The following is a 56,298-nucleotide window of genomic DNA, read 5'->3' on the forward strand; positions in this document are numbered from 1 at the left end:
GCTTGAGGTCGTAGACCGCCACGACGTCGCGACCGCACGGATCGGCGGCCTGCGGGCTGATGCGCTGCACGCCCCGGTACGAGGCCTTGAAGGCCAGGGAGCCGGCGAACTTCTGGGCCTGATCGCAGTCGCCGCGAAAAGCGCTCTGGGCCTGGGCCTGGGTCGTCGCTCCGGACAGCAGCAGGGCGGCGGCCGCGGCCGCCAGGGATCGGGTCATGGTCTGGCTCCTCGGCAGGTGGCGACGGCGCGCACCTGGCAGTAGTTGACGCCGTTGGGGCAGATGGTGTCGCCGGCCCGCACCGCGATCGTCTCGCCGCCTTCGCTATCGCAGACGGCGCGGCCGGCCAGGTCCAGCGCGGGCGAGAAGTCCGCGGTCGGGTCGACGCGGATGAAGGTCGAAGCCGTCCAGTTGCGCAGGACGGGCGCCGGAGCCGGCTTCGGCGTCGCGCGGACGACACGCGGCGTAGGTTTGGGCGACACGGGCTTGGGCGAGGCCGATTTGGGCGGCGTGGGCTTGGACGCGACGGCCTTTGGGACCGGCGGCTTGGCCTTGAACGCAGGCTTGGGTTCCGGCGCGGCCGTCTTCGTCGGCTTTGCCGCGAGGGGCTTCTCGACGGGCGGCGTGGGCGGCGGCGCGACCTCGATCGGCGGCGGCTTCATGGCCGCATCGATGCGGGCCAGGCCGCGCTCGGCCTCCCGCTGAAGGGCCGAACCGTCGCCCAACTGCGCGACGCGGGCGTAGAGGCCGCGCGCCTCGGCCAGGTGGTCGGCGTTATCGCCGGCCTGGGCTTCCAGGAACTGTCCCAGCGCCAGCACGGCGTCGGCGCGACTGCCTTCGGCGGCCTGGCGCAGGCGAACCTCGGCGGTAGCGGGGTCAGGCGCGCGACCGCCTTCGCCGTGCGCCAGCATCTGGCCCAGCGCTAGGGCGGCGTCGTCGCGCGCGCGCGCCGTGTCGGCCCGGCCGTCCTCGTCGGCGCCGGCGGCGCGCTGCAGCCAATCCAGGGCCTGGTAGGCGTAGGTCCCTCGATTGGGATTGGCGGTCTCACCGGCCCGCAGGCGATAGAAGGCCCCCAGCCGCTCCATGGCCGCCGGCTCGCCCGCCGCCGCCCGGGCTGAGGTCTGGGCGTCGAACCGCTCGGGTAGTTTCAGCCCCTGGGCTGGCGCGTCGGCGCAGCGCAGGCGCCAGACGCCGCCGGCCGAAATCCACTGGCAACCGGCCGGCGCCGCCGGAGCGGCCGCCGTGGGTGTGACGGCGCGGGGCGCGGGGCGCTGGGCGAGCTTGGGCCCGACCAGGGCGACCGCGGCGACGGCCGCGGCGGCCGCTACGCCTCCGGCGGCCCACCAGCCGAGCTTGCGGCGTCTGGGCGTTTCGCGGGCCAGGGTGAGCGGGGCGTCGGCGGTCTCTGGTTGCTCGGGCGTCTCGACGGCCATCGGCAGCGGCGGCAGGTCGAACGCGTCCGGCTCGGGCGGCGGGGCCTCCGCCGCGCCCTCGAACCAGGCGCCGGTCTCGGGGGGAGGTTCAGGCCTGACAGCCAAGTCCGGGCGTCGACGGGGCGCGCTTCGGTGGCGGGGGCGAGGCCGGCGTCGATCCCGGTGCGCAGCGCGGGGGAAGCGGCGACGTCGTCGGGCCAGGGGTTGTCGCCGGCCAGGCGGGCGGCCTGGTTGGCCGGGGGCGGGGGGCGGCCGGTCAGCAGGCGCTGGAGGAGGGCGCTGGCCGCGTAGAGATCGGCGGCCGGCCCGATCGGATGGCGCAGGGCGCCGTCATGGGCTTCCGGCGGCGCGTAGCCGGGCTCGACAAGGCCTTCCTGGCTGCGCAGCACGCGGAAGAACGGCCGACGGTCGACCATGAATCCGATCAGACGCACGGCGTCGCCATCGATCAGCACGGCGCGGGGCGAAAGATCGCCGTGGACGATCCCGGCCGCGTGCAGTTCCGTCAGCGCCTCGGCCAGGCGGCGGGCGAAGGCGGCGACCACCGGTTCGGCGACGGGGCCGGGATGCTCGGCCAGCCAGGCCTCCAGCGTCGGTTCGGCGGGCGGTTGCAGCCAGAAGACCCCGCTCGCCGCCCGGACGACGGTCTCTACCGGCAGGGCCGCGCGCGGCGCCTCGGCCTGCAGCTTTCGCCCGAGCGCTTCGAAGGCGTCCAGCGCGGCGGCGTATTGGGCCGTCGCTTCGGGGATCGGCGCGAAGCGCACAGCCTGTACGGTCTCGCCTTCGACGGCGAAGCGCTCCAGCGCGCCGGCGCGGCCCAGCGATCGCAGGCGCAGCGGCTTGCGATAACCGTCGACCTTCAGACGAAGTGGGGCCTGCGCCTGGAGCAAGGTCATGGCGTGTCTCCACAATCGGCGACGGCCCGGGACGCGGCCTCCAGGATCCGGTCGGCGTCCGGCGGCGACGGCGCATCGATCGGAGCCAGGGCGACGCGGATCGGCGTATCCGAACCGTCTCGATGCCAAACGCTTTCGACCCCGCCTCCGTTGAGCCCGAGCGTGGCGCGCATCAGGGCGGGATCAGCGGCGAGGCCGGAGCAGGCGAAAAAGTGCGGCCAATCGCGGGCCGCGGGACTGTCGGCGGCGACCTTCACAGTCATCCAGCGCGGGGCTTCGGCCTCGGTCGTCGGCGCGGGCGAGGGGCGGGCCATCCAGGCGCCGAGCCCGACGGCGGCCAACCACAGCACGGCGGGAATGGCGAGGAGCAGGCGCGAGCCGGGGCGATTCATTGTCCGCCTCCAGCGATCCACGCGTGGGCGGCCTGCGAGCGCAAGATGGCGGCGGCGACCGCCAAGGCTGGGGTCTCGGCCTGCCGCTTGTCTTGTAGGTTGACGACGATGGTCAAGCCGCGCACCGACTGGCCGTTCGCCTGCCGCACCGCGACGACGGCGATGGCGTGGCCGTCCAGCAGCGGCGGCTCGGCCGCGCGCAGCGGCAGGTCCATGACCCGGCCGTCCGGCTCGGGCTCGAAGTCTCCGGGTCGGCAATTGCGATAGCCGCAGGCATAGCGCTGCATCTCGGCCGCCGCCTGCTCGGCCAGGTCGCGCCGGCCGGCGACACGGACCTTGCAGCGGGTCTCCTTCAGGCCAAGGATCTGGCGCGTCGCCTCGGCCTTCGACTTGGGCGCGACATAGCCGAACTTCAGCACGCCCGCCGCAGTGTCCCAGCGCAGGCCGCAATCGCCACGCGCCAGCTGGCGCAGCAGGACCGGGCCGGGCTCGCTGGGAGCCTCGCCGGCCACCTTCATGGTGCCGGTCTTGCCGTAGAGGGTGACGTCCGGTGGATAGCCCATGGTGGCGAACTCTCGGCCCAGCCAGGCGGCGGTGCCGGTCTTTACGACGCGCGACAGACCGTCCAGCACCGGGGCGCGAACATGCGGGTTGCGCATCGGCAGCTGTGCCTCGGGCGGGCCGGCGGAGGCGGGGGTGAAGCGCGCGCGCACCGCCCGACCCGTGACGATCCGCGAATAGACCTCGGCCATCTTGATGGCGCTCCAGGTCGAGCGGCTGCCGCCCAGAACGGCCATCAGATAGTCGTTGCGGAACGAGGCGACGGCGTCGAAGCCCAGCCGTTCGCGCTCTGGCGAGGCTCCGGCCAGGGGCGAGGCGCAGGGCGGCGCCGCGCCGGTGAGGCCGCGCCAAACGGCGAGGTCGTAGCGGCAACCGCCGCCTTGGCCGGCGTCGAGGTCGAACAGCCGCGCCAGGCGGTCGGGCCAGGCCGGGCCGCGTCCAGGCGGCGGTCGCAGGACCCAGCCGAACGGTCCCGGCGCGGTCGCCTCGCCAAAGACCGGCAAGGGCGGGGCGTCGGTGCGGCTCTTGCCGTCCAGCGACCAGGCCTCGACCGGCCCCGGCGGGGCGCGCGGCGGGGCTGACGGCGCGGTCGGATCGCGATAGGCCAGCATCATCAGGGCCAGGGCGTAGCGGTTGTTGGAATGCTCCAGGAAGGTCGGGAAGTCGGTCATTCCCAGGCCGTGGTTGTCGAACCCACCCTTGCCGAGGTCCATGCCCAGCACGGTGCGGATGCGGCCCGTGCCGCCCCCCTGGATCTTCAGGCTGGCCAGGCCGGGATCGGCGTCGAGAATGGCCAGCGAGAATGGCCCCTTGACCATCGAGCCGACCGGCAGGCGCTCGAAATTGTGGTTCTGGTCCATCAGGTTCTGACCCCGGCGCGTGCGGCGCTGGGCCGGGGCGAGGTCGGTCTCGGCCAGGGGCCAGGATCCGACGGCCAGCACTTGGCCGGTCGTGGTGTCCATTACTGTCACCGCGGCCTTGAAGGCGTCGCCCGGGTCGGGCTTGGCGCCGGGCAGGGCGCTGGATCGCACCGTGGCGACGCCGGCGGCTAGAGCGTCCTGGGCGACCTGTTGCAGACGAGCGTCCAGCGACAGCCGGAGCGGCGCGGAGGAGCGACCGGTCATGGCGCGCTCGATCGGTTGGGCCAGGGGCTGGAGGGCGGGGAAATAGGCGCGGGCGCCCGACGGGGTGCTGTGGGCGATGTCGGCCGCGCCGCCGTCCAGGCGCAGGCGCAGCACCGACTGGCCGGTCCGCAAGGTGAGGGTCTCGCCGGGCGGCAGCGGCGTTAGGGTCACGTCGCCGTCGACGCGTGGGCGCGCGTCGCGGTCGCCCACGCGGATCTCCAGCATCGACGGGGTCTGCACCCGCACCACGGCCTGGTCGCCAACCAGCATGACCGAGCCGACGGCGTGAGGCGGCTGGTCGCCGTCCTTGAGACAGATCGATAGGGCGCGGCGCGGTTCGGCGGCGGCGGCTCTACGGGTCGGCATCAGGATGTCGCACGCGGCGGCGGGCGCGCCTTGCGGTTCCAGCCGGATTGGCGCGGGCGCGGGATTGCCCAGGGGCTGGAGACGAAGGCCCGGCGCTGCGCCGCCTCGGAACAGGATCGGCCCGGCCCAGGCGCCGCCCCCCGAATAGGGCCGGTCGATGTGGTGGGCGAAGGGATCGATGCCCTCGACCCATTGGCCGTCGTCGCTGAGCCTCCAAACGGCTGGATCCTGCAGGTCGGCGCGTAGGTATGAGGCGTTGACGAAGGCGCGCAGGCGTGGATCGCGACCGACCGGGCCGTCGCGCAGGGCGATGCGCGGCTCGCCCTCGTCGTCGTAGCGCACCGACAGCCACTGGCGCTGGGCGATGGCGTCGACCAGGCGATCGTAACCACTGGCGGGGCCCTGGCCGGAAGAGCGACCGAGCGCGGCCAGCACCGCCGGGGCGCCGGCGACCAGGCCGACCACGGCGATCAGCGGCGCGGCGATCGCCAGGGCGCGGCCCCAACCCGCGAAGCGCTTGGCGCGGCGGCTCATCGCCTGGCCTCCCGCGCCAGGCCCCAGACCGCCAGGGCGAACAGGATCGCGCCTTCCAGCAGGTCGCCGCCGGAGGTCGGGGCCAGCAGGTAGGCGTTGCGGCCGGTGAACGGGACGAGCTGGAGATTGGCCAGGGTCATGTAGGCCGCCGCGCCGAACAGGCACCACAGCGCCAGCAGGCCGGTGGCGCGACGGGTGTCGAGGACGGCGGCGCCCGTCATGCTCCAGACTGCGATCGGCGCGGCGGCCAGCAGAGCCAGGAAAAGGCCGGTGGCCAGGCGCCCGAATGGCGACATCAGGTGGACGGCGGTGAGATTGTCGGTGGCCTGGACCGGCTTCAGCGCGGTCAGGTTGGCCGGGGAAAGATAGCCGCGTCCCAGCAGTGAGCCGGTGTAGTCCGACAACTGCGCCGACCAGACCTTCAACGACTCCGCCTCGGTCGAGACATCGGCGCCCAGCGCCTCGGGGGCCGCGATCAGGTAGAGGCGCAGCAGATTCTGGCTGGCCTTGGCCTGGCGGTCCAAGGTGCTCAGGGCCTGCTCATCGCTGAGACCGCGCTGCATCTGGGCGGTGTGGCCGAGGCGGTCGGCATGGGCGGTTCCGATCGCCCCCAGGACAGGCAGGGCGATCAGCAGCGCCGCCGCCGCGATGGCCGGACCGGCCCACGGGATACGCGCGACGGAGCGACGCAAGGCCAGGCCCGCCGCAACCCCGGCGATGGGCAGGACCATCAAGGCGTAGCCGCTGTCACGCACCGTGAACGGCGCGACGAAGGTCGTCGCGACCAGCAACGCCCAGAACACGATCGGCCGGCCCCAGCCGCGGGGCTGGGTCTCCGACGCGGCCAGGAGCTTGCCGAAGCCAAGCAGGATCAGAGGCGTGTAGACGACGCTGATCGCCAGCACCGTCACCCCGAGGTCGATCCGCTCCTTCCAGCCGATCGCTCCGACGGCCAGGCGGACGACCAGCGCCGTGACCAGCAGCAGGACGCCGGAGCGCCACGGCGAGCCAGGCTCGGCCTCGCGCTTGAAACGCGCCGCCAGGCCGGCGCGCCAGACGACGGCTAGGCCCCAGATCGCGAGCAGCAGCAGGTTCAGGACGCTGAGGTGATGAGTCCAGGCCAGGACGCCGACCGCGGCCGCGGGCGGAGCGAGGTCCAGCGCCAGGTCATCGGCCTTGCGCGGCTCGCCCGTCCGCGCCCAGGCCAGCAGGGCGGCGGGGACAGCGACATAGGCGATGGCGGCGTCGCCGAGGATTTCCCGCCAGTCCAAGGTGGGGTCGGCTTCAGCGGCGGCCAGGCCGATCAGCAGTCGCAGGGCCAACAGGAGTTGCAGCAGGCTAAGGATCGTCCACAGCACTGGGCGGCGATTGAAGCGTTCGCGGCTGGTCAGCAGCAGGCTGGCGGTCCAGGCCAGGACGATCAGCACCGCCGGCCAGGGTGTCGCCAGCCGATCCAAGGACAGGTGGGCGGTGCGCAGGGCCGGGCCGGCGGCGGGGACGTCCAGCCGGGCGCGGGTGAAGGCGTCGCAGGCCGGACCTTGCGGCAAGCTCGGAGCCGAGCGCAGGGCGTCGGCGGTCAGACCGCCGACCACAGTGGCCTCCAGGCCCAGGCGGCGCGGCGCGGCGGCGCTATCGCAGCGGCCGATGATCTCGGTGGGCGGGGTGGCGAAGGCGATCTCTGCCTGGCCGTCGCGCTCGGCCAGGACCAGGCTGCGACGCAGCTGCAGGCGGCCGCGCCGCGCGTCCGGCCCGTCGAGCGCGCCATCGACGAAGCGCGGCTCGTAAACCTCGACCGACACCCCGGTTCCGAGCGCAATGGGGGCGGGCGCGGCATAGGGAACGACCCGACCGCCCCGAGCAATCCGCGCGCCGGGATCGGCCAGGACAATCGACCAGGCCGAGCCATTGAAGCCGCCTTGTTGGAACAGGAAGCTACGGGCCGGAACCCGCGCCGCGCCCTTGCCGACGCAGAGCCATCGGTCGCAGTCGCTCAGCACGCCGCCCGCCTTGGCGGTATCGGGGCGGGGGAAGAAATCGCGCAGCGGGTGGATCGCCTGGAGGGGCGTCCAGTCGTTGATGCCGCCGAACGCCAACAGGGTCTTTCGTTCGGGCATGGGCAGACCGGCTTCGGCGCCGGGACGCGCCGAGACCTCATCGTCGCGCCTGTCGGCCGGGACGAAGGTCCGGCCGCGCAGCACCGCCCACGCGGCGCCGGCGCGTTCGCAGGGCGCCTGGACGCAGACGGCGTCGCCCTCGGCGAAGGGCTGGGCGGCGGGCCAGGCCAGCTTACGGCCCTTGCGCAGGGCGATCACGGCGGGCGGCGGCGCGGCGTCGGAGCCGGCGACCACGAGCGCCAATGGCGGATTGTCGTCACCGGCCGATAGGTCCGGCCGCACGGTAGCGAAGCCGGCCGGCAAGCGTGGCACGACGAGGTCGTCGCGACTGGCGTCGCCGCCCAGGCTGAGGGGGAACTGGCGCACCTCGGCCGTAAGCCGCAGCAGCGACAGGCGCATGTCGCCCGTGCGGCCCTGGGCGGCCGCTATCAGCAGGCAGCCGACGACCAGGACGGCTGGCGCGACGATGCCGACGACCAAAGCCACGACGCGCTGGACCGACGGCTTGCGCCGCGCCGAAACGCTCTCCGTCGCCACGCGCCAGTAAGCCAGTCCGAGCACGAGGCAGATCACACCCAGCAGGACACCACTCATCCGCTGCCGGCCCTCCGCGCCACGCCGAAGGTGGAGCGCCCCAGGAGCCGCCAGTGATCGTGGGCTCGCTTCAGGACCAGCAGCCGCCATAGCGCCAGGCACAGCGCGGCGATTCCGACCAGGATCAGCACCGGCCAGCCCAAGGTTGGGCCGAGGGCGACGATGACCGGCGAGACCGCCGCCACGTGCTCGCCCGGCGCGGTGCAGAGACTGGCGTCGTCTCGCGCCAGGGCCCGCCGCGCCTCCCGAAACGCCGGGTCGCCGTCCATGCCGGTCCCCGAGCAGAGGTCATGCTTCAGCACCGCGCGCTGTGTCTCGCCCAACGCCGCGAGGCGTTCGGCGAAAGCCGGAGTCGGCGACGACCAGGGCTCCAACTGCGACAGGCCCAGCCGCTCGATCCATGGCCCGCCGCCGCGCGTCGGCGCCGCGCCGACCGTCGCCACGCCGAAGTTGGGCGTCAGGCCGAACGCCCAGATGAGAGCGATCAGGGCCATCAGGACCACGACACCGCTGGCCACCAGAGGGCCTATGCCGCCGCGCCGGCTCATGGGGCGGACTCCGCGACCGGCGCATCGGCCGGCGGACGACGCCGGAAGAGATTGGCCACGCCGTCCCAGGCGCGGCGCTTCTCGGTGTGCTCCTTCAGGCGCAGCAGGGCGCGGATCAGCTCCGTGACCCCGACATGGCCCAAGCGGTAGTTGATGGTCTTGGAGCCTCGCGCCACGCCCTCGAAGGCGGTGGCGAACTGGAAGCTGGCCAGCGCGAACCATTCGTCGATCTGGCGCGCCACGCCCGGCCTCAGGGTGTTCAGCATGGCGAAGGCGTCGGCCTTGCGTGGCTCGCGACGCAGGACCCGCAGCAGATGCGCCGCCTGCGGATGGCCCTGCAGCAGCCGTCGGATCGGCAGCTGCACCGCGTCGGACTTGTGGGTGAGGTCGTCGCTCTTGGACAGGACGATGAACATCGGCTTGGTCGGCTTCTCGCGCTCGGCCTCGCGGCTACGGTCGAATACGGCGTAGGCGTCCATCGACGGGTCGAGGTCGGGACCGCCGCGCTCCTCCATCACCACCATCATCTGAGCCATCAGGCCGACGCCGCTGATGTATTCGCCCAGCTCCTCGTGCTTGGAGGCCAGACGCTGCAGAGCCTGTTCGACGCCGCCCTCCAGCAGGCGTTTGCGTTCGCGCACCAGCGCCCTGAGCTTGGCCTGGGCCTTGCCGTCGCCGGCGTCCGTGGCCCTGCGGGCCTGGGAAATCTGCCGCTTCAGCGTCTCGACCTTGTCGATCAGCGCCTGGGCTGGGGGCAGGGTGGAGATGTCCACGGGGGCGCCTCGCCGGCCGCCGCGCGCCGCCACAGGACGTCGTGCGCCAGCTCCGACAGCAGGGTCTCGTCGGCCGGCAGCAGGGTCAGGAAGGCGTGGCCCGTGAAGATCAGGTGCCGCATCAGCGTGTTGGCCTCGCCCAGGAACGAGCCCTCCACGGCGCGCAAGAAGCGTTCGCCGGGGATGTCGATGACGTAGAAGTCGTTGGCGCCCTTTCGGAAACGGTGGGCGGTAAACAGCGTGGTGTTCTCCACGTCGCCCGGCGGCGCGCGACGCGGATAGCAGGCATAGGCGTCGCCCTCCTGCAACTCGTACTTCAGGCGGTTGAGGAACCAGGTCTTGCCGGCGGTCGGGAAACCCAGAAGCACCACGGTGAAGACGCCGGACTCGCGGATGCGGCGCAGGGTCTCGACATCCAGTTCGCGCGTGGTCTGGCCGACGATCGGCGCGACCGTGGCCGGTTCGGACTCCGCGACGGCCGGCGGCTCGGCCGAAGCGGCGAAGGCCTGGTCGACCTTCTGCTCGACAAGGGCGCGCAGGCTTTCGTTCAGGCCTTCGGGCGCCTGGGGCTCTGTGCTCGGGGTCTCGATGGCCGACGGGGTTTCCGGCGGCGTCATGCGGCGCAGGGTGTCGATGACCTCGTCCATCGTCACACTGGCGGCGGGCTTATCGACCGCGTGGACGGCCGGTTTGGCTACACGGCCTTCGGCCAGGGCGCAGTGCGGGCAGTCGACGAAGTCCTCGCCGGAGAAAGCGTTGGTGCAGATTTCGCAATAGATCATCGCGCCGTCCTCCCATCGCTGGCCGCGGCGACCAGGGCCCAGGCGGCGCGGGTGAAGTCGGCGGGGCGCTGGGCGTGGCGCAGGCCGGCGGGGATGGCCCGCGCGGCCAGGTCGGCCGAGAGTTCGGGCGCGAAGGTCTTGGTGGCGGCCAATACCGCTGGGTCGGCGAGGGCGGCGTCCGCCGTGGTTGGCGGCCTGGCGAGCAGCGCCGCCAGCGCCGCGCGGACTCGCGCCCCGTCATGGGGCGAGCGCTGGCAATGCAGTCGTAACAGTGCGCCGGCCAGGCGCCGCGCGCCTTCGTCGTCGAGGCGTTTCAAGGCGGCGTCCAGCACCGCGTCGAGGAAGGCCGTTCCGGCCAGGGCGAGATCGTCGGCGAAGGCCGGATCGGTCGTCAGGTCCGCCGCCCACAGACCGACGATCGAGGCAAGGTCGAGCTTGTGAGCGACATCGCCCAGCCAGGCGGCGACGGCGGGTTTGGCCATCACCGTGTCGAGTCCACGCAGGGCTTTCAAGGCGCCAGGGTCCGCCCCGTCGGCGAGGCCGCGAACATAGAAGGCCGCGCCTTGCGCGTCGGCGACGGCGACCAGGGCGTCGAAGGTCTCTGACACGCCCTCGCGCAGCGCCGCGCTGGCGGCGTCGCCGCCTTGGGCGTGGCGCATCACCGCCCGCAGCAGCGCCACCATGGCCGAGGGCGAGAGGGCCGCGCAGGCGCTGGCGATCTCCTCGAACATCACGTCGTCGGCCGGCTGGCGGGCCTTGTCCTGCGACCACTGGGCCGAGCGTAGCGCGGCGGCGTCCGGTTCGCGCTCGGCGATGGCGGCCAGCTTCAACCAGGCCTTCCACGCCAGGGGCGGCTCGGCCGTGGTCTTCAGCGACGACAGTTCGTGAGTGGCGGCGAAGACGGCCGGGCTTTCGACCGAGGGGTGGGTGACCAGCTTGAAGATGCGAGCCGGGTCGAGATCGCCGGCCGGGGCGATCAGGCTGGTGCTCACCCAGCCGGTCAAGCGCGCGCGCTGGGCCGAAGGCTCGACGCCCTCGATCAGGGCGATGAGCGCCGCCTCCGGGTCATCGTCACCGACATCGACGGCGACATCGCCCCAGCCGACGCGCGGCGTCGTCATCGGCTTGGCGGTCGGCGACAGCGCGGCCGGCGAGACCGTCAAGGGCTCGAGCCCGAAGGCCGTGTCGTCCGGCTCCGGCAGAAGACGCAGCAGGCGCGGGGAGGCCCAGTCGATGGCCTCCAGAAGGGCGGCCTCGACGATCAGCAGGTGGGCGACGGCGATGGGGCCCAGCTCGCCCTCGCCCAGATGGCGCGCCCGGACGACGGCGAAGGCCGAGCCGTCAGCGACCAGCGGCAGCATGCCCACGAACCGGCGGCGGCGCAGCATGGCCCAGCCGGCCAAGGACAGGGCGAAGTCGGACAGGCGCGCCTGGCGCTCGGACGTCAGGCGAGAGCCGGCGTAGCGGCGCAGGCCGTAATTGCGGCCCTGGGCCTTGGGCCCGATAACGGCGGTGGCGACCGGGGCGGTCATGGCTTGGGGACCGTGGTCGGCGTGGACGACGGTGTCGTGGCGTTGGCGGCGCCGACCGGCTGGGTCGAGCGGGGCGCGGCCTCATCGGTGGCCGCGGCGGGGCGGCCCAGCTCTCGTGGCGCGGCCCTGGCGGCTGGCGCGGGGGCGCGGGCCGGCGGCTTTTGGGCGCGGGGCGCCGGCTGTTGCGCGGGTTCGCTGGCGGCGGGGCGTGGGGACGGCGCCTCGACCGTCGGGGCGAGGGGAGCGATCGGCGCCGCGGTCGTCGCGGTTTCCGGCGGCGGGGCGGGTTCGCCTCGGCCCGTTTGCAGTCCCAGCACGAAGGCGAGCGCCAGCAGAGCGGCGGCGGCCAGGGCGATCACGCCCAGCGTCCAGGGGCGCAGTCGCCAGACCATCAGGCCCTCGGCCCTGGCGCGGCGGTCCAGCGCCTCGGCGATACGGTCGGCGGCTTCGGCGCTCAAGACCTGGTGCTGTTCGGCGACGGCGTCGCGCGCGGCTTCGCCGACCGCGCGGGTCAAGGCGGTCGACATCGGTCCGTCGGGATCGTCCTTCACCGATTTCCCGGCCCATTCGAGGACCAGGATGGCGAGTTCGCGCCGCAGAAGTTCGACGTCTTGAAAATGGCCGTCCGCCATCGCTCGGTCCTCGCCATTGGGCAGGCGGAGATGATCGAGTCCACGAGTGGCTCATCATCCGCGCGGACCGGACTATCTTGGCTCCAACATGAAGCGCGCCTGAACGAGCTTGGCCTTGGGGCTTGCCCGATTGTCGCGGAGAGGCGCGGCGCTGACGAGATCGCCCCGACCGCGCGCGGTCACCCCAGATAGATACGGCGAAGCGCGGCGATCTTGTCGTCGGTCAGGCCAAGGCGCGCCTTGGCCGCGGCGATCGGCCCGCCATACCGAGCATCGATCGCGGTCAAGGCGCGGCGCATGATCTCGGGGTTCGTGCCCAGGACCACCTCGAGCACGCCCACCGGCAGCTTGGCTAGGGCCTGGGACTGGGCTTGCGAGAAACCCCCGAACGCCTCGCCCCGCACCGCCTGCTCAAGGTAGTGGGACGTCGGGACATAGGCTTCGCTCAGCGCGTAGTCGGCGATCACCGTCTGGCGCGGCGCGCCCAGCACCGACAGGATCAACGCCGAGGCCATGCCCGTGCGGTCCTTGCCGGCGCTGCAGTTCAAGGCCAGCGGGCCCTGGTTGGCGAGCAGTCGCGCGAACATGTCGGCGTAGTGGGGCGCCAGCAGGTCCAGGAAGTCGACATAGGCGTTGGCGAAGCCCTGGATGGCCGCCTCGGGGGTCGTCATCTTCATCAGCCCGCTCAGAGCCGTTGTCCGATCGTAGCTGATCGCCGCGACCTTCGGGTCACCCGCCTTCAGGAACGGGTTCGGCTCGGCCTCGCGTTCGGATGGGCTGCGCAAGTCGCAGATGACGGTCAGGCCCAGCGTCCGGAGATAGTCCAGGTCGGCCATCGTCAGATCGGTCATCACGCCGGAACGATAGATCTTTCCCCAGCGCACCTGTCGGCCGTCGGCGGCGCGCCATCCGCCGAGATCGCGGAAGTTATGACCGCCAGCCAAGGGCAACAGCCGCTCGGCCACGCGGACCTGGCGACCATCGGCGGCGGTGACCAGGAAGTAGGGCCGGGGCGAGACCGGCGCGAGCAGGTCGGCCGCGCCGCCGCTGGCGGCCTTCAGCGGGCGTATGGCCGGCTTCTTTGCATCCGGATCAGCGGAGACGAACACCGATACCGCGTTCGCGCCGGTCCATGTCAGGCGGACGGCTTCGGGGGTGATGCGCGCGACCTTGGCGTCCAGCGGGGAGGCGACGCGGTCCGCCGCGGCCAAGGCCGTGGCCCCGGCGGCTGTCAGGAACAGGCGACGATCCATGTTCGGGCTTTCATAAAAGGCAGGAAAGGCCCCGCCCGGCGCTCGTGGCGCGCGGGCGGGACAGTTTCGCGCGGGCTTCAAAGGGGGCTCCGCGCGCAGGGGACTCTAGAAGGCGTACTTGGCGAACACCCCAAGCGTGCGGTGCGCGTCGCGCGATATCCGGTGGGTCAGGCTCATGGTGCTGTACTGCTCGAACGCCGTGGAGAAGTACTTGTCGAGCAGGTTGCGGCCATAGAGGCCGACCTCGACGCCGCCATTGGCTGGCGTGACGCTGACCCGGCCGTTGGCGATGCCGTAGCCAGGCAGTTCGGTGTTGGCGGCCTGGCCAACGGCGCTCCAGGTGCGGGTGCGGTAGGCGTAGTCGAGACTGGCCTTCAGGCGATAGGCTCCGATCTCGCGGTCATAGTTGGCGCTGAGCGAGCCCTGCCACTTGGGGGCGTTGGTCAGGCTCGTGCCAGCGTAGTTGGTCGTGGCGTTGTAGCGGAAGTCGGTGAACTGGGCGTCGGCATAGGTCACGCCGCCGCTCAGGGTCAGGTTCTCGCCTGCGCGCCACGCGAAGGTGGTCTCGAAGCCTCGGCTACGCAGGCCGCCAGCGTTGCCGGTCGCGATCACCGCCACTGGATTGCCCGGCACGAAGGTCAGCAGGGAGGTCTGGAAGTCGGTGAACTTCGAATTGAACACACTGGCGTTCAGGCGCACCCGGCGCTCGAACAGCTCGGACTTGATCCCGGCCTCCAGGCTTTTGACCGTCTCGTCCCTGTAGGGCGAATAGTTGTTGCCGACGAAGGCCGTGCCGCCGGGCTTGTAGCCGGTGGCGTAGGACGCATAGACCATCACGTCGCCGTTCAGCCGGTATTGGGCGGCAAGCCGGTATGAGAAGTTGTCGCCCTCGACCCGGCCGTAGGGCTGCGACGGCGGCTTGCCGCTCGGCGTGAAGGTCAGGGGCAGGCCTAGCGCCTTCATCGGGTCGATATAGAAAAAGCTCTCGGTCTGGCTGTTGTCGTTCTTGGTGAAGCGCGCGCCAGCCGACAGGCTGAGCTTGTCCGACAGGTTGAACTTCAGCTGCCCGAAGGCGGCCTCGGTGATGTTGGTGGTGCGGAAGCGGACGGCGTTGCCTAAATTGCCGACGACGCCGGTGGTGGTCGTGATGTTGGTCAGGGGCAGCGGTGCGCCGAAGGTCGCCCATTGGGCCTGGTTCGCGTCCTGGCTCAGACGGTTGTAGTAGAGACCGGCTAGATACTCGACGAAGCCGCCGGTCGGCGAGGCCCAGCGCAGTTCCTGGCTGAATTTCCAGGTCTTTACCGAGCCCTGGTTGAACGGCACAAAGGCCCACTTGTCGACCGGAGTGAAGTCGCCGGGACCTGCGCCGAACGAGCGCGTGTCACGATACGCCGTGACCGAGGTCAGGGTGTCGCGGCCGATCTGCACCTGGCCACGCAGCGCCTGACCCCAGCTGGTGTTTCTGAGGACGCCCATCTTGCTGTCGGCGTTGCTGTCGTTCTTCGGGCTGGGCGTCACGCCGTTTGCGATCTGCAGGTTGGTGAAGAAGGCCGAGCCGCCGTCGACGGTGGTGCGGTTGTTGTTGTCCCAATGGCGGGAATAGTCGCTGGAATAGATCAGCTCGACGTGGTCGCTCGGCGCGAACAGCAGCTTGGCGCGATAGCCGTGCTCCCTGTACGTGTTCATCGACTGGTTCAGTACGGTGTAGCGACCGTAGCCTTCCTGGCCCTGGGCGAAGCCCGAGACACGCAAGGCGATCCTGTCGCCCAGCGGGATATTGACCGTCAGGTTCGTGGCCCGGTCCTCGCGCTCGCCATAGGCCGCGTCGCCCTTGACCGAGAAGGCGCCCAGCACCGGCTTGACCGTGGTGACAGCGATCACGCCCGAAGTGGCGTTCTTGCCGAACAGAGTGCCCTGCGGGCCCATCAGCACGTCGATCTGCTGGATATCGGAAAGGCCCATCAGGCCGTTGTCGCGCTGGGCGTCCATGACGACATCGTCGACCACTAGGCTGACCGACTTCTCGTTCGAGAAGTCCCACGACGTGCTGCCCACGCCGCGGATGTTGAAGGCCGTGCCGTTGGTCGTCTCGAACTGCACACCGGGGACGAGGTACTGCAGGTCGGTCACCGAACGGAAGTTGGATTGCTCCAGCCGATTGGCGCTGACCGAGGTGATCGAGATCGGCACGTCCTGCAGTCGCTCGGCGCGGCGCTGGGCGGTGACGACGATCGGCTCGAGCTCGGCGTCGGAGGTCGGCGTGGCGTCGGCTGCGTACGCCTGTACGAATGAAAGGCCGCTGAGGGCGGCGCCGGCCAGCAGCGCGGCGCGAAGGCGATGAAGCGTGGGCATGGTCCAAATCCCCGAAGTTGCGAACTTGGGGAGCTGGTATCAGTGCTTTGCGACGATTGCGTTACGGATGTACGGAAAAATTTCCCACATCACTGGCGTAAGAATACGAATGTACGGAAATTCGTCAGCGTTCTACCAGGGCAGTGGCGCGCATCCGCTCGCTCAGCTTGAAGCCGGCGTCGCTGGCGGCCGGATCCATGACGGCGTCCAGCATCATCCGTCCCATGCCGGTCAACGACAGGGCCTGGGTGGCCACCACGTCGAACACCCGCTCGCCCATCTCGCGCTCCAGGACGCCGACATAGTTCTCGCCGCGCTGGCGACGCAGGTCGGCCGCGACGGCCTTGAAGCCCGGCATGCGGGTCGCGATCAGGGCCAGGGCGAAGGTGGCGCGGGCGCTTTGGATAGCGGTCAGTTGGAAGTCGGATTCCCGCGCTGGAGCCGCCGTGGCCTGGCGGGCGCGCGAGATCATGTCGACGGCGCCGGCGCGCAGCAGGTCCTCCTGGCGCGGGAAGTGATAGGCCAGGGTCGAGTTGGCCAGGCCGGCTCGCGCGGCGATGGCCCGATGGGTCACGGCGTCGGCGCCCTCGGCGATGATCACCGCCGAGATGTGCGGCGCGGCCTTGGCCTGCCACTCGGTCAGGGGCGGTGTGACGGGACGGGACGGATCGTCGAACAGTTCGCCCAGGGCCTGGCGGAACACCTGATACTGCCGCAGGTCTTGAGCGTTGTCGGCCGGAATCAGGCCGCAGCACAGACGGCGGAGGTTCAGCTTGCGCAACCAGCGATAGGCCGCCAAGTCGCCGAGAGCCAGGCCGTAGGCCGCGTCACCGACGCTGAACGCGTGCAGAATGGTGTCCAGCTCGGCGCGGTCCAATCCCCTGGTCGCCTCCGTCCAGAACGCCAGTCGCCGCGCTGACCAAGCCGCGACCGCCGGGGCCAGCTCCGGCCGCGAAACCACGCCCTGCAAGAGTTCGCAGTAGAAGCGCGTGCGCAGGGCTTCAGGGCCGGCCAGATCGGAGAGGATCGCATCGGCCAGTTCGGCCATCGTCGCGCCGTCGCGGACATTCAGCGCCTGAATGCGGTCCAGCCAGCGGTCGAGGAACGCGCTGTCCTGGATGACAGCCGCCTCGATCAAGGCGTTGAGCAACTCATCCTTCAGGCCGAACCGGTGGGTCAGCGCGGAGACGGTTTGGCCCAGATGCTCGGCCAGCGGCCGCAGGCTTAGGCCCTTCAGGCCGTCGGCCGCCACAAGGGACATGGCGGCATGGAGAACGGGCTGCAGGTCGGAACGGTTGGGCACGGATGGTTCGTCGCGGAATTGAGGATTCGTCGGACATTAGTATGCGCGTGGATATTATCCACCGTAAAAACGGGTGGAAGAATCCGTACAAGTGTCTTCTTCCTGTAACGCTTCGTCGCTAGAGCATCGCGCCGCGTCACCGGAAAGGGCCATCGCATGCTGAAAACCTCTCTCGCCGCCTCCATCGCGGCCGCCGCGCTGCTGTCCGCGCAACCGGCATTTGCCCAGTCGCCTGACGAGATGACCTGGACCCGCGCCGGCGACACCCGGCGGATCGACTTTCCGATCACGGCCAAGGGCGAACGCGTCCTGGCTGTCGACACTCACACGCACACGGTTTTCAGCGACGGCGTTGTCTGGCCGGCCGTGCGCGTCTGGGAGGCCGAGCAAGATCATTTGGCTGCCTACGCGGTCACCGACCATCTCGACTACCAGCGCTACAAGGCCGACGTCCGTACGGGCGATGATCACAACCGCGCTTACGAGATCGCCGCGGAAGAGGCCAAGAGGATCGGCGCCAAGGTCCTCCCGATCCGAGGGACCGAGATCACCCGGAACGCGCCCTGGGGTCACTTCAACGCCCTTTTCCTGAAGGACGCGAACGCCTTACCGGTGGATGCGACGATGAACCTGGATCCGAGACCAGCCTTGCGGGCCGCTCGCGAACAGGGCGCTTTCGTGATCTGGAACCATCCTTGGGCGTTGCCCGGCCTGGACGCCGTGGCCGACCCCATGCCGGCCGCCCAGCGCGGTCTCGTGGCCGACCACCTGGTGGACGCCGTGGAGATCGCCAACAGCTCGCAATATTCCGCGGTCGCCTTCGACATGGCGCTGAAGCACGATCTGGCGGTGGTGGGGGCTTCGGATGTTCATGGTCCCATTGATGTCGACTGGCAGATCCCGGAGGGCCAGCACCGCACCGCGACTCTGGTGATCGCCAGGGACGGCTCGGGGGCCGCGATACAAGAGGCTATGGCGCACAGCCGCACCGCGGCGCTCTATCGTCAGACCCTCTATGGCCGGCGGCGCGAGCTGGACGAGATCGTCGGTGGCGCGCTGCGTGTCGTGGGCCGCAAACGGATCGAGAGCTTTCTGACCAAGGATGTGGTCGAACTGGAACTGCGCAACGACGCCTTCATGCCGTTCCAGCTGCGGTTCGCGGCAGACAGCCCATTGACCAGCCCTCGGGTGGTCACCATCCCCGCGTCTGGCAAGTTGGTGATCCTGTTCGCCAACGTCACCGACATGGAGGCGTTCGCGCCGAAGGTCGAAGTGCTGAACGCCTTCGTCGACCCGCGCACCAACCTGATCTTGTCCCTACGGTAGGGGGCGCGTGAAGCCCAGGCGAAATTGGACGGCCGGAGCGGCGCCAAAGCCTGCAGATGGGGCGACGCCGCCGCCCCATCTGCTTTAACTTCAATGCCGTGGCGCGGTCGAGCCTGGCGTCCAGCGCGAACACGTGCGGACGACCCGCTCCGGGGCGGTCGCGCGCGGGCCAGTCTGACGCGCGGCGACATTGTGTGGGGAGGCTGCTCGGGGGCGTCGTCATTGGCCAGGACGACGCAATCACGCGTTATGTAGATAGAAGAGCTCGCCATGGACGGACGCCGCTTTCTCCCCACGCTGGCGGCGCGTGGGTCCGGACTGTGCTTGGCGCTCGGCCTCTTCGCGGCGGGGGTGCTAACGTCCACCGCTCTGGCCCAGACCCGCGCGGAAGCCTCCAATGCGAGCCCGTCGGCGACCGGCGTCGAGGCTGTCAACGACCCCTTCCAGACGTTCAACCGCGCCAGCTACGGCTTCAGCATGGGCGTGGACCGCTGGGTGACCGGTCCGATCGCTCGTGCCTACATGGCCGTGGTGCCGGATCCCGTGCGTGACCGCGTCAGCTCGGCCGTCAACAACCTTGGCGAACCACGGACTCTCCTCAACGACATCGCCCAAGGCCGTCCCAAGCGTGCGGGGGTGACGGCCTCGCGCTTCGTTATCAATTCGATGGCCGGCGTGCTCGGACTGTTCGATGTCGCCGCCGAATTGGACCTGCCCGCCCATCGAGGCGATTTCGGTCAGACCCTGGGTCGTTATGGCGTCCAGCCAGGGGTGTTCCTCTATATTCCGGTTGTTGGCCCGATGACAGTGCGCGAAGGCGCGGGGCGGGTGGTCGACGTCGTGACCGATCCCGTCACCCTGGTCGGCGGCAATTTCCGCACGACGTTCGGGGCGACGCGGCTGGGCGTCACCCTCGTGAACACGCGGACCAATCTCGACCCCGCGGTTAGGGCGCTGGAGCACGCGACGGATCCCTATGCGACCGTACGGTCTGCCTATCTCCAGCGCCGCGCGGCCCTGGTGCGCGAAGCCACGGGCGAGGTTCAGGCCTTGCCTGATTTTGACGGCGCGCCGTCAGCGTCTCTCGAAGCCCCGCCGTCCGCCCCAACGCCCAGCGCGCCTGGGCCCGAATGACGATCCGGAGCTCACCACGATCAACGCCGCAAATGGCGCTGGCGCGTCGCCGCTGAGGGGGCGGGACAGCGACGGGAGGCACTTCGGCGGCTTCTTGAGATCGCGGAAATCCGCAGCTGTTTTTCGAACAGCCGACTTCCCCGTTCTAGCGCCGCTTTAACGGCGCCAAAGCGGTGGGGTCCCCGGAGGGGTGATTTCCAAGTCATTGAAAAGAAATAGGAGAATGGTGGGTGTAGTAGGATTCGAACCTACGACCCGCTGATTAAGAGTCAGCTGCTCTACCAACTGAGCTATACACCCATTCGCGGTTCCGAAGCACTTGCGAGCCCCGGCGGCGAGGCGCGGAACATACGCAATGATTTTGGGAGCGCAAGAGCTTTTTTCATGGCCAGACGAGATATTAGCGGAGCCGTGGATTTCGCTTACTTGGAAGGGTTTGCGGCGGGAGATTTCGGGGTCATCGACGAGGTGCTGGCGCTGTTTCGCGAGCAGGCCGCGCTGTGGACTCCGATGCTGGATCCCGCCCATCCCGGCTGGAAGGACGCGGTCCACACGGTGAAGGGCGCGGCGCGCGGGGTGGGGGCTTTCGCGCTGGGCGAGGTCTGCGAACGCTGCGAGGCGGGCGAGGTGGGGCTGGACGCGGTCAAGTCCGCCCTGGACGTCGCCCTGATGGACATCGCCGCCTATGCCCACGAGCAGGCCCTGCGGTCGCTAAAGGGCTAGAGCCGCTGACTTCTAGTCAGCGGGTCTAGGGTCTGATCAAAAAATAGGGGCCGAAGCGAACTTCGGCCCCCGAGGAGGAGAGGGTCGTGCGCGCGCTCTAGAACTTGGCGCGCATGGTCACCTGATAGGTGCGGCCGTCGTAGTCGATGAAGCGCGGCAGCATCGGGTCGTTTTCGTATTCCGCGCGCTGGGCGTCGGTCAGGTTGAAGGCGTCGACCGAGACCGTGAGGCTTTCGGTGAGGTTGAACGAGGCCGAGGCGTCCAGCTGGCTGCGGGCCTTGACCGTGCGGGCGTCGCCGACGAACGAGTTGCCGGCGGCCAGGTCGTACTTGTCACGCCAGTTGTAGACCAGACGGACGCCACCCCACTTGGCTTCGTAGTAGCCGATGACGTTGAGATTGTTCTTCGACACGCTGGGCAGGGTGATCTTGTTGCCGGCCGTGTCCTTGCCGTCGATCTTCGTATACGAATAGTTGAACGCGCCGCCGAAGTTCTTCCAGAAGCCCGGCAGGAAATCCAGGTTCTGCTGGATGTTGAATTCCAGCCCGGTGACGGTCATCGGCGACTGGTTGGTCTTGCCGCTGACATTGACGCGGGCTTCGACCAGCGGCGCGTTGACGCCGGCGGCGCCGACGAACTTGTTCGAACTGACGCAGCGCGGCGTGCCGGCCGAGGTGTCGATGCGCAGGGCGCCCAGGTCGACATCGACGCCAGGGATCTTGCCGTTGGCCGGGCAGAGGATCGACTGGTCGGTGATCGGGCCAATGTAGCCCTTGATCTCCTTGCGGTAGGCCGCGATCGAGATCAGGCCGCCGGGGCGATTGTACCACTCCAGCGACATGTCATACGAGTCGGCGGTGTAGGGCTTGATGTCCGTGGCCCCCAGCGTGACCGTATAGACCGGGTCGACCGGCGGGTTCACGTCGACTGGAACCTGAACGAAGGTGGTCGGCACGTTGTCGCGCGGTTGCGGCCGGACATAGGTGCGGTAGGCGGCGGCCCGGAACACCAGGTCGTCCCGCAGGTCGGCCATGATAATCGCCGACGGCAGCCAATAGTCGAAGCTGTTCTTGGTCGTCGTGGTGGACAGCGAGTGGTTGATCGCGCCGGTCTGGTTCGACAGCGCGGTGGTGCAGTTCTTACAGTTCAGCGCGACGATCTTCTGCTCTGTATATTCATAGCGCGCGCCGACCGTGCCGCGGACCGGGACGCTGAACAACTCGCCCTTGAACTTGGCCGCCAGGTACGCCGAGAAGACATCGTTCTGGTTGCTGAAGTTGTTGTTCCAATAGTTGCCGTCCGTGTAGTTGTTCACGACGCCGTACGGGGTCAGGAACACGCCCGGCGCCCCCAGCAGGAACTGGTCGGGCAGGCCGTTCGGATTGGTGGCCGTATTCCGCAGGGTCGTGTTGACCGGGGTGATCGCCTTCAGGATGCGGGCGACATCGACGTTCATCCAGTTGGACGTGGCGCCGGGCGCCTGGCCGCCGAAGAAGTCGCGGGCATACGACAGTGGCGAGGCCATGTCCGGGGTGATGTTCTGGGTCTGGGCGCCCAGGGCGGTGTTGCGCGAGCCGCTGGAGGTGAACTTGTTGTGCTCGGCGCGACCGCCGAACTGCAGCGCGTTCACGAAGCCGCCCAGATCGCGCTCGAAGTCGAGCTGGAACGCGTCGAGGACGTTGTCGGCCTGACCACTGGTGCCCGTGATGCCGAAACGGTCGGCGGCGGTCGTGGCGCTCTGGCCCGGCATCTGGGCGCCGGCCTGGGTCGGAGCGGTCGGCGTGGCCGGGATCAGGAAGCCGCCCGACGGCAGGTGGGTGGCGTGCGGGGTGATCAGGGTCGCGGTGTAGTCGCCGAGGTTGGCGCCGCCGGTGTTCACCGTGGCCACGATCCCGTTCAGCCCGGCCGGGCCGAGGTTGCGATAGGGGTTTTGGACGACGTCGAACTCGATCTGGTTGGCGTAGGCCTTGGCGCGCGACACAGTCAGGTTGGCGGTGGCCTTCCAGTCGTCGTTCTTGAACTCCAGGCTGGGGTTGATGGCCCAGGTCTGGTTTCCGGCCGGCTCGGAGCGGACCGAGTCGAACGTGTTGATGTTCTCGGCCTTGAAGCTGTTGACGTAGGCGCGTGGGCCGTTCGGCGTCTGGACGATATAGGGCGCGCCCAGGTTGGTGATCTTGGCGACGGCCGAGGTGGCCGTCAGGCCGGTGAAGCTGTTGTTGCCCGGACCGGCGTCGATATAGAGCAGGTTGTTGGTGGCCTCATCCAGCTTGCGCTTGGTGATGAAGCCGTTGGCGCCGAACTTCCACTCGTCGGTGATGCGCCACTCGAAGCCGGTCGCCGCCGACAGCGTGCTGCCGCGGTTGAACTTCACCAGTTGGCGGGTCTGGCTGGGGTAGTAGAGCGGGGCCAGGCCGGGCGCGAACTGGGCCTTGTAGCTGTCCGGCAGCGCGGCCTGCATGGCGTCGTAGCCGGGATTGGCGCCGGGGATGTACTTGCCTTGCGCGTCCACGACGGCGGCCTGGTTGCCCAGCTGGATGCCGCCCAGGCGATTGCCCCACGAGTTCACGGTGATCGAGTCGCGGCGGAACTTCTCGTCCTTCCAGGCCACGACGCCGAACACGGCCAGGTCGTCGGTCAGGTGCTTGTTGTAGCCCAGCGAGGCCAGCGGGCTGCCGAGGTTGCCCAGGTCATTGTACTCATAAGAGAGCTTGGCGAAGCCGCCGTCCTTGCGCGCCAGTGCCGGATTGATGCGCAGATCGACATTGCCCGACAGGCCGCCGGCCAAGTTCGAGGCGGACGGCGACTTGATCACGTTGATCGCGGTGAAAATGTCGGAGTTGAACGCGCCCAGCGGAGTCGAGCCATTCAGGATCGGGTCGGCGAAGGCGCCGCCGTTCAAGGTGGTGCGGGCGAAGCTGCCCGGCAGGCCGCGCAGGCTGATCGTGGCGTTGCGGCTGCCGGCCTCGCGGTTGATCTGCACGCCCGGGATTCGCTGGATGGCTTCGCCGACGTTCAGGTCGGGGAAGCGGCCAAGACCATCCGACGAGATGCCGTCCGAGATTTCCAGCGTCTCGCGCTTGGTCGCGATGGCGTTGGCGTAGGCCTGGCGGAAGCCGGTGACGACGACGGCCTCCACGGTTTCGGCTTCCGGCTTCTGTTCGGTCGAGGCGGGCGCGGCTTGGCGCGCATGGGCGGCCGAGCCGACGGCCAGGGCCGCGCAGGACGCCATCAAGGCGGCGCGAAGCGCAAAGGTGGTGCGTGTGTGGATCATGATGTGCCTCCCCCGGCGCACTGAGTTGGCGCCCTCGGGCTGACTTATCCGACCAGTTCGAACTCTTGTCAAGAATTGGTAATGCCACTTGTAAGAATATGGCGACCACTTGGTCAGGCCAAACGCCGCGATGCGGGTTTACCGCTCACCAATGGAAGCGCGTCCATCTCGTAAAAGGCGGCGGAACTCGAATTCGAGCTGAAAATCAGGCCCTTCGGGCGCGCACAGGGCAAGGTTGACGTCGCGGCGCCTAAGCCATTTGTCTGACCAATGGTATGACCAGATTGGCGCGCCGACTTGACCGCCGCGAAGCGCGTGATCGGCGGTTAAAAGAAGCGTAATTGGCGAGGCGCGCGCTGCCTCGCTAGAACGATGTTCTAGACACGAGGAGTCGTCCCCATGCCCCCCAGTCCCTGGAGCCACCAACGCAGCGCCGGCGTCGCCGACGACATTGATTTCGAGATCAAGGGCGAGGAGCTGCAGTTCGTCGAGATCGAGCTGGATCCCGGCGAGAGCGCCGTGGCCGAGGCCGGCGCCTTCGTTTGGAAGGACGCCAGTGTCCAGATGACCACCGTCTTCGGCGACGGCTCGGCCGAGCAGGGCGGCTTCATGGGCAAGCTGCTGGGCGCGGGCAAGCGCCTGGTGACCGGCGAGAGCCTGTTCACGACCGTCTTCACCCATACCGGCCAGGGCAAGGCGCGTGTCGCCTTCGCCTCGCCGACGCCGGGCTCGATCCTGCCGCTGAACCTGGGTCAGCTGGGCGGGACGCTGATCTGCCAAAAGGACAGCTTCCTGGCGGCCGCGCGTGGCGTCTCGATCGGCATCGCGTTCCAGAAGCGGGTGATGACCGGCCTGTTCGGCGGCGAGGGCTTCATCATGCAGCGCCTGGAAGGCGACGGCTGGGTGTTCGTGCAGATGGGCGGCGCCCTGGTCGAGCGCGAACTGGCGCCCGGCGAGGAGCTGCACATCGATACCGGCTGCGTGGCGGCCTATACGCCGAGCGTCGACTTCGACCTGGTCATGGCCGGCGGCGTGAAGAGCGTGCTGTTCGGCGGCGAGGGGCTGTTCTTCGCGCGCCTGCGGGGACCGGGGAAGGTCTGGATCCAGTCCCTGCCATTCGCGCGCCTGGCCGGCCGCATGATGCAGGCCGCGCAAGGCCAGGGCGGCAATCGCGGCGAGGGTTCGATCCTGGGGCGGTTCGGCGACATGATCGACGGGAACTGACGATCATTCCTTCTCCCCTTGTGGGAGGAGGTGTCAGCGTAGCTGACGGTAAGGGGCGCTCGGCGGCGCCGTGCGACCCCTCACCAGAACCGCTTCGCGGGCCACCCTCTCCCGCGAGGGGAGATGGACGGGCTTACCCCTTGGTCTTGTCCCAGCTGTCGTACTCGTACGCGATGCAGCGGTCGATCAGCGTGCGCCAGACCGGTTCGGCGATGGCTTCCGAGAGACCCGAAGCGCGCGCGGCGGCCTTGACCTTGTCGACCACGTCCTCGATCCGCGCGCGGTCGAACACCTTGGAGCGGTCGGCCTTGATGCGGGCGGCGGCGTCCATGTAGCCCTGACGCTCGGTCAGCAACTGGACCAGGGCCCGGTCCAGGGCGTCAACGCCCCGGCGCACATCGACCATGGTCTGGCAGTCGACGGGAGCGAGCCGCTCGTCGACCGTGAGAGTCGTCGTTTTCATGGGTCCCTTTAAGCCGGTTCCGCGCGCCAAAACCAGAGCCGCCAGGCTTAAATTCCGGCGCCGTTGTCCAGGGTCTGAAGCGCCGCCTCGTGGGCGTCGGCCTCGGCCTTGAGCCAGTTCACGAAGGCTTTCACCTGGGGCAGGCGGCCCTTGGCCTTGGGGTGGACGACGTAATAGGCGAAGTCGACCGCCGTGGAGGCCTCGAACGGGATCACGAGGCGGCCGGAATCGAGGTCGGCCTGGGCCAGGGTGCGCTTGGCCAGGGCGATGCCGCGCCCGTTGGCGGCGGCCTCGATGACCAGGCTGGACTGGTTGAAGCGCGGCCCCCGGGCGCCGTCGACGCCCTTGATGCCGCGCGCCGCCAGCCACATCGCCCAGTCAGGGCAGCTGTCGTCGGCGTCGGGCGAGCCGTCGTGCAGCAGGATGTGGTGGGCCAGGTCCTCGGGGCGTTCCAGGGCGTTGGCTTCCAGCAGTTCGGGGCTGGCGACGGGCACGACGGTCTCGTGCATCAGGCGGATGACTTCCAGCCCCGGATAGCGGCCCGAGCCGTAGCGGATAGCCATGTCGACCTCGCCGGTGGCGAAGTCCACGACCTCCATGCCGGCCGACAGCCAGACGTCGACCTGAGGATGGGCCTGCTCGAACTTGCCCAGGCGCGGCACCAGCCACTTGGCGGCGAACGAGGGAGCGGCGGTCAGGGTCAGGCGGCGGCCGTCGACGGCGGCAGTCAGTAGGGACGCGGCCTCGGCCAGCCGGTCGAAGGCCTCGCGCAGAGCGGGCAGGGCGGTCTGGGCCGCGTCGGTCAGCAGGAGGCCCTTGGGCGTGCGCTTGAACAGAGCCGCGCCAACATAGTCCTCGAGGTTCTGGATCTGCTGGCTGACGGCGCCGGGCGTCACCGACAGCTCGTCGGCGGCGCGGCTGAAGTTCAGGTGCCGCGCGGCGGCCTCGAAGGCGCGAAGGGCGTTCAAGGGCGGCAGGCGACGGCGCTCGTTCGGTCTTTCCATGAGTTTTACTGAACGCCCCGGCAGAAGTCCTTGTTTGCGAATTGGACCGCCAGCGCCGAGTTTGCAAGCGTTGGCTGACGGATTGGCCCTTTTCGTCAGCTTACGCTAGCGGGGTGGTTCGCGAGAGCCGCCCCGTATTGCGTTGATAAACTTCAGGGTCGCGCGGCGGCGGGGACGTCGCTTCGCGCTTTTAGAGGACCTGATCGCCGATGGCCCCTCGCAAGGCGCCGCCCAGCAAGTTCGGCCGCAAGCCCGGTCTCGTCGTCGTCGGCGGGACGCGGGCCAAGCGCGCCCTGGGCGCGGTATGGCTGGTCGGGGCGGGCCCAGGCGATCCGGACCTGCTGACCTTTCGGGCCTTCAACGCCCTGCGCGGCGCCGATGTCGTGGTGCATGACGGCCTGGTCTCCGACGAGATCCTGGACCTGGCGCCCAGCCGCGCGCGCCGGATCAACGTGGCCAAGCGCAAGTCGCGCCACACCCTGCCGCAGGACGATATCAACCAGCTGATCGTGGCCCTGGCCCTGGATGGCCTCAACGTGGTGCGCCTGAAGGGTGGCGACCCGTTCCTGTTCGGCCGCGGCGGCGAAGAGCTGCTGGCCTGCCGCGCGGCGGGGGTCGCGTGCCACGTCGTGCCGGGCGTCACCGCCGCCCTGGCCGCCAGCGCCGGCGCCGGCGCGCCCCTGACCCATCGTGGCGCGGCCCAGGCCGTGACCTTCGTCACCGGCCACGCCGCCCACGGCGACCCGGATCTCGACTGGACCGCCCTGGCGCGTCCGAACCAGACCGTCGTCGTCTATATGGGCGTCTCGACCGCCGGCCTGATCGCCGAGCGCCTGACGGCGGCCGGCCGCGCGGGCTCGACCCCGGCCCTGATCGTAGAGAACGCCAGCCGCGCCGACGAGCGCCGCGTGCTCACCACCCTGGCGGGCTTGGCGCGCGCCGCGCAGGACGTTAAGGGGCCGGCGCTGCTGATGGTCGGCGAATCCATGTCGCTGGCCGACGTCACGCCGGTCGTCGCCGAAGATCTTTCGTCCATGTCCCTCGAGCGGAGTTCGCGCTCATGAAAGCCATCACCGCCAATCGCCTGCTCGATGGCGACGTCGTGTTCTGGAAGTCCGGCCAGTGGGTCGAGCGCTTTGGGGACGCGCAGCTGTTCGACGAGGCCGAGGCCGCCGACGTCGAGGCCGCCGTCGCCACGGGCAAGAGCCAGCCGACCGTGGTGGTCGACGTCTATCCGATCGACCTGACCCCCGCCGACGGCCACTGGGCCCCGGTCAGCTATCGTGAACGCATCCGGGCCCTTGGCCCCACCAATGAACCCACCCACGGCAAGCAGGCCGAGGGCGGCGACGTCGTCGAGGCCTTGCGCCACGCCTCGGGCGCGGCGCGCTCGACCGGCCGCGTCGACCTGATCCGCCGCAAGTAGGGCGCAGAGCCATGTACCAGTACGACGTCATCGACAAAGAATTCCTCGTCGACCGCTCGAACGAGTTTCGGGGACAGGTCGCCCGGCGCCTGTCCGGCGAGCTGACCGAGGACCAGTTCAAGCCGCTGCGGCTGATGAATGGTCTCTATCTGCAGCTGCACGCCTACATGCTGCGGATCGCCGTGCCGTACGGCTCGCTGAATCCCACCCAGGTCCGCCGTCTCGCCGAGATCGCCCGCGACTACGACAAGGGCTACGGCCACTTCACCACGCGCCAGAACATCCAGTTCAACTGGATCAAGCTGAAGGACGCGCCGGACATCCTGGACAAGCTGGCCGAGGTGGACCTGCACGCCATCCAGACCAGCGGTAACTGCATCCGCAACACCACCTCCGACCCCTATGCCGGCGCGACGGCCGAGGAGATCGACGATCCGCGCGTGTGGTCGGAAGTGATCCGCCAGTGGTCGACCCTGCACCCGGAATTCTCGTTCCTGCCGCGCAAGTTCAAGATCGCCATCACCGCCTCGGCCAAGGATCGCACGGCGGCCAAGGTGCACGACATCGGCCTCTTGCTGCGCCAGGGCCGCGACGGGACGCATGGCTTCGAGGTGATCGTCGGCGGCGGCCAGGGGCGCACGCCCTATGTCGGCCCGACCATCAAGCAGTTCCTGCCGACCGACCGTCTGCTGAGCTATCTGGAAGCCGTCCTGCGCGTCTACAATCGCCACGGTCGCCGCGACAACATCTACAAGGCTCGCATCAAGATCCTGGTCGCGGCTCTCGGCGCCGAGGAGTTCGCCAAGCAGGTCGAGGAAGAGTGGAGCAAGATCGACGCCGCCCGCGCCGACCTGCCCGTCGCCGAGCTGGCCCGCATCCGCGCGTCGTTCGCCAAGACCCCGTTCGAGACCCTGCCGGCCCGCTCCGAAGCGTTCGAGCTGGCCAAGGCCAATGACAGCGCGTTCGCCCGCTTCGTCCGCAACAACGTCCGCGCCCACAAGCAGCCGGGCTATGCGATCGTCGAGATCTCGCTGAAGGCCCAGGAGCAGACGCCGGGCGACGCCACGGCCGAGCAGCTGGAGGTCGCCGCGGATCTGGCCGAGCGCTTCGGCTTCAACGACCTGCGCGTCACCCACGCCCAGAACCTGGTCCTGCCGCACGTCAAGCTGGACGATCTGCCGACCGTGTTCGCGGCCCTGCAGGCGGCGGGCCTTGCTACGCCGAACATCGACCTGATCAGCGACATCATCGCCTGCCCGGGCCTGGACTACTGCGCTCTTGCGAATGCGCGCGCCATCCCGATCGCCCAGGACATCGCTCGCCAGTTCGCTGATCCCGATCGCGCCGAAGAGGTCGGGGAGCTGAAGATCAAGATCAGCGGCTGCATCAACGCCTGCGGTCACCACCACGTGGCCCACATCGGTGTCCTGGGCGTCGATAAGAAGGGCGAGGAATTCTACCAGCTGTCGCTGGGTGGTTCGGGCGCGGAAGACGCCTCGATCGGCAAGATCCTGGGTCCCGCGCTGCCGGCCGACAAGGTCGCCACCGCCGTCGACCAACTGGTCGGCGCCTATCTGACCGTCCGCGCCGACGGCGAGCGCTTCCTCGACACCTATCGCCGCGTCGGCCTCGAGCCCTTCAAGGAGGCTGTCTATGCCCAAGCTGATTGAGCTGGCTGACGGCGAGGCCCGCTGGGCCGACGACGCCTTCGTCCATGTCATCGACGAGGACGCCATCCCGGAAACGGGCGACGTGATCCTGTCCCTTACCCGCTTCGAGGCCGAGGGTGACGCCCTGCTGTCGTCGAACAGCCGCCGGGTGGGCGTGCGCATCGAGTCCGACCAGGAGGTCGAGGTCCTGGCCTATGACCTGCCGCGCATCGCGGTGGTGGCCCTGGCCTTCCCGAAGTACCGCGATGGCCGGGCCTACACCTCGGCCCGCCTGCTGCGCGAGCGGTTCAAGTACGAAGGCCAGATCCGCGCGGTGGGCGACGTCCTGCAGGAGCAGGCCGGCTTCATGGTCCGCTGTGGCTTCGACGCCTTCGAGCCGAATGACGGCGCAACGCCCGAGGCCTGGACCAAGGCCGCCAGCCGCTTCCGCCACGTCTATCAGCGCGCCGCGGACGACCGCGTGGTCGCGTTCGAGGAAAGGGCCTCCTGATGGCCTACGACCAGACCAGCGCCACGGTTCCGGGCTTGGCGGCGCGGCTCGACGCCGAGCTTCGCGACGCCCATCCGCTGACCATCTTGCGCGCGGCCTATGCGCAGTTCGGCGACAAGCTGGCCCTGGTCTCGTCATTCGGCGCGGAGTCGGCCGTGCTGCTGCACCTGGTCTCGCAGGTGTCGCCCAGCATTCCGGTGTTGTTCCTGGACACCGGCATGCTGTTCGGCCAGACGCTGGACTACCGCAAGACCCTGGCCTCTCGCTTCGCCCTGACCGACGTGCGCGACCTGCGCCCGGCCTTCACGGACCTGGCGACCCAGGACCCGAACTCCGACCTGTGGCGCACCAGCGTCGACGGCTGCTGCAACATCCGCAAGGTGCTGCCGCTGGACCGCGCCCTGAGCGGCTTCGACGGCTGGATCACCGGCCGCAAGCGCTTCCACGGCGGCGATCGCCTGAGCCTGCCGGTGGTCGAGGAGGCCGAGGGCAAGATCAAGTTCAACCCGCTGGCCAATTGGGGCAAGGCCGAGCTGGACGCCTATGTCGCCGAGCACCAGCTGCCGGCTCACCCGCTGGTAGCCCAGGGCTACGCCTCGATTGGCTGCTGGCCCTGCACCCAGCCGTCGGACGACGGCCGCTCGGGTCGCTGGCAGGGCCAGGAAAAGACCGAGTGCGGCATCCACGTCGCGCGGGCTCCCGGCGTGGCGTCGAACGTCGGCGGAGATATCTAGGCCGAGAGTTTGGCCAGGCGCGGAACGGCGAGGCGCACGGCCTCGTCCCGCGCGAAGAACCGGATTTCGATGCGCGCCCCGCCGTTGCGACGGTTGCTGATGCTGACCTCGCCGCCGTGCGCGTCGGCCAGCGCCTTGACCACCGACAGGCCCAGGCCCGATCCGCCCGTGGCCCGCGTGCGGGACAGGTCCGCGCGCCAGAAGCCCTCGAAGGCGCGATGGTCGGCCGGGAAGCCGGGGCCACGATCCTCGATCCGCAGGACGCACTCGTCGTCCTGAACAAAGGTGCGAACGGTGAGCCGGCCGCCCTCGGCGGCGTAGCGACGGGCGTTCTCCAGTACAGCCCGCAGCATCTGCCGGACGCGGGCCGGGTCGGCGCGAACCAGGGCTGGGGCCAGCTCCATCTCCAGCCTCATGCCAGCCGCCGCGAAGCCCGACGCCAGGGCGTGCAGCACCGACGCGGTCTCCCCGGCCAGGTCGCAGTCGGCGACCTCCAGGGCCAGGGCGCCGGTCGAGGCGAGACTGACCGTGCGCAGGTCGTCGATGATCCGCGACAGGTCGTTGACCTGGGTGAGCAGGGCCCGCATGTGGGCGTCGTCGCGCGGGAAGACGCCGTCGAGCGCGCCTTGTATGTAGCCGCTCAGCACCGTCAGCGGCGTGCGCAACTCGTGGGCGATCGAGGCGGTCTGGAAGCGCATGCGCCGCTCGGATCGCTCCAGCGCCTCGGCCTGGGCGTTGAAGCCGTCGACGAGGCCCTGCAACTCGCGGGTCAGCTTGGGCGGGGGGACGATGCGGTGGCCGAAGTCTCCGGCGCCGATCTTCTTGGCCCCGTCGGCCACGGCGATGATGGGCGCGGCGAAGCGCGCGCCGAGGCGACGAGCCAGCCAGACGTAGACGATGATGACGATCAGCGACAGCAGCGCCACGCCGGCATAGCTGAGCACCACGGCCCGCATCTGCTCGTGCGACATGGTCTTGAGCAGCGCCAGCATGTCGGCGTTGGACGGGACCTCGTTGCGGTCCAGCTGGTCGATAGCGTGGACCAGGCGCGCGGGGATGCGGCTCTTGATCTCCAGCTCGATCAGCTTGTCGATGCCGGACGAGGCGGTGGCGATGAAGGCGACCGCGCCGGCCAGCATCCACGCGATGGAGACGCTCAGGCGACGAGCGAGGGTGGGGGCGGCCTTCACGCGCCGGCCGCCAGGCGATAGCCCACGCCGCGCACGTTGACGACGAAGCCGATCGCGCCGGCCCCCTCCAGCTTGCGCCGTAGATTGCTGACATGGCTGTCGACGGTGCGCTCCAGGGCGTCATTGTCGGGCAGGCAGGCGTCCAGGATCTCGGCGCGGCTCAACACGCGCATCGGGGCGTTCAGGAACCGCACCAGGATGCGGAACTCGCTGAGCGTCAGGTTCAGGGGCGCGGGGCCGACCTCGGGATCGATCACGCGCGCCAGGTGCGCCGACAGGTCCGCCTCGATCGGGCCGTGGCGCAGCACGCCCGCCCGCGCCGCGCCGCTGGTCCGGCGCAGCACGGCCTTGACCCGGGCGACGACCTCGGCGGGGTTGAACGGCTTGACCACATAATCGTCGGCGCCCATCCGCAGGCCGGTCAGGCGGTCGATGTCCTCGGCCATGGCGGTGGTGAAGATCACCGGCGTGTCGCCGCGCCGCCGCACTTCGGCCAGCACGGCGAAGCCGTCCTTCTTGGGGATGTTGACGTCCAGCAGCAGCAGGTCGGGGTTCAGGCTGCGGTGCTGCTGCAAGGCCGTCTCGCCGTCGGCGGCGCAGATCACCCGCAGACGCTCGCGCTCCAGATAGGTCTGCAGGATGCGAGCGATGTCGGGGTCATCCTCGACCACGCAGATCAGCGCATTTTCCATTCTTTCGTCCTGAGGCGTGAGCGGCGATGAGGGCGGGCGATCCTGGCCCGGGACTGTCGAGGTTTCGCGGAGGCCCGGCGAAGGCCTCGCGAGCCTACGCAAGGCTGGACGATCGGCGTTCTGGCAAATGAAATACTCTTAAGGTTGGGCCCACACGATCTCCACACTTCCCGCGCAGGCCCTCCACGGCCCGCCGTCACCAAGGCTGCATCCAAGCCGGTGATCCCAGTCGGCGGTCGTCAACGAAGGATGGAGTCTCTCTTATGTCGAAGAAAACCACGCTCATCGCCGCCGCCCTGCTGGGCTCGGCGCTCGCCGCCCCGGCCATGGCCCAGTCGACCGACGCCAGCAGCTTCACCGGTTTCTACGGCGGCGCCGAAGTCGGCTACGCCAAGCCCAAGACCAAGCTGGAACTCACCCCGAAGACCGGCGCGCCCGTCTCGGGCAAGGCCGACAAGACCGGCTTCGATTACGGCGGCTTCCTGGGCTATGGCGCGGTGGTCGGCGACGACTTCTACGTGGGCGCCGAGGCCAGCCTGGGGGCGGGCGGCGGCAAAGCCTCGCGTAGCCTGGCCGGCAACAAGGTGACGGTCGATCCGGGCCTGCGCTACGGCCTGGCCGCCCGCGCCGGTCTGGTCGTGGCCGACGATGGCCTGCTGTACGGCAAGGTCGGGCTGGAGCGCCGCAAGGTCGAGACCTCGATCCTGGGCGCCAAGAAGAAGGTCACCGAGAAGGGCCTGGTCTACGGCCTGGGCTACGAGCAGAAGCTGACGCCGAACATGTCGCTTCGCGGTGAGGTGCTGCGGGTGAAGTATGACGACAAGGTCGCGGCCTTCTCGAGCGGCGACAAGGTCAAGCTGGACGGGACCGAGACGCGCCTGAACCTTGGGGCCGTGATCCGCTTCTGAGGCGGGCGCCGGGCGTCATCCCGCCTCCTGCCCCGCGCGGGATGACGCCTGTCCCTAGCTGACCTGGACCAGATGGCGCAGGCCTTGCTCCATCTCGTCGATCACGCGTCCCACCGAGGGGTCTTGGCGTGAAAGGTGGGCATAGTCGTCGAGAGGCGAGGCGGGTTCGATCAGGTCCATCCCAAGACGCTCGGCCGTCACGCCGACGGCGAAGAGGGCGGGCGCCAGGGCGCAATCGGCGATCGTGAGCTGGTGGCCCAGAGCATATCGCGGTCCCTGCACCACACCCTCGAGCATCGCAACGCCGGTCAGCAGCTCTTCCACAGCCCGCCGGTGGCGGGACCACGTCGATCGGCAGCCCCTTGGCGCGGATCGCGATGCGGACGCGCGCCGCGAAGGGCGACACGGGAAGGCTAATCAGATCCATGCCTACTGCCCGGGACGATAGGTCTTCACGGCGTGCTTCTTCAGGTCCTCGGGATAGAAGTAGACGTCGCGCAGGTTGCCGATCGCGTAGCGCTGGGCCTGATCGTTGAAGTGCGGCGAGGTCGGATCGCCGCTTTCGCCGCCGGCCGAGACGGCGCGAGCCCGGACCTTGTCGCCGAACTCGACGACCGCGACGAAGCTGTTGCCCAGCGTGCCATAGTACTTCTTGGTCCCCGGCCAGCGCTTGGCCCCGAACGAGGCCAGCGAGCCCCATTGCGCCGAGGTGAACGGCACCGGGATGCTGGGCTTGGCGTCGTCGAACCTCTGGACGATCGATCCGTCGTTGCGCTGGAAGCGGTTGATCTGGCCCCACGGCGTCTTCCACGATCCGAAGTCGGCCGTCAGGCGGTCGGAGGCCTCGGCCAGGGCCGCCAGCTTCTCGGCGGGTGTCAGCGTGTCGGCCATGTAGTCGTAGGTGTTGAGCCCTTGCGCCTTGGCCGCCGGCGCGGCCTTGGCCCACATCGCCTCGCCCCAGAACACGGCCAGGGACGTCTCCGTCGAGCGCGCCGACCACTTGCGGTCCCAGGCGCCGAGCGCCGCGACCTGCTCGGCGACCTTGGCCTTCGTTGGATCGCCGTCGGGCGTGGCGGCATAGGCTGCCTCCAGGGTCGGGATCAGCCGGGCGAAGGCGGTCAGGTACGGGTCGTAGGCCTTGTCGATCAGCCCGCCCAGGGTGAGGTTCTTCGCGTCCTTCAGCACCAGGTCGGCATGGAGGCCGCGCGGGTTCTCACCGAAGGTGTCCATGTACTTCGGATAGTCGGCCTTCTTTGGGCTATAGGGGCCGGCGGCCGTGTAGGGCCAGTTGTTGGTGTTGAAGACCCAACCGTTCGGAGGGTTCAGCACGCGCGGGACCTTGTCCAGCGAGGTCAGGCCCTTCCAGTCGGTGGCCGGGTCCGAGCCGTCGACCGGCTTGGTGTAGTCGAAGCGGTCGTCGCGCACCGGGATGAATTGCGGGTGCAGATAGGCGATCTCGCCCTTGCTGTCGGCGAACAGGGTGTTGTTCGACGAATTGGCCTTCAGCTGCGCCACCTTCATGAACGACGCGTAGTCGGTCGCCTTGGTGCGCAGGAACGACTGCTGCAGGGCCGCGACCGGCTTGTTCATCAAGGCGATGCTGATCCACTTGCCGTCCTCTTCGCGGACGATCGGGCCGTGGTGGGTCTTGAAGACGGTGAAGCGCCTCGTGGCCATCGTTCCGTCGGCGGCGCGGTAGGGGACGGCGATCACCTCGCTCTTCAGCGGGCGCAGTTCCTTGCCGTACTTGTAGAACCGCTGGCCGTTCTTTTCGACGATGGTCTCGGCGAACTCGTCGACCACGTCGACGCCGCTGGAGGTGTGCATCCAGCCGGCCTTGGCGTTGAAGCCCTGGTAGATGAAGAACTGGCCCCAGGTCGTGGCGCCATAGGCGTTCAGGCCCTGGTCGCTGGAGACCTGCATCTCCGACCGGAAGAAGAAGCTGGTGTGCGGGTTGATCAGCAGCAGGGCGTGGCCGTCCAGCGTCAGCTTCGGCGCGATGGCGAAGCCGTTCGAGCCCGTGGGCTCCTTGAACAGCAGGCCCTTCTCGTCGGCGGTCATGGCCAGTTGTCGCTGGCCGTAGAAGGCTTCCAGCTGGGTCAGGGCCACGCGCTCGATGTCGCCGCCGATGCTGCCTTCCGAAAAGCTCAGCGCCATCCAGGGCTCGAAGCGCTTGATGACCTTCGGCTTCACGTCCGGATGGGTCGCCAGGTAGAAGTTCAGCCCGTCGGCCCAGCCGTTCATCAGCGCCTTCAGCCAGGGCGGGGACTTGGCGTAGTCGGCCTTCAGCACGGCGGGGTCGATGAACAGCTTCTGGCGCAGGTCGGCCCAGATCGCCGTCTCGCCCTCCGCCTCGGCCGTCCGGCCCAGCGCGGTCATGAAGTTGGTTTCGACGCGGTTGAAGTCGTCCTCGGCCTGGGCGTAGGCCATGCCGAACACCGCGTCGGCGTCGGTCTTGCCGTGGATATGGGCGATGCCCCAGTCGTCGCGGGTGATCGAGACGGCGGCCGCGCGGGCCTGAAGGCGGGAGAGGTCATCGGCGCGGGCGGGCGCGGCGGCGGCCGTCAGTACAGCGACCGAAACCAAGGCCATCGATAGTTTGCGCATATGCCCCCTCAACCGCTCATCCCCGCGAAAGCGAGGATCCAAGCCGAGTTTGGAGGGGATTTCCAGCCCGCGCCACAAGCCGAAAGTCAGCTTGGGTCCCGCTTTGCCGGGGATGAGCGGATTTGGGATCGAGCCGCGTGCTACTGCGGCGGGCAGCCCTTGAATTCACCGACGGTGCTGACCGACAGGTTGGACAGATCCACGCTGCCCAGGGCCTTCATCGAGGCGGCGCCGAAGCCGCTGAACAGGTCGAGTTTCAGGCCCTTGATCGCGCCGCCGATGTCGGAAGCGTACCAGTAGCCGTCGTGCTTGCCGCCGTCGGGCATCGGCAGGCCGACGGTTTCCTTGATGAAGATGACGGTGCGGCGCGGGATCACCTTGGGATCGACCGCGACGGTGCGCATGGCCGCGACCTTGCAGCCCAGCGAGTCGAACGCGCGGATGCCCTTGGCGCCGGCGTGATACATCGTCGCCCGCATCTTGAAGTCGACCGAACCGGGCAGGGCGCCGGTCAGAGCCGAGGTGATCAGGTCGCCCAGGGGATCGACGCGCGTGGCCGAGGCGGGCGCGGAGTCCGCACCGGTGGCGGCATTGGCGAGGGCGGGAATGGCGAATGCGGAGATGACCGCGGTGGCCAAAATTCCGGCGAGTTGGCGTCGCATCGAGGGGGACCTCTTATCGGCGTTGTCTGTCGGGCGGCGTCTGGTTAGCCCCATCACGGCTCTGTGACAACCCCAGGGGCTGGTCCACACCCGGCCAAGCTCGCTCGTTGCGCGAAAAAACGGCAAGGATTCAGAGGCTTGAAACTGCGCTGTAAAGACTCACTTTTTTCCGATTAGGAAGCTTCACGGAGGGAACCCATCATGACGCTGCGCATCTACGGCGACTCGATTTCGGGCAACTGCCTGAAGGTGAAGTGGACGGCAGAGCGTCTGCATCTGCCCTTCGAATGGATCGAGACCAGCGTCTTGAAGGCCGAGACGCGAACGCCAGAGTTCATGGCCCTGAATCCGGCGGGTCAGGTTCCGCTGGCGATCCTGGAGGACGGCCGGCCGCTGTCGCAGTCCAACGCCATCATGCTGCACCTGGCCGAAGGCTCGGCGCTGGTCCCTGTCGACGCCTACAAGCGGGCCAAGATGTTCGAGTGGCTGTTCTGGGAGCAGTATAGCCACGAGCCCTATGTGGCGGTCGTCCGCTTCCAGGTCGCCTATCTGGGCAAGGCGCGCGAGAGCCTGGAAGCGCGACTGATAGAACGGGGCGACGCCGCCTTGGCGCGCCTGGAAACACAGCTGCAACAAACGCCCTTTCTGGTCGGTGAGCGGCTGACCCTGGCGGACATCGCCCTGGTGGCTTACACCCGCGTGGCGCACGAGGGCGGGTTCGACCTTTCGCAGTATCCGGCCGTGACGGACTGGGTAGGGCGGATGGAGACCGCGCTCGGCATTATCCGATCCCTTGGAGTTCTTCCTTGCGTCTGTCGACCAGCCTGAAAGTCCTCGCCCTCGCCGCCGCGCTGTCGGCGCCGGCCGCTTCGGCCTTCGCCTGGGGCGCCGCGGGCCACCGCGTCGTCGGCGTGGTCGGCGCCCAGAGCTTGCCGTCCGACGTGCCGGCCTTCCTGCGTACGCCCGAAGCCATCGCGGCGATCGGCGAGTACGCCCGCGAGCCGGATCGCTGGAAAGGCGCAGGCAAGATCCACGACACCGACCGCGACAGCGCCCACTTCCTGGACATCGACGATCAGGGAAAGATGTTCGGCGGGCCGGCCTTCACCGTCGCCACCCTGCCGCCGACCCGCGCCGACTATGAAAAGGCCCTGCAGCCCGCCGGCGTCGACAGCTGGAAGGCGGGCTACCTGCCGTATTCGATCATCGACGGCTATCAGCAGCTGGTGAAGGACTTCACCTACTGGCGCATCCTGAAGGCGGTGGTGAAGACCGAGAAAGACGCCACCAAGCTGGCCTACTACAAGGCCGACCTGACGCGCCGCGAGGCCCTGCTGCTGCGCGACCTGGGCGTCTGGGCCCACTATGTCGGCGACGGCAGCCAGCCGCTGCACCTGTCGGTGCACTACAACGGCTGGGGCGACTATCCCAACCCCAACGGCTACACCAATTCGCGCTCGATCCACTTCCAGTTCGAGGGGCCGCTGGCCAAGGCGCTGGGCGACGAGGCGTCGGTCAAGGCGCTGGTGCCGGCCTACAAGGCCTGCGAATGCTCGATCGAGACCCGGGTCGTCGGCTATCTGACCGACACCTGGAAGCAGACCGAGCCGCTGTACCAGCTGGAAAAGGCCGGCGGCATGGTCGAGACCGACCCGCGCGCCAAGGCCTTCGTCCAGGCCCGCATCGCGGCCGGAGCCGCGGCGCTGCGCGACCTGGTCACCGACGCCTGGCGCGAAAGCGCCAACGGCAAGATCGGCTATCGTCCCGAGATCAGCGTGGCGGACGTCGAGGCCGGCAAGGCCGACCCGTGGTTCGACCTCTACGGCAAGGACTGAGGTTGCTGATGCTGGCGTTCGGGACGCCCGTCGAAGGGCTGGTCTATCGCGATCGCCGCGCCGCGTTCGGGGTGGCCGAGAATGGGCAGGGCAAGATCGCCCTGGCTCAGGTCATCAAGCCTGGAAAGGCGCCGTATTTCGACCTGCCCGGCGGGGCGGTGGACGGTGACGAAACGGAACGGGAAGCCGTCGCCCGCGAGTTCGGCGAGGAGACCGGCCTGGTGGTCGAGGCCGGGTCCCTGATCGAGACGGTGTCCCAGCACTTCCTGAAGTCCGACGGCGAGCCGGTCCGGAACTTCGGTGGGATCTATGTCGTGAAGGTCACGGGCGAGACGCCCGGCCTCAAGGTCGAGGACGACCATGCGCTGGTCTGGCTGGACCCGCGCGACGCGGTGGTCGCCCTGCGCCACGACGCCCATGCCTGGGCGGTCGCGGCGTGGATGCGCAGGGGTTCGGCCCCTCTTTAGTTCGCCGCCAGGGCGATGTTGGCGCCGGCGCGCTGGGCGACCCGCAGGTCGGCGGCCTGCTGCTCGGTCATGGCGTCCTTCAGATCCTCGGCGAAGTCCATGCGGCAGGCGCGGGCCGACAGACCGCGCAGACCGCGGTCCGAGCAGACGCGATGCGCCGCGACATCGACCCGACGGACGAACTCGCGGGCGTCGGCCGGCTGGGCCAGGCGCAGATCGCCGACGGCGATGCGGGCCACCGGCTGAGCGCGTTCGCCAGCATGGGCGGCGGTCAGGCCGATGATCGGGGTGGCGGCCAGGGCCAGGGCGGCGATGGCGGCGATGCGGTTGACGGTCTTGCTCATGATCTTGTCCCTCTCTTGTGTGGCCGCCCGAGGCGATCCGTTGAGCGAGGGTGTAGACTTGGCTGGCGAGGAACACCCGTTACGAGTGCTTCATGACGTCGAATTAAGTCTATGAAACACAAGTAATATTTCCGAAAATTTAGAATGGCGCCGACATCGCCGATGCAGCGTCGATCCTCGGCGGTCTCGTAAAATCCCATGGGTGTCGGTCTTGCGGCGGCGTCGGCGCGCGCCTAGCTGATGTTATATTATAACGCATCGACTGGAGAACCGCATGACGCCGTCCGTGGCCAAGGCCCTCGATCTTTCCGCCGTGGGCCTCTCCGGTCTGTGTCTGGCGCACTGCCTGGCCTTGCCCGCCCTGGCGCTGCTGTTGCCGGCGCTGGGGGCGTGGGCCCAGGCCGAATGGGTGCACGTGGCGTTCGTCACGCTCGCCGCGCCGGTCGCCGCATTGGCGTTCGTCGATCTCCGCGCGCGACGGCCGCGCTCGTGGCCGCTGGCCTGGGCGGCGACGGGCGGCCTGATGTTGATGGCGGCGGGCGCGCTGGGCTTTCCCAGCGAAAACCTGGAGCGACCGCTGACCATATTGGGCGGGCTCGTCCTGGCCGGGGCGCATGTCGCCAATTGGCGTCGCCGCCACCGGTGCGGTGACTGCGCCTAGCGCGCCTCAGGCCGCCGCGAAGTCGCGCGTGGCCTTCTGGTCGCTCTGGCGGACGGGAAGGGTGAAGGTGACCGTGGTGCCTTCGCCGGGCTGGGAGTGCATTTCCAGACCGCCGTCGTGCATGTGGATCAGCGACTTGGTCAGGGCCAGGCCCAGGCCCGTGCCCTGGGTGGTCTTGGAGAACTGGCTCTCGACCTGTTCGAACGGCCGGGCCAGGCGCGCCAGGTCCTCCTTGGCGATGCCGATGCCGGTGTCGATGACCGACACCTTGACCATGTCGCCGAACGGGTCGCGACGGATCTCGGCGCGGATCGTGACGCTGCCGGCGCGGGGTGTGAACTTGATGGCGTTCGACAGCAGGTTCAGTAGCACCTGCTTGATCGCGCGGTAGTCGGCCTCGATCTCGGGCAGGTGCGGGAACTCGATGCTGAGCGCGAGGCCGGCGGCCTCGGCGCGGTTGCGGATCAGGCGGACGGCGTCCTCGGCCACGTCCTCCAGGTGCATCGGCTCGAACTTGAGGTTCATCTTGCCGGCCTCGATCTTCGACATGTCGAGGATGTCGTTGATCAGCGCCAGCAGGTGCTGACCCGACGAGTGGATGTCCTGGCTGTAGCCCTTGTAGCGCGGGTCGCCGAGCGCGCCGAACATCTCGTTCATCATGATCTCGGAGAAGCCATTGATGGCGTTTAGCGGCGTGCGCAGCTCGTGGGACATGTTGGCCAGGAACTCGCTCTTGGCCCGGTTGGCGCCCTCGGCCTTGACCTTTTCGGTCTCGTACTTGCGGGCCAGTTCGGCCAGCTGCTCCTGGCTGCGCTCCAGGCCGGCGACGGCGTTCTGCAGTTGCTCCTCGTTGAGGCGGCGAGCCTCTTCCTGGTTCTTGATCGCCGTGATGTCGGCGGCGGTCATAACGAGGCCGCCCTCGGCCGTGCGCCGCTCGCTGATCTGGATCCAGCGGCCGTCCATCAGCTCGGCCTCGCGCACGCCCTTGGCGCCGTCGGGCGCGGGATGCTCCTGCCGGATGGCGCGGGCCGCGAACCGGTTGACCTCGGCGCGGGCGGCGCCGGGCTTGAGGATCCGGGGCTCGAGCGAGAAGACGTTGCGGTAGTTGCGGTTGCACATCAGCAGGCGACCTTGGCGGTCCCACAGCACGAAGGCTTCCGACACGCTCTCGATGGCGTCGCGCAGGCGGTTCTCGGCGGCCTGGGCGCGGGCCTGGGCGATGCGCTCCTCGGTGACGTCCAGGGCCACGCCGATGATGCGGACGAAGCCGTCCGCGCCGGATCTGCCGAAACCCTGACCGCGCGCATCGACCCACAGGGAGCGCGCACCTTGCTCGGCGGCGGGGACGCGGAACGAGACGTCGAAGGCGCCGTACATGGCCGCGTTGGCCAGGGCGTTGCGAACCCGTTCGCGGTGATCGACCGAGATGCGCTCCAGGAGGTCCTGGCCCGACACGACTCCGCCACCGCTCCAGCCGAACATCGCGCCGGTGACGTCGGATAGAAACACCTGGTCGCTGCTCAGATCCCATTCCCAGATGCCGCAGCGGGCGGCCTCGACGGCCAGGCGGAAGCGCTGTTCGCTGTCAATGAACTCGCGGTGGGCGTGCTCGACCTTGCGGCTCTGGATCATCAGCAGCAGGGCCAGGGCGATGCCGATGGCCAGCGGGGCCATCATGTTGAAGGCGCCTTGCATCACCTGGCGCTCCAGCGTCGCGGCCGAGCGCATCGGCGCGGCGGACACCACCAGCAGGGCGCCTTCGGCCACCGGGCGCACGGCGATGTCGAGGCGGGCCCCGTCGACGGCTCGGCCGCGAACGGCGACGCGGCGGCCCAGGGCCTCGGGGGGCAGGGCGAAGGCCTCGCGCAAGGTGGTCGCGCCGCGAATATCGCGTCCGCGCAGGGTGATCAGCTTGCCGTCGGGCAGGGCCAGGGCGGCGCTGTCGCCCTTTTCCGGATCCACGACCAGCCGCGAGGCGTCGCCGCTGGCGATCACGAAGGCGGGGACCTGATCCACGGTGGCGGCGGTGGCGACATAGAGCCGGCCGGCGCGGCCGACCGAGCCGGTCCAGGTGTTGCGGCCCGTGATGGCGGCGGCATGCGCGGCGGCTTTCCAGTCGGCGGCCTCGTCACGGCCGGCCACGGCCACGATATCGCCAGAGCCGGTGATGATGGCGACGGCGGCGGCTTCGCCCCCGGCGGCGCGCAGCGCGATCTCGGCCGCGTCCGCGGGCGCGCCCGGATCATGCGCGAGCAGGTCGGCGGCGGCCGACAGGCCGGCGCGCTGGGCGGCGAGATTGGTCTCGACACGGCCGGCGATCAGCCCGGCCTTGGCCGCCAGCGAGGCGCCGCCGGGATTGGACGAGACCTCGCTCTGCAAACGCCTGACGCCGAAGGCGGTGTAGATGGCCAGCAGCAGCAGGGCGGACAGGATGGCGATCCGGACGAACGCCTGGGACGGCGCCCGGGCTGACTTGGCGCGCACGGCCGCGGGCGCGGCTGGTCCGGCAGCCGCCGGCCCCCGTGTCTCGCCATGCCTTTGTCCAAAACGCCCGGCTCCCGTGAGATCACCCGAAGCGCGCCAGGCGCGCTCCGACCTTTGAACCGAGGCCAGCAAGAGACGGGCCTTGGGGCGAGTCACTTCGCCAGATGGTGAATCTAACTTACCGGCCGGGACCGCGTCACCGCCGGAAAGGCGGATTCCGTGCTTATGAGCCCATTGGTCGCAACCCCAGCGATCGCGACTCATGGAAAACTGGAATTCAGCCCAGGGCCTTGGTCGCCAGTTCCAGCACGTTCTTCGACAGCTCCGGATGGGCGACGATGCGTTCGAGCTGCTCGCGCATCAGCTGGCCCAGCTCCGGCCTGTAGCGCCGCCAGCCGCCCAGCGGCTCGATCATGCGCGCCGCGGTCATCGGATTGAAGGCGTCCACGGCCAGGATCTGGTCGGTCAGGAAGCGGTAGCCCGCGCCGCTGGGATCGTGGAACCGCGCCGGATTGAAGTTGGCGAAGGTCGAGACCAGGGCCCGCAGACGGTTGGGATTGGTCGGCTCGAAGTCCGGATGGGTGGTCAGGGCCATCACCCGCTCCAGGACGTCCTCATTCGGATCACGGCCCTGCACCGAGAACCACTTGTCCAGCACCAGCGGCTCGGTCCGCCAGGCATAGTGGAAATTGGCCAACGCCTTGTCGCGCGCGACGCCGCCGATCGCCACCAGCGGATAGAGGCCGCCGATCATGTCGGTCATGTTTCGCGCGGCCTCGTAGTGGCCGACGATACGCATCAGGTTGTCGTTGTGCGGATCGGCGGACAGGGCCTCGGCGCAGGCGTTGCGGAGGGCGCGCCGGCCGGCGGCCTGGGCGCTGGCCGAGAACTCGTTGTCGCTCTGCATATCGCCGTGCAGGCGGCGCAGAAGGTCGCCCAGATGCACGGCGATGCGCGCGCGCAGGTGGTCTCGCGCCGCGTGCAGGGCCGCCGGGTCGGCGGGCTCTGACATCAGGGCCAGATCGGGCTCGGAGGGCAGGGCCAGCAGCTGGGCCTTGAAGGCTGGCTCGGCGGCGTCGTCGACCAGGGCCTGACCCAGCGCCTCGGCGTAGCGCTCCTCGCCGACCTCGTCCGGCGCGCCGCCCGCGCGGCCCAGGATCAGGTCGCGCGCCAGCGTCTGGCCGGCTTCCCAGCGGTTGAACAGGTCGGGATCCGAAGCGAACAGGACGTAGCGGTCGGCCGGCCGCGCATCGGTCGTCAGGTTCACCGGGGCCGAGAAGCCGCGCAGCGCCGAGACGACCGGTTCACTGGCCACGTTCTCCCAACGGACGGTGGCCGTGGCCTCGTCCAGCAGCACCACCTCGGTGTCGCGCAGGACCTCGCCGCTGGTCGACAGCAGGCCGATCGCCACCGGGATCGGCAGGGCGCGCTTGGTGGGCTGGCCGGGCGTCGGGGCGGTGGTCTGGGACAGGGTCAGGGTCAGGGCCCGAGCCGCTTCGTCGTAGGCGGTCTGCAGGGTCACCGCCGGCGTGCCGGCCTGCTCGTACCAGCCGAAGAAGTCGGTGAGGTCGCGGCCCGAGGCCTCGGCGAAACAGGCGATGAAAGCCTCGACCGTGGTCGCCTCGCCGTCATGGCGCTGGAAGTAGAGATCGCAGCCCTTCCGGAACGCCTCGGCGCCCAGGATGGTCTTGAGCATGCGGATGATCTCCGAGCCCTTCTCGTAGATCGTCGCGGTGTAGAAGTTGTCGATCTTCAGATAGCTGGACGGCCGCACCGGATGGGCCAGGGGACCGGCGTCCTCGGCGAACTGCCGGGCGCGCAGGGCGCGAACCTCCTTGATCCGCTGCACCGCCTCGCCGCGCATGTCGGCGCTGAAGCTCTGGTCGCGGAAGACGGTGAAGCCTTCCTTCAGGCACAGCTGGAACCAGTCGCGGCAGGTGATGCGGTTGCCGGTCCAGTTGTGGAAGTATTCGTGGGCGACCACGGCCTCGATCCGCTCGTAGTCCAGGTCGGTGGCGGTCTCGGGATCGGCCAGCAGCAGGGAGCTGTTGAAGATGTTCAGCCCCTTGTTCTCCATGGCCCCGAAGTTGAAGTCGCGCACGGCCACGATCATGAAGAGGTCGAGGTCGTATTCGCGGCCGAAGGTGTCCTCGTCCCACTTCATCGCCCGCTTCAGGCTGTCCAGGGCGTAGGCGGCGCGCGACGCCTGGCCCGGGTCGACGAAGACCCGCAGGGCGACCTCGCGGCCGCTCATGGTGATGAACTTGTCGGCCAGGACATCTAGGTGGCCGGCCACCAGGGCGAACAGGTAGCAGGGCTTGGGGAAGGGGTCCGTCCACTCGGCGAAGAAGCGGTCGTCGTCCAGCGCGCCGCTACCCACCAGATTGCCGTTGCTCAGCAGGTGCGTGAACTTGCGGTCGGCCTCGATGCGCACGCTGTAGCGGGACAGCACGTCGGGCCGGTCGGGGAAGTAGGTGATGGTGCGGAAGCCCTCGGCCTCGCACTGGGTACAGAACCGCCCGCCGGACATGTAGAGACCCATCAGCGCCTTGTTCGACGACGGATCGATCTCGACCTCGGTGGTCAGGACGAACTGGTCGGGGACCTCGTGGATCGTCAGCTGCTCGGGATCGATCGCGTACTGGTTGGCGCTCAGCGCCTGGCCGTCGATGGCGACGGACAGCAGCTTCAGCCGCTCGCCGTTCAGCACCAGCGCCTCGCGCGTGTCGCTCGTTCGCCGCACTGACAGCTCGGCCTTCACCCGCGTCCGCGACGGGTGCAGCTCGAAGACCAGCCGCGTGGTCTCGATGGCGAACGGGAAGGGGCGATAGTCAGCCAGCCGGATCGGCTGCGGCGTGTCGGTGCGCATGATCCCTAGCTAAGGCCGCGAGGCGGCTTCCGCCAGCGTCCAGCGCGATTACTTGGGGCGTCCGCGCAGGAAATTGGCGGCCGGTGGGCTGGGCGGATGTCCGTGGTCCGTCCGCGACGGGACCGGATCGGCGCGCGAGAACGCCGGCGCGCGCAGCTTCAACTCGCGCTCGAGAGCGGCCATGCGCTCGGTCAGCGACGGGGCGTTGAGGGTCGGCGACGTGGCAGGGCTCTCCGCCTCGGCCACGGGCGGGACCACCGTCGCCGCGGCCTCCTGCATGTCGTGCAGTTCCAGCTCGATGGTCGCCGCGCGCCGCGCCAGACCGCGCAGCGCCTCGGGCCTGGCCCCATCGGCGACCAGGGTGATCAGCTCCTGGGCCAGGGCTCGCAGTCTGGGCGCGGCGGCGATCATGCGCGCCTGGGCCTCTATGCGCGTGGGGTCGCGGTCATATTCCGCCCGAGGTACGCGCCAGCCGCCCCAGCCTTGCGGGTCGGTCGTCACCACCGGATGCGTGCCGGGGACCGGATGCTGGACCGTCTCGTCGTGACCGCGCCACTTATTGCGATCGCGTATGATGCGCCAGGCCTCGCCGCTCGTGTTGGTGGCGTCACGGGGATCGATCGTCAGTTCGGCCGCGTGGAACATTCGGCCCAGGCCGACGTCGTAGGTGATGCGGACGGGCTCGGATAAACCTCCAGTCCAGGCGGGAACGACGCGTTCGACGGTCGCCCACGCGCCGACGCTGTCCACCCAGACTCTCTGGTTTTTCTTGAACTGAGCCTTGGTCATTGCTTTGAGCGAATCACGTTCGGCGAACATGAAGCAACACAAGTAATACAGTAAGGTAAATATTCCGCGAGGTTATGCGCGGCTTCAACTATGAGGTGCATCGGTACAACCGATGAGATTACCTGCGAAACCTTGGGTGCCTCAGGTTAAGCGCAAGTCGCGTGGTGGTGATCCGCGACCGCCTGGAAGCATCGAGGTTCGCGACCCTTTCGCCATCGATTGACATACCGGGCCAAAGCAATGGCGAGCTTCTCGGTCTGAACAGAAGGAGCGGCGTCGTGGCGCGAGATCAGGCTGGGCTGGAAGTCGGGCGGCGGCGGTTCCTGCATCCCGGGCCGCTGCGCTGGTTGCGCGCCAGCGGCTGGATGGTGCTGCTCTTCGTCGTGTTCGCGATCGTCTATGCCGGCGCCCAGACGGTGGGAAATCCTCTGTTCAGCAAGGGCGGCCATCTGCTGGAAGTCCTGGAGGTCGCGGTCATCTGCGCGGCGGGCCTGGGTCTCTACGCCGGGATCGTGCGGCTGGCCGAAGGGCGCTGGCCCGAGGAACTGAGCCCGCGCCAGGCGCCGGCGGATCTGGCCATCGGCCTTGTGGTCGGGGCGGCCATGCTCAGCGTCGTCGTGGGCGGCCTCTACGCGCTGGGCGTCTATGAAATCAGCGGACCGCGCCCGGCCTCGGCCTGGGGGACAATCGCCATGGCCATCGAGTCCGGCGTGATGGAAGAGCTGCTGATGCGCGCCATCGTCCTACGCCTGCTGATGCGGGCCTTCGGGATCTGGCCGGCCCTGGTCCTGCAGGCGGCGTTGTTCGGCGCATTGCATCTGGCCAATCCCAACGCCAGCGCGACCGCCGCCGCCGCCATCGCCATCGAGGCGGGCCTGATGCTGGCGGGCTTCTATCTCTTGACCGGGCGGCTGTGGATGTCGATCGGCGTCCACGCGGCCTGGAACTTCACCCAGGGGTGGGTGTGGGGCGCCTCGGTCTCTGGCATCCCGGTCGTCGAGAGCTGGCTGGTCAGCAAGCCCAAGCCCGGCGCGCCGGAGTTTCTGAGCGGCGGCGCCTTCGGGCCCGAGGCCTCGCTACCGGCCATGGTGGTCGGTACGGCGACGGCGGTCCTGGTGCTGTGGCTGGCCTGGAAGAAGGGGAACTTCAAGGCGAAGGCGGACACGGTCCAGCCGTCCGACGCTTCGGTCCCGGATACCGTGGGGTAAGGCGCGACAGCCCCGCAAGAACTTGAAATTCTTGACGCCGGGTCAATCTTTCCCTTCGCGTGAACGTCGTTCAGTGTGCTCCCCGAGATCGGCCGCAAGAGCCTGGTCCCAGGGAGAACGCTCGTGGATTTCGACTATTCGGACGACCAGAAGTTCCTGAAGGAAGAGGCGCGCAAGTTCCTCGCCGCCCATTGCGACGTCGCCGTCGTGCGCGGCGTCCTGGACAACGCCGACCGCTCGTTCGACGAGAAACTGTGGAAGGGCGTGGCCGAGCAGGGCTGGCTGGGCGCCTCGATCCCCGAGGAACATGGTGGGCTGGGCCTGGGCCGCGTCGAGCTGTGCGCCATCGCCGAGGAACTGGGCCGCGTCGTCGCGCCGATCCCGTTCGCCTCCACCGTCTATTTCCTGGCCGAGGGCGTCCTGGCCCATGGCGCCGACGGCCAGAAGGCGGCCATCCTGCCGCGCATCGCCGCCGGCCAGATGATCGGCTGCCTGGCGACCTCGGAAGGGCCGGGCGTCGTGGGGCCCTCGACGCTGACCTGTCGGGTCGAGGCCGGCAAGCTGTTCGGGACCAAGATCCCCGTCACCGACGGCGACGTCGCCGACACCGCCCTGGTGCTGGCCAGCGAGAGCGGCCGACCGGGCCTCTATCTCGTCGACCTGACCGGCAAGGGCGTGGCGCGCGAGACCCTGAAGAGCCTCGATCCCACGCGCGGCGTGGCCAAGCTGACCTTCGACGGCGCGGTCGCCGAGCGGCTGGGCGAGGCCGGGCAGGGCTTCGAGATCGTCCAGGCGATCCTCGATCGCGCCGCCGTGCTGCTGGCCTTCGAACAGCTGGGCGGCGCCGACCGCTGCCTGGAGATGGCCAAGGAATACGCCCTGGGCCGCTACGCCTTCGGCCGGGTCATCGCTGGCTACCAGGCGATCAAGCACAAGCTGGCCGATATGTACGTCAGGAACGAGGTCGCCCGCTCGAACGCCTATTACGGCGCCTGGGCCCTGAACGACGACGCCCCGGAACTGCCGATCGCGGCGGCGGCGGCGCGGATCGCGGCCTCCGAGGCCTACTGGTTCGCCAGCAAGGAGAGCATCCAGGTGCACGGCGGCATGGGCTTCACGTGGGACGTCGACTGCCACCTCTATTACCGCCGCTCGCGGCAGCTCAGCCTGGTCGCCGGCGCGCCCAAGGTCTGGAAGGAACGGCTGGTCAGCCAGCTCGAACAGAAGAACGCGGCGTAAGGGAGCGCGAGGACCATGGATTTCAACGACTCTCCCGAAGAAGCCGCCTACCGCGAGAAGGCCCGCGCGTGGCTCGCCGAGAACGCCGCCGCTCACCGCGCCAAGTTCGGCGAGCTGAAGCCCAACACGCCCGAGCACATGGCCGCCGCCAAGGACTGGCAGGCGACCAAGGCCGGCGCCGGCTACGCCTGCATCACCTGGCCCGCGGCCATCGGCGGGGGCGGCGGCACGCCGATCCAGTCGGTGATCTTCGGCCAGGAAGAGACCAAGGCCGGCCTCGGCTACGGCTACTTCACGATCGGCCTGGGCATGTGCGTGCCCACGGTCATGGCCTTCGCCGATAGCGACACCAAGAAGCGCTTCGTCTCGCCCGCCGTGAAGGGCGAGGAGATCTGGTGCCAGCTGTTCTCGGAACCGGCCGGCGGCTCGGACGTGGCGGCTCTGCGGACGCGAGCGGTCAAGGACGGCGACGAGTGGGTGATCAACGGCCAGAAGGTCTGGACCACCGGCGCCCACTATTGCGACTACGGCATCCTGCTGACCCGCACCGATCCCGATGTGCCCAAGCACAAGGGCCTGACGATGTTCTGGATCGACATGCGCGACGCCGCCGTCGAGTGCCGGCCGATCCACCAGATGTCGGGCGGCCGCGAGTTCAATGAGGTCTATTTCACCGACCTGCGGGTCAAGGACAGCCAGCGCCTGGGCGAGGTCGGCGACGGCTGGAAGGTGGCCCTCGTCACCCTGATGAACGAGCGCCTGGCGGTCGGCGGCTCGGCCGGCCCGAACTATCGTGAGATCATGAAGCTGGCCCGCCAGCTGTCGGGCTCGACCGGCCCGGCGCTGAAGGACCAGGCGTTCCGCGAGAAGTTGGCCGACTGGTACGTCCAGTCGGAGGGGCTGAAGTTCACCCGCTTCCGCACCATGACCGCCCTGTCGCGTGGCCAGACGCCGGGGCCGGAAAGCTCGATCGGCAAGATCATCTCGGCCAACCAGCTGCAGGACCTGGCCAACACCGCCGTCGAGATGGAGGACCAGTACGGCATCCTGGTCGATCCCGACCAGGCCCCGGCCGAGGCGGCGTTCCAGCAGAGTCTGATGTGGGCCCCGGGCCTGCGCATCGCCGGCGGCACCGACGAGATCCTCAAGAACATCATCGCCGAACGGGTCCTGGGTCTGCCGGGTGACGTGCGGGTCGACAAGGACGTGCCGTTCAAGGACATGCCGACAGGGCGGTAGGGGGCGGTCCTCTACCGCGCCTTCACGTCCCGCGCCGCCTTGGTCAGCTGGACGAATTCCGCCCGCAGGCCGTCCGGATCGTCTCCGCGCGCGCCCTGGGCCAGGGCGGTGACGGCGGGCCAGTCGAAGCCGTCGTCGACCCACGGATCGCCGCGCAGCTTCTGGCCATAGGCGGCGACCGCCACAGCGAAGCGCGTCGACTCCGGCGCGGCCGAGAGGGTGGCGAACGTATCCGCCTTGCCGATCGGGCGCTCCATCAGCTTGGAGCTCGTTTCGCCGGGCAGCTTGTAGCGCACCTTCAGAAAGGCCAGTTCGCCCGCGGAAGCGGCCGGCGCGGCGGGCGTCTTGTCGCCGTAGCGCAGCGGATCCGACGATGGCCGCGCGCCGGCCGGAGTGATCTCGTACAGCGCCGTCACCGAGGCGCCCGACCCGACCTCGCCCGCGTCGACCTGGTCGTTGTTGAAATCCTCGCGGTTCAGCAGTCGCGTCTCGTAGCCGATCAGCCGGTACTCGCTGACCTGGCGAGGATTGAACTCGACCTGGATCTTCACGTCGTCGGCGATCGGAAACAGGCTGGCCTGGAAGTCGTCCCGCAGCAGCTTGCGCGCCTCGTTCAGGGTGTCGACGTAGGCCGCCACCCCGTTTCCGTTCTGGGCCAGGGCCTGCATCATCGTGTCGTTGTAGTTGCCGCGCCCGAAGCCGTAGACCGACAGGTAGACGCCGCTCTTGCGCTGGTCGGCGACGAAGTCCTTCAGCCGGGCTGGCTCGGCGATGCCGACGTTGAAGTCGCCGTCGGTGACCAGGATCACGCGGTTGACCGAGCCCTTGGCGAAGTTCTGCTTGGCCAAGGCGTAGGCCAGTTCCAGCCCCTGGCCGCCGGCCGTGGAGCCGCCCGCCCGCAGCGCGTCCAGGGCGCAGCGCATCTTCAGCTTGGAGCGGCCGTCGGTCGGCGACAACACGGCGCCGGCCGAGCCGGCATAGGCGACCATGGCCACGCGGTCCTGCGGCCGCAGCTGGTCGATCAGCACGTTCAGCGCCTTCTGGGCCAGGGGCAGGCGGTCGGGGCCCATCATCGAGCCCGAGGTGTCGACCAGAAAGACCAGGTTCAGCGGCGGCGCGTCGGCGCGCGGCGTGGCATAGCCCTGCAGGCCGATGTGCAGGATCTGGCGCTCCTTCGACCAGGGCGAGGGCGCGACCGCCACCGTGGCCCGGAAGGGCGTCTGGGCGCTGGCCGGGCGGGCGTAGCCGTAGTCGAAATAGTTGATCAGCTCCTCGACCCGGATGGCGTCGCGCGGCGGGGCGGCGCCGTCGTTGAGGAAGCGGCGGGTATTGGCGTACGCGGCTGTGTCGACGTCGATCGAGAAGGTCGAGACCGGCTCCTCGGCCACGCGCTTGACCGGGTTCGCGGCGGCGCCGGGATAGCGCTCGGTGTCGGTCGGCACGCGCGGCGCGGCGCTGATGATCGCCGGCGCGGAGCGCGGCTGGACCGGAGGAAGCGGCAGCGGCGGCGGGGGCGTCATGTTGGCCGGGGAGGCGGCGGCGGTGGCGGCGGCGGGGGAGCTCCGGTCGGCGCCGCGTAGTTCATGACGGTCGCTCGACTGGGGGCCGGGCGGGCGCCCGAGACGACGACGTCGCCGCCCAGGCTGCTCCGAAAGCCCAACGCCTCACAGGCTGCCGGCGTGGCCACGCCGTCTCCGGGCGGCGGCAGGGCCGATGCCGGAGACGCGCCGACCATGGCCAGGGACAACAGGCTGACGCCCGCGACGTGAAGCCCTTGCCGAACCATGGTCGATCTCCCTGCTAAGTCCTCATGTCATTTACATTCGTAATACGACAAAAGCGAGGCGCTGCAAAGATCAACTTCAGGATGATCTCGCCGAGCGACTACGGGGCGATGGTCTTCAGGAAAGTCGGCGGCTTCCTGTGGTGGGTCGCCTGCTCGTAGGCATAGCCCAGGTTCAGCAGCAGCTTCTCGCTCCAGGCCGGGCCGATGAACGACAGGCCGACCGGCAGGCCGGTGACGTCGCCCATCGGCACCGTCAGGTGCGGATAGCCGGCCACGGCGGGCAGGGTGGTGGCCGAGCCGCCGTAGTTGTCGCCGTTCAGCGGGTCGATGGTCCAGGCCGGTCCGGTAGTCGGGGCGACGATGGCGACCGCGCCGGTGTTCTTGAGGATCTTGTCGATACCCTCGGGGCCCGCGAGGCGCTTGGAGTCGGCCAGGGCCTTCAGGTAGTCGGGATCGGTCAGCCCCTTGGTCTTCTCGGCCTTTTCGAAACTCTCCTGGCCGAACCACTGGAGCTCCTTCGGGGTCGCCTTGTTGAAGGCGATCAGGTCGGCCAGCGTGCGGCTCTTGACCTTCTTGGGATCGGTCGAGGCCAGGTAGGCGGCCATGTCGGCCTTCAGCTCGGTATAGAGCACCACGCCCTCGGCCTTGCCGATCGGGCCTTCGTCGAAGTCCTTCACGTCGACCAGGATCGCGCCTTGGGCCTTGAGGTCTTTCAGCGCCGCCTCGAACACCGCATCGGTCTTGGGCGAGTAGCCGGTGTAGAACCGCGCCACGGCAAGCTTGACGCCTTTCAGCGCGTCCTTGGAGAGACCCGCGGCGTAGTCGGTCTTGCGGGCGTCGGCGTCCTTGGTGGCTGGATCGGCGGGGTCCGAACCGGCGATGACCGTCAGCACCTTGGCCGCGTCCAGGACCGTGGTGGTCATCGGGCCGGCGGTGTCCTGGCTGTGGCTGATCGGCACGATGTGGGTGCGCGAGACCAGGCCGACGGTGGGCTTGAGGCCAACCAGGCCGTTGATCGCCGCCGGGCAGGTGATCGAGCCGTCGGTCTCGGTGCCGATGGCCAGGGGCGCCAGGCCCGCCGCCACCGCCGCGCCCGAGCCGCTGGACGAGCCACACGCGCTGCGGTCCAGGACATAGGGGTTGCGCACCGTGCCGCCGATCGCGCTCCAGCCGCTAATCGACTTGGACGAGCGGATATTGGCCCACTCCGACAGGTTGGCCTTGCCCAGGATGACCAGGCCCGCGTCGGTCAGGCGCTTGACGATCGGGGCGTCGCGATTGGTGACGTTGTCCTTCAGCGCCAGTGAGCCGGCGGTGGTGGCCGTGTCGTCGGCGCTCTCGATATTATCCTTCAGCAGGATCGGCGCGCCGTGCAGCGGCGAGCGGACCTTGCCCGCCTTGCGCTCGGCGTCCAGGGCGCGGGCGTCGGCCAGGGCGTGCGGATTAGTGGCGATGACCGCGTGCAGGACGGGGTTCTTGTCCTTGATGACCGCCAGATAGCCCTTGGTGGCGTCTTCGGACGTCTGGGCGTGGACTGTCCCGGCCAGCAGGGCGATGGCGGCCGCGCCGGCCAGATGGGCGAACTTGGTCATGGACGTTTCCCCGGAGCTTGCCCGCGACGGTGGCCCGAAACCTCGTCCTTCGACAAGCTCAGGATGAGGTTTCTAATGCGAGGTCAAAAATAGTCCTCATCCTGAGCTTGTCCCACGGGTCCGACCGCCGGTCGGCCCGCGGATAAACTCCGGACGAGGACGGCTCCTCAGACGAAGATCGCCACGTTCTGTCGCGCCAGGATCAGCGGACGGCCGTGTCGGTCCCACAGGTGCATCTCCTGGGTCGAATAGCCTTCGCCGATCGTCTCGGCCCGGCTGCGCAGCAGGCGCCAGCCATCGTCGTTCGCGCCCGGCAGGCCGACGATGTCTAGGGCCCAGGTCATGGTCGAGATCGGACCGAACTGCGGGAACAGCGCCATGGCTGGCGGCGGCGGCATGTCGGCCAGGGCGACCAGGGCCGACAGCGAGGTCGCGGCCGGATCACGGTGGCGGATCCACAGAAGGTATTCGGGGGAACCGCCGGACAGCGGCCGGGCGCCGCCCGCCTTGCGCACCTCGAACTGGGCCGAGAAGTGCGGCGCGCCGGCGCGGTTCTCGGGGAAGAACGACTCGCAGGCCTCGGGCGCAGCGACCGCGGGGGCGGGGACATCGCCGTAGTCCAGCGCCGAGGCGCGGGCCGCGCCGAAGGTCAGGACGCCGTGGGTGGCCACGCCTTGCTCGCCGACCAGGTCGACGGCCACGAACAGGGTCGACTTGCCCTGGCGCAGCGGCTTGACCTGGATCGCCAGTTCCCCGGCGGCGGGACCGACGAAGGCGAACTGGGCCGAGCGCAGGGGCGGGGCTTCCGGGAAGGTTCGCTGGGCGGCTTCGACGCACAGCGCGGCCGACAGCCCGCCATAGGTGGTGCGGCCCTGTTTCCAGTCGTCGGTGACGAAGGCGGAAAAGCCGGACTCCGTGGCGGATACGGCGGCGACGAGGTCGGTGTACAGGGTCATGGCGCGAGGTTCGTTTTCTTTCGCTACGGAAGTCAAGCGGCCTCCGGCGCGAAAGCGTCACCGGGCGCGATCATCCTCTGTCGCCTTCAGGAACCAGTCCCTCAGCTTGAGAATACGCGGCAGCTTGGGGTTCTCTGCGCGCCAGACGAAGTTGTGGCCGGTCTCGACGTCGACCGATCCCGGCAGCGGGCGCACCAGACGGCCTTCGTCCAGGTCGCGTTTGGCATAGCCGCCGCGCGCCAAGGCGAAGCCAAGACCCTGGGTCGCCGCGTCCAGCATCATGGCCGAGCCGTCGAAGCCTAAGGCCGGCCGTGGCTCCGGCGGCTCGATGCCCATCGCGCGAAACCACACCGACCACGGCAGGTCGGTATGGCGCAGCAAGGGGGCCGCGAGCAGGTCTTGGGGCCGTTCGACGGGATGGCGGGCCAGCAGCGTCGGGCTGCAGACTGGAAAGATGCGCTCGTCCATCAAGCGGACCGACTCCATGCCCGCCCAGGGGCCGACGCCGTAGCGCAGAGCGACGTCCACGCCATCGGTGGCTAGGTCAGAGACGCGATCCTCGACGCGGATCGTCAGGTCCAGCTCGCCCGTCTCGGCCGACAGTCGCGCCAGCTGGGGCGACAGCCAACTGGTGGCGAAGGCCGGGCCGGCCGAGAGAACGATCGGTCCGCTGGCCGCCCGGCGGGCGCTGTCGACGCCTTGGCGCAAGGCGGCCATGGCCTCGCCGATCCGCGCGGCTAGCGCCGCGCCGGTGGCCGTGGGCTCCATCTGGTTGCCGCGCCGGATGAATAGCTGAACTCCCAGCTCTTCCTCCAGCTTGCGGACCTGCTGGCTGACCGCGCCGTGGGTCACGAACAGCTCCTGAGCCGCGCGGCTGTAGCTCTTGTGGCGGGCGGCCGCCTCCAGGGCGACCAGCGAGGAGAAGGGTGGCAGGCGCATGTTCAAGACGCGAGGATGTTAGTCCAGCTCACAAGTTCGCGCAGATACCATCGTTCGTAAAGCGTCCGTGGCTTTGGCATGGTCCTCATCGCGGCGCCGCGCTTCACACACACCACGCTCTTTTCGAGGACGGACGATTATGAAGACCCTGCTCATCGCGGGCGCGCTGACGCTCGCCCTGTTCACCGGCGCCGCCGTGAAGGCCCCATTGCTGACCCAAGACAACTTCGCTTGGGCCGAAGGGATCACCCCCCATACCGTGCGCTGAGCCGTGTTCCGGCCAGCAAAAAGGCCCGGAGATCGCTCTCCGGGCCTTTCGCTTTTCGTGACGTGACGGAGAGGGACTTACTTCCCCGCCGCCGTCAGGGCGTCCATCAGTTCCGGGACGGCCGTCTTGTAGTCGGCGACCAGGCCGAAGTCGGCCACCTGGAAGATCGGCGCGTCGGCGTCCTTGTTGATCGCGACGATCACCTTGGAGTCCTTCATGCCGGCCAGGTGCTGGATCGCGCCCGAGATGCCGATGGCGACATAGAGTTGCGGCGCCACGACCTTGCCGGTCTGGCCGACCTGGTAGTCGTTCGGGGCGTAGCCGGCGTCGACGGCCGCGCGCGAGGCGCCGACGGCGGCGCCCAGCTTGTCGGCCAGCGGCTCGATCACACGCTGGAACTCCTCGGCCGAGCCCATGGCGCGACCGCCCGAGACGACGATCTTGGCCGCGGCCAGTTCCGGACGGTCCGACTTGACCATCTCTTCGCTGACGAAGCGGGTCTTGCCGGCGTCGGCGCCGCCGACGGTTTCCACCGAGGCGGAGCCGCCTTCCGCCGCCGCCGCGAAGGCGGTCGGGCGGACGGTGATCACCTTCTTGGCGTCCGACGACTGGACAGTCTCCAGCGCGTTGCCGGCATAGATCGGGCGCGTGAAGGTGTCGGCCGAGACGACCTCGACGATGTCCGAGATCGGGGCGACGTCCAGCTTGGCGGCGACGCGCGGCGCGAAGTTCTTGCCGCCCGAGGTGGCCGGAACCAGGATCGCGTCGTAATTGCCGGCCAGGGCCAGCACGGCGTCGGCCTGGGCTTCGGCGATCCCGTGACCCAGGGCGTCGGACTCGGCCAGCAGCACCTTGCGGACGCCGGCGATCTTGGCGGCGGCGTCGGCCACGCCCTTGGCGCCCTTGCCCAG

Annotated in this window: 47 protein-coding genes, 1 tRNA gene and 2 pseudogenes (2 of these 50 only partly in view); 18 read left to right on the forward strand and 32 right to left on the reverse strand. The window is 69.1% G+C overall.

What is annotated here, in order from left to right:
- From MZV50_RS08420 to MZV50_RS08485, 13 genes are all read right to left on the reverse strand, one after another.
- Positions 1-217, reverse strand: the 5' portion of a protein-coding gene (locus tag MZV50_RS08420) for a hypothetical protein (RefSeq protein WP_252633958.1). It extends 515 nt beyond the left edge of the window; only the first 217 of its 732 coding nucleotides appear in the window; it begins with the start codon at positions 215-217; the stop codon falls past the left edge of the window.
- A 1,105-nt stretch (positions 218-1,322) separates the two neighbouring features.
- Positions 1,323-2,327: a protein kinase domain-containing protein gene (locus tag MZV50_RS26485; protein WP_289781907.1), complete on the reverse strand. Its 1,005-nt coding sequence runs from the start codon at positions 2,325-2,327 to the stop codon at positions 1,323-1,325.
- Positions 2,324-2,719, reverse strand: a complete 396-nt coding sequence (locus tag MZV50_RS08435) for a hypothetical protein (protein WP_252633960.1) — start codon at positions 2,717-2,719, stop codon at positions 2,324-2,326. The genes MZV50_RS26485 and MZV50_RS08435 overlap by 4 nt, the downstream gene beginning before the upstream one ends.
- Positions 2,716-5,304 (reverse strand): hypothetical protein, encoded by a 2,589-nt coding sequence (locus tag MZV50_RS08440; protein ID WP_252633961.1) that lies wholly within the window; start codon positions 5,302-5,304, stop codon positions 2,716-2,718. The genes MZV50_RS08435 and MZV50_RS08440 overlap by 4 nt, the downstream gene beginning before the upstream one ends.
- Positions 5,301-8,012, reverse strand: a complete 2,712-nt coding sequence (locus tag MZV50_RS08445; RefSeq protein ID WP_252633962.1) for a hypothetical protein — start codon at positions 8,010-8,012, stop codon at positions 5,301-5,303. The genes MZV50_RS08440 and MZV50_RS08445 overlap by 4 nt, the downstream gene beginning before the upstream one ends.
- The gene (locus MZV50_RS08450) at positions 8,009-8,560 is read right to left on the reverse strand and encodes a hypothetical protein (protein WP_252633963.1); all 552 of its coding nucleotides are present in this window, start codon (positions 8,558-8,560) and stop codon (positions 8,009-8,011) included. The genes MZV50_RS08445 and MZV50_RS08450 overlap by 4 nt, the downstream gene beginning before the upstream one ends.
- Entirely contained in the window at positions 8,557-9,333 is a 777-nt protein-coding gene (locus MZV50_RS08455) for a hypothetical protein (protein WP_252633964.1), read from the reverse strand. Before MZV50_RS08455 ends, MZV50_RS08450 begins: the two co-directional genes overlap by 4 nt.
- Complete coding sequence (locus MZV50_RS08460; RefSeq protein ID WP_252633965.1) at positions 9,297-10,115, reverse strand: GTPase; 819 nt, start codon at positions 10,113-10,115, stop codon at positions 9,297-9,299. The genes MZV50_RS08455 and MZV50_RS08460 overlap by 37 nt, the downstream gene beginning before the upstream one ends.
- Positions 10,112-11,647 (reverse strand): hypothetical protein, encoded by a 1,536-nt coding sequence (locus MZV50_RS08465; protein WP_252633966.1) that lies wholly within the window; start codon positions 11,645-11,647, stop codon positions 10,112-10,114. Before MZV50_RS08465 ends, MZV50_RS08460 begins: the two co-directional genes overlap by 4 nt.
- Positions 11,644-12,279 carry a hypothetical protein gene (locus tag MZV50_RS08470; RefSeq protein ID WP_252633967.1) on the reverse strand — a complete coding sequence of 212 codons (636 nt, stop codon included), beginning with the start codon at positions 12,277-12,279 and terminating at the stop codon, positions 11,644-11,646. Before MZV50_RS08470 ends, MZV50_RS08465 begins: the two co-directional genes overlap by 4 nt.
- Before the next feature lie 179 nt (positions 12,280-12,458).
- A complete protein-coding gene (locus tag MZV50_RS08475; RefSeq protein WP_252633968.1) occupies positions 12,459-13,532 on the reverse strand; it encodes a tyrosine-protein phosphatase in 1,074 nt (357 codons plus the stop codon).
- Positions 13,533-13,637: 105 nt separating this feature from the next.
- Positions 13,638-15,884 (reverse strand): TonB-dependent receptor, encoded by a 2,247-nt coding sequence (locus MZV50_RS08480; protein ID WP_252633969.1) that lies wholly within the window; start codon positions 15,882-15,884, stop codon positions 13,638-13,640.
- A gap of 124 nt (positions 15,885-16,008) precedes the next feature.
- Positions 16,009-17,187, reverse strand: a complete 1,179-nt coding sequence (locus MZV50_RS08485; RefSeq protein WP_252633970.1) for a TetR family transcriptional regulator — start codon at positions 17,185-17,187, stop codon at positions 16,009-16,011.
- A 156-nt stretch (positions 17,188-17,343) separates the two neighbouring features.
- On the opposite strand from MZV50_RS08485, the gene MZV50_RS08490 reads away from it, so the two are divergent.
- Both MZV50_RS08490 and MZV50_RS08495 read left to right on the forward strand, forming a co-directional pair.
- Positions 17,344-18,513: an Sb-PDE family phosphodiesterase gene (locus MZV50_RS08490; RefSeq protein ID WP_252633971.1), complete on the forward strand. Its 1,170-nt coding sequence runs from the start codon at positions 17,344-17,346 to the stop codon at positions 18,511-18,513.
- A gap of 270 nt (positions 18,514-18,783) precedes the next feature.
- Entirely contained in the window at positions 18,784-19,647 is an 864-nt protein-coding gene (locus MZV50_RS08495; RefSeq protein ID WP_252633972.1) for an MlaA family lipoprotein, read from the forward strand.
- Positions 19,648-19,871: 224 nt separating this feature from the next.
- On the opposite strand, the gene MZV50_RS08500 is transcribed toward MZV50_RS08495, so the two are convergent.
- Positions 19,872-19,947, reverse strand: a tRNA-Lys gene (locus MZV50_RS08500).
- Between the two features lie 84 nt (positions 19,948-20,031).
- Between MZV50_RS08500 and MZV50_RS08505 the strand changes: the two genes are divergently transcribed.
- Complete coding sequence (locus MZV50_RS08505) at positions 20,032-20,370, forward strand: Hpt domain-containing protein (protein WP_252633973.1); 339 nt, start codon at positions 20,032-20,034, stop codon at positions 20,368-20,370.
- Between the two features lie 97 nt (positions 20,371-20,467).
- Here MZV50_RS08505 and MZV50_RS08510 read toward each other — a convergent pair whose 3' ends face one another.
- Entirely contained in the window at positions 20,468-23,641 is a 3,174-nt protein-coding gene (locus MZV50_RS08510; protein WP_252633974.1) for a TonB-dependent receptor, read from the reverse strand.
- A 399-nt stretch (positions 23,642-24,040) separates the two neighbouring features.
- Between MZV50_RS08510 and MZV50_RS08515 the strand changes: the two genes are divergently transcribed.
- The gene (locus tag MZV50_RS08515) at positions 24,041-24,865 is read left to right on the forward strand and encodes a TIGR00266 family protein (protein WP_252633975.1); all 825 of its coding nucleotides are present in this window, start codon (positions 24,041-24,043) and stop codon (positions 24,863-24,865) included.
- Between the two features lie 133 nt (positions 24,866-24,998).
- Here the strand turns inward: MZV50_RS08515 and MZV50_RS08520 are convergent, their stop codons facing one another.
- Positions 24,999-25,328 carry a chorismate mutase gene (locus tag MZV50_RS08520; RefSeq protein WP_252633976.1) on the reverse strand — a complete coding sequence of 110 codons (330 nt, stop codon included), beginning with the start codon at positions 25,326-25,328 and terminating at the stop codon, positions 24,999-25,001.
- Between the two features lie 47 nt (positions 25,329-25,375).
- A complete protein-coding gene (gene gcvA, locus MZV50_RS08525) occupies positions 25,376-26,332 on the reverse strand; it encodes a transcriptional regulator GcvA (RefSeq protein WP_252633977.1) in 957 nt (318 codons plus the stop codon).
- A 209-nt stretch (positions 26,333-26,541) separates the two neighbouring features.
- On the opposite strand from gcvA, the gene cobA reads away from it, so the two are divergent.
- The 5 genes from cobA to MZV50_RS08550 are packed head-to-tail and all read left to right on the forward strand — an operon-like array spanning position 26,542 to position 30,652.
- A complete protein-coding gene (gene cobA / locus MZV50_RS08530) occupies positions 26,542-27,396 on the forward strand; it encodes a uroporphyrinogen-III C-methyltransferase (protein WP_252633978.1) in 855 nt (284 codons plus the stop codon).
- Positions 27,393-27,758: a DUF2849 domain-containing protein gene (locus tag MZV50_RS08535; protein ID WP_252633979.1), complete on the forward strand. Its 366-nt coding sequence runs from the start codon at positions 27,393-27,395 to the stop codon at positions 27,756-27,758. The genes cobA and MZV50_RS08535 overlap by 4 nt, the downstream gene beginning before the upstream one ends.
- Before the next feature lie 11 nt (positions 27,759-27,769).
- Positions 27,770-29,428, forward strand: coding sequence for a nitrite/sulfite reductase (locus tag MZV50_RS08540; protein WP_252633980.1), 1,659 nt, complete (start codon positions 27,770-27,772; stop codon positions 29,426-29,428).
- Entirely contained in the window at positions 29,412-29,918 is a 507-nt protein-coding gene (locus tag MZV50_RS08545) for a DUF934 domain-containing protein (protein ID WP_252633981.1), read from the forward strand. Before MZV50_RS08540 ends, MZV50_RS08545 begins: the two co-directional genes overlap by 17 nt.
- Positions 29,918-30,652 carry a phosphoadenylyl-sulfate reductase gene (locus tag MZV50_RS08550; protein WP_252633982.1) on the forward strand — a complete coding sequence of 245 codons (735 nt, stop codon included), beginning with the start codon at positions 29,918-29,920 and terminating at the stop codon, positions 30,650-30,652. The genes MZV50_RS08545 and MZV50_RS08550 overlap by 1 nt, the downstream gene beginning before the upstream one ends.
- On the opposite strand, the gene MZV50_RS08555 is transcribed toward MZV50_RS08550, so the two are convergent.
- Positions 30,649-31,842, reverse strand: coding sequence for an ATP-binding protein (locus tag MZV50_RS08555; protein ID WP_252633983.1), 1,194 nt, complete (start codon positions 31,840-31,842; stop codon positions 30,649-30,651). The genes MZV50_RS08550 and MZV50_RS08555 overlap by 4 nt on opposite strands.
- Complete coding sequence (locus MZV50_RS08560; RefSeq protein ID WP_252633984.1) at positions 31,839-32,534, reverse strand: response regulator; 696 nt, start codon at positions 32,532-32,534, stop codon at positions 31,839-31,841. Before MZV50_RS08560 ends, MZV50_RS08555 begins: the two co-directional genes overlap by 4 nt.
- A gap of 263 nt (positions 32,535-32,797) precedes the next feature.
- Here MZV50_RS08560 and MZV50_RS08565 point away from each other — a divergent pair, with 263 nt between their 5' ends.
- On the forward strand, positions 32,798-33,442 hold the full coding sequence (locus MZV50_RS08565; RefSeq protein ID WP_252633985.1) for an outer membrane protein: 645 nt from the start codon (positions 32,798-32,800) through the stop codon (positions 33,440-33,442).
- Positions 33,443-33,496: 54 nt separating this feature from the next.
- On the opposite strand, the gene MZV50_RS08570 is transcribed toward MZV50_RS08565, so the two are convergent.
- The 4 genes and pseudogenes from MZV50_RS08570 to MZV50_RS08580 all read right to left on the reverse strand — a co-directional run bounded on the left by MZV50_RS08570 (position 33,497) and on the right by MZV50_RS08580 (position 36,711).
- Positions 33,497-33,766, reverse strand: coding sequence for a glutathione S-transferase family protein (locus MZV50_RS08570; RefSeq protein ID WP_289781908.1), 270 nt, complete (start codon positions 33,764-33,766; stop codon positions 33,497-33,499).
- Between the two features lie 16 nt (positions 33,767-33,782).
- Positions 33,783-33,869: pseudogene (locus tag MZV50_RS26555) on the reverse strand (glutathione S-transferase N-terminal domain-containing protein); the annotation flags it as partial.
- Positions 33,870-33,871: 2 nt separating this feature from the next.
- Positions 33,872-36,034, reverse strand: a complete 2,163-nt coding sequence (locus tag MZV50_RS08575) for an acylase (RefSeq protein ID WP_436792225.1) — start codon at positions 36,032-36,034, stop codon at positions 33,872-33,874.
- 155 nt (positions 36,035-36,189) lie between these two features.
- On the reverse strand, positions 36,190-36,711 hold the full coding sequence (locus MZV50_RS08580) for a 3D domain-containing protein (RefSeq protein ID WP_252633988.1): 522 nt from the start codon (positions 36,709-36,711) through the stop codon (positions 36,190-36,192).
- A gap of 201 nt (positions 36,712-36,912) precedes the next feature.
- On the opposite strand from MZV50_RS08580, the gene MZV50_RS08585 reads away from it, so the two are divergent.
- Genes MZV50_RS08585 through MZV50_RS08595 form a run of 3 tightly spaced genes read left to right on the forward strand, consistent with a single transcriptional unit; the run spans position 36,913 to position 39,013 of the window.
- Positions 36,913-37,539: a glutathione S-transferase family protein gene (locus MZV50_RS08585; RefSeq protein ID WP_252633989.1), complete on the forward strand. Its 627-nt coding sequence runs from the start codon at positions 36,913-36,915 to the stop codon at positions 37,537-37,539.
- Positions 37,518-38,546, forward strand: coding sequence for a S1/P1 Nuclease (locus tag MZV50_RS08590; protein ID WP_252633990.1), 1,029 nt, complete (start codon positions 37,518-37,520; stop codon positions 38,544-38,546). The genes MZV50_RS08585 and MZV50_RS08590 overlap by 22 nt, the downstream gene beginning before the upstream one ends.
- Before the next feature lie 8 nt (positions 38,547-38,554).
- Entirely contained in the window at positions 38,555-39,013 is a 459-nt protein-coding gene (locus MZV50_RS08595) for an NUDIX domain-containing protein (protein ID WP_252633991.1), read from the forward strand.
- On the opposite strand, the gene MZV50_RS08600 is transcribed toward MZV50_RS08595, so the two are convergent.
- Positions 39,010-39,357: a UrcA family protein gene (locus MZV50_RS08600; protein WP_252633992.1), complete on the reverse strand. Its 348-nt coding sequence runs from the start codon at positions 39,355-39,357 to the stop codon at positions 39,010-39,012. The genes MZV50_RS08595 and MZV50_RS08600 overlap by 4 nt on opposite strands.
- A gap of 274 nt (positions 39,358-39,631) precedes the next feature.
- Between MZV50_RS08600 and MZV50_RS08605 the strand changes: the two genes are divergently transcribed.
- Positions 39,632-40,018 (forward strand): MerC domain-containing protein, encoded by a 387-nt coding sequence (locus MZV50_RS08605; protein WP_252633993.1) that lies wholly within the window; start codon positions 39,632-39,634, stop codon positions 40,016-40,018.
- Positions 40,019-40,024: 6 nt separating this feature from the next.
- Here MZV50_RS08605 and pleC read toward each other — a convergent pair whose 3' ends face one another.
- The 3 genes from pleC to MZV50_RS26560 all read right to left on the reverse strand — a co-directional run bounded on the left by pleC (position 40,025) and on the right by MZV50_RS26560 (position 46,121).
- Complete coding sequence (pleC, locus tag MZV50_RS08610) at positions 40,025-42,502, reverse strand: cell cycle histidine kinase PleC (protein ID WP_252633994.1); 2,478 nt, start codon at positions 42,500-42,502, stop codon at positions 40,025-40,027.
- 277 nt (positions 42,503-42,779) lie between these two features.
- Entirely contained in the window at positions 42,780-45,371 is a 2,592-nt protein-coding gene (gene pepN, locus MZV50_RS08615) for an aminopeptidase N (protein ID WP_252633995.1), read from the reverse strand.
- A 48-nt stretch (positions 45,372-45,419) separates the two neighbouring features.
- The gene (locus MZV50_RS26560) at positions 45,420-46,121 is read right to left on the reverse strand and encodes a hypothetical protein (protein WP_354668928.1); all 702 of its coding nucleotides are present in this window, start codon (positions 46,119-46,121) and stop codon (positions 45,420-45,422) included.
- A gap of 317 nt (positions 46,122-46,438) precedes the next feature.
- On the opposite strand from MZV50_RS26560, the gene MZV50_RS08625 reads away from it, so the two are divergent.
- From MZV50_RS08625 to MZV50_RS08635, 3 genes are all read left to right on the forward strand, one after another.
- A complete protein-coding gene (locus MZV50_RS08625; RefSeq protein ID WP_252633996.1) occupies positions 46,439-47,368 on the forward strand; it encodes a CPBP family intramembrane glutamic endopeptidase in 930 nt (309 codons plus the stop codon).
- Between the two features lie 123 nt (positions 47,369-47,491).
- A complete protein-coding gene (locus MZV50_RS08630) occupies positions 47,492-48,607 on the forward strand; it encodes an acyl-CoA dehydrogenase family protein (RefSeq protein ID WP_252633997.1) in 1,116 nt (371 codons plus the stop codon).
- A gap of 15 nt (positions 48,608-48,622) precedes the next feature.
- Positions 48,623-49,846, forward strand: a complete 1,224-nt coding sequence (locus MZV50_RS08635) for an acyl-CoA dehydrogenase family protein (RefSeq protein ID WP_252633998.1) — start codon at positions 48,623-48,625, stop codon at positions 49,844-49,846.
- Between the two features lie 11 nt (positions 49,847-49,857).
- Here the strand turns inward: MZV50_RS08635 and MZV50_RS08640 are convergent.
- The 4 genes and pseudogenes from MZV50_RS08640 to MZV50_RS08655 all read right to left on the reverse strand — a co-directional run bounded on the left by MZV50_RS08640 (position 49,858) and on the right by MZV50_RS08655 (position 55,119).
- Positions 49,858-51,632 (reverse strand): annotated as a pseudogene (locus tag MZV50_RS08640) (vWA domain-containing protein).
- A gap of 98 nt (positions 51,633-51,730) precedes the next feature.
- Positions 51,731-53,224, reverse strand: coding sequence for an amidase (locus tag MZV50_RS08645; protein ID WP_252634000.1), 1,494 nt, complete (start codon positions 53,222-53,224; stop codon positions 51,731-51,733).
- A gap of 167 nt (positions 53,225-53,391) precedes the next feature.
- Positions 53,392-54,180, reverse strand: a complete 789-nt coding sequence (locus MZV50_RS08650) for a thioesterase family protein (RefSeq protein WP_252634001.1) — start codon at positions 54,178-54,180, stop codon at positions 53,392-53,394.
- A gap of 57 nt (positions 54,181-54,237) precedes the next feature.
- The gene (locus MZV50_RS08655; protein ID WP_252634002.1) at positions 54,238-55,119 is read right to left on the reverse strand and encodes a LysR substrate-binding domain-containing protein; all 882 of its coding nucleotides are present in this window, start codon (positions 55,117-55,119) and stop codon (positions 54,238-54,240) included.
- Between the two features lie 139 nt (positions 55,120-55,258).
- Between MZV50_RS08655 and MZV50_RS26490 the strand changes: the two genes are divergently transcribed.
- The gene (locus tag MZV50_RS26490; protein ID WP_289781909.1) at positions 55,259-55,387 is read left to right on the forward strand and encodes a hypothetical protein; all 129 of its coding nucleotides are present in this window, start codon (positions 55,259-55,261) and stop codon (positions 55,385-55,387) included.
- A gap of 77 nt (positions 55,388-55,464) precedes the next feature.
- On the opposite strand, the gene MZV50_RS08660 is transcribed toward MZV50_RS26490, so the two are convergent.
- A protein-coding gene (locus MZV50_RS08660; protein ID WP_252634003.1) for an electron transfer flavoprotein subunit alpha/FixB family protein crosses the window boundary here: on the reverse strand, positions 55,465-56,298 show its 3' portion. It continues 108 nt past the right edge of the window; 834 of the gene's 942 nt are visible here — the last part of the coding sequence; its start codon lies off the right edge, out of view; it ends in the stop codon at positions 55,465-55,467.

This window comes from Caulobacter segnis (assembly GCF_023935105.1).
In the GTDB taxonomy this organism is placed as follows: Bacteria; Pseudomonadota; Alphaproteobacteria; order Caulobacterales; family Caulobacteraceae; genus Caulobacter; species Caulobacter segnis_B.

Bases quoted from the DNA above. Each gene is read 5' to 3' on its own strand.
- MZV50_RS08655 (WP_252634002.1), bottom strand. From the start codon at position 55,119: ATGCGCCTGCCACCCTTCTCCTCGCTGGTCGCCCTGGAGGCGGCCGCC.
- MZV50_RS08510 (WP_252633974.1), bottom strand. From the start codon at position 23,641: ATGATCCACACACGCACCACCTTTGCGCTTCGCGCCGCCTTGATGGCG.
- MZV50_RS08490 (WP_252633971.1), top strand. From the start codon at position 17,344: ATGCTGAAAACCTCTCTCGCCGCCTCCATCGCGGCCGCCGCGCTGCTG.
- MZV50_RS08635 (WP_252633998.1), top strand. From the start codon at position 48,623: ATGGATTTCAACGACTCTCCCGAAGAAGCCGCCTACCGCGAGAAGGCC.
- MZV50_RS08450 (WP_252633963.1), bottom strand. From the start codon at position 8,560: ATGAGCCGGCGCGGCGGCATAGGCCCTCTGGTGGCCAGCGGTGTCGTG.
- MZV50_RS08460 (WP_252633965.1), bottom strand. From the start codon at position 10,115: ATGATCTATTGCGAAATCTGCACCAACGCTTTCTCCGGCGAGGACTTC.
- MZV50_RS08495 (WP_252633972.1), top strand. From the start codon at position 18,784: ATGGACGGACGCCGCTTTCTCCCCACGCTGGCGGCGCGTGGGTCCGGA.
- MZV50_RS08505 (WP_252633973.1), top strand. From the start codon at position 20,032: ATGGCCAGACGAGATATTAGCGGAGCCGTGGATTTCGCTTACTTGGAA.
- MZV50_RS08550 (WP_252633982.1), top strand. From the start codon at position 29,918: ATGGCCTACGACCAGACCAGCGCCACGGTTCCGGGCTTGGCGGCGCGG.
- MZV50_RS08600 (WP_252633992.1), bottom strand. From the start codon at position 39,357: ATGAGCAAGACCGTCAACCGCATCGCCGCCATCGCCGCCCTGGCCCTG.
- MZV50_RS08580 (WP_252633988.1), bottom strand. From the start codon at position 36,711: ATGCGACGCCAACTCGCCGGAATTTTGGCCACCGCGGTCATCTCCGCA.
- MZV50_RS26490 (WP_289781909.1), top strand. From the start codon at position 55,259: ATGAAGACCCTGCTCATCGCGGGCGCGCTGACGCTCGCCCTGTTCACC.
- pepN (WP_252633995.1), bottom strand. From the start codon at position 45,371: ATGCGCACCGACACGCCGCAGCCGATCCGGCTGGCTGACTATCGCCCC.
- MZV50_RS08575 (WP_436792225.1), bottom strand. From the start codon at position 36,034: ATGGCCTTGGTTTCGGTCGCTGTACTGACGGCCGCCGCCGCGCCCGCC.
- MZV50_RS08435 (WP_252633960.1), bottom strand. From the start codon at position 2,719: ATGAATCGCCCCGGCTCGCGCCTGCTCCTCGCCATTCCCGCCGTGCTG.
- MZV50_RS08565 (WP_252633985.1), top strand. From the start codon at position 32,798: ATGTCGAAGAAAACCACGCTCATCGCCGCCGCCCTGCTGGGCTCGGCG.
- MZV50_RS08595 (WP_252633991.1), top strand. From the start codon at position 38,555: ATGCTGGCGTTCGGGACGCCCGTCGAAGGGCTGGTCTATCGCGATCGC.
- MZV50_RS08515 (WP_252633975.1), top strand. From the start codon at position 24,041: ATGCCCCCCAGTCCCTGGAGCCACCAACGCAGCGCCGGCGTCGCCGAC.
- MZV50_RS08535 (WP_252633979.1), top strand. From the start codon at position 27,393: ATGAAAGCCATCACCGCCAATCGCCTGCTCGATGGCGACGTCGTGTTC.
- MZV50_RS08545 (WP_252633981.1), top strand. From the start codon at position 29,412: ATGCCCAAGCTGATTGAGCTGGCTGACGGCGAGGCCCGCTGGGCCGAC.
- MZV50_RS26485 (WP_289781907.1), bottom strand. From the start codon at position 2,327: ATGACCTTGCTCCAGGCGCAGGCCCCACTTCGTCTGAAGGTCGACGGT.
- MZV50_RS08475 (WP_252633968.1), bottom strand. From the start codon at position 13,532: ATGGATCGTCGCCTGTTCCTGACAGCCGCCGGGGCCACGGCCTTGGCC.
- MZV50_RS08605 (WP_252633993.1), top strand. From the start codon at position 39,632: ATGACGCCGTCCGTGGCCAAGGCCCTCGATCTTTCCGCCGTGGGCCTC.
- MZV50_RS08465 (WP_252633966.1), bottom strand. From the start codon at position 11,647: ATGACCGCCCCGGTCGCCACCGCCGTTATCGGGCCCAAGGCCCAGGGC.
- cobA (WP_252633978.1), top strand. From the start codon at position 26,542: ATGGCCCCTCGCAAGGCGCCGCCCAGCAAGTTCGGCCGCAAGCCCGGT.
- MZV50_RS08445 (WP_252633962.1), bottom strand. From the start codon at position 8,012: ATGAGTGGTGTCCTGCTGGGTGTGATCTGCCTCGTGCTCGGACTGGCT.
- MZV50_RS08585 (WP_252633989.1), top strand. From the start codon at position 36,913: ATGACGCTGCGCATCTACGGCGACTCGATTTCGGGCAACTGCCTGAAG.
- MZV50_RS08470 (WP_252633967.1), bottom strand. From the start codon at position 12,279: ATGGCGGACGGCCATTTTCAAGACGTCGAACTTCTGCGGCGCGAACTC.
- MZV50_RS08520 (WP_252633976.1), bottom strand. From the start codon at position 25,328: ATGAAAACGACGACTCTCACGGTCGACGAGCGGCTCGCTCCCGTCGAC.
- gcvA (WP_252633977.1), bottom strand. From the start codon at position 26,332: ATGGAAAGACCGAACGAGCGCCGTCGCCTGCCGCCCTTGAACGCCCTT.
- MZV50_RS08440 (WP_252633961.1), bottom strand. From the start codon at position 5,304: ATGAGCCGCCGCGCCAAGCGCTTCGCGGGTTGGGGCCGCGCCCTGGCG.
- MZV50_RS08645 (WP_252634000.1), bottom strand. From the start codon at position 53,224: ATGACCAAGTTCGCCCATCTGGCCGGCGCGGCCGCCATCGCCCTGCTG.
- MZV50_RS08540 (WP_252633980.1), top strand. From the start codon at position 27,770: ATGTACCAGTACGACGTCATCGACAAAGAATTCCTCGTCGACCGCTCG.
- MZV50_RS08650 (WP_252634001.1), bottom strand. From the start codon at position 54,180: ATGACCCTGTACACCGACCTCGTCGCCGCCGTATCCGCCACGGAGTCC.
- MZV50_RS08560 (WP_252633984.1), bottom strand. From the start codon at position 32,534: ATGGAAAATGCGCTGATCTGCGTGGTCGAGGATGACCCCGACATCGCT.
- MZV50_RS08480 (WP_252633969.1), bottom strand. From the start codon at position 15,884: ATGCCCACGCTTCATCGCCTTCGCGCCGCGCTGCTGGCCGGCGCCGCC.